The sequence below is a fragment of the Acetobacter sp. P5B1 genome (assembly GCF_018811985.1).
In the GTDB taxonomy this organism is placed as follows: domain Bacteria; phylum Pseudomonadota; class Alphaproteobacteria; order Acetobacterales; family Acetobacteraceae; genus Acetobacter; species Acetobacter cerevisiae.
In genome coordinates, this window is sequence record NZ_JACRVS010000015.1 from 1 (window position 1) to 55,824 (window position 55,824).

General features: G+C 59.0%; 47 protein-coding genes, 1 tRNA gene, 1 pseudogene and 2 riboswitches. Of the genes and pseudogenes, 25 read left to right on the forward strand and 24 right to left on the reverse strand.

Annotated features, from left to right (window positions below; genetic code table 11):
• Nucleotides 1–239: transposase (locus KP703_RS10120; RefSeq protein ID WP_215754726.1), on the forward strand; the 239-nt coding region annotated here is incomplete at its 5' end.
• Nucleotides 240–717: 478 nt separating this feature from the next.
• Here the strand turns inward: KP703_RS10120 and KP703_RS10125 are convergent.
• Nucleotides 718–2,187 carry a leucyl aminopeptidase gene (locus tag KP703_RS10125; RefSeq protein ID WP_215754727.1) on the reverse strand — a complete coding sequence of 490 codons (1,470 nt, stop codon included), beginning with the start codon at nucleotides 2,185–2,187 and terminating at the stop codon, nucleotides 718–720.
• A 145-nt stretch (nucleotides 2,188–2,332) separates the two neighbouring features.
• Between KP703_RS10125 and cysQ the strand changes: the two genes are divergently transcribed.
• The 4 genes from cysQ (at nucleotide 2,333) to KP703_RS10145 (ending at nucleotide 6,139) form a co-directional block, all read left to right on the forward strand.
• Nucleotides 2,333–3,103: a 3'(2'),5'-bisphosphate nucleotidase CysQ gene (gene cysQ / locus KP703_RS10130; RefSeq protein WP_215754729.1), complete on the forward strand. Its 771-nt coding sequence runs from the start codon at nucleotides 2,333–2,335 to the stop codon at nucleotides 3,101–3,103.
• 5 nt (nucleotides 3,104–3,108) lie between these two features.
• Complete coding sequence (locus KP703_RS10135) at nucleotides 3,109–4,101, forward strand: L-threonylcarbamoyladenylate synthase (RefSeq protein ID WP_215754730.1); 993 nt, start codon at nucleotides 3,109–3,111, stop codon at nucleotides 4,099–4,101.
• Entirely contained in the window at nucleotides 4,098–4,643 is a 546-nt protein-coding gene (locus KP703_RS10140; RefSeq protein ID WP_062274181.1) for a hypothetical protein, read from the forward strand. Before KP703_RS10135 ends, KP703_RS10140 begins: the two co-directional genes overlap by 4 nt.
• A gap of 68 nt (nucleotides 4,644–4,711) precedes the next feature.
• On the forward strand, nucleotides 4,712–6,139 hold the full coding sequence (locus KP703_RS10145) for an FAD-binding oxidoreductase (protein ID WP_215754731.1): 1,428 nt from the start codon (nucleotides 4,712–4,714) through the stop codon (nucleotides 6,137–6,139).
• 123 nt (nucleotides 6,140–6,262) lie between these two features.
• Here KP703_RS10145 and KP703_RS10150 read toward each other — a convergent pair whose 3' ends face one another.
• The 3 genes from KP703_RS10150 to KP703_RS10160 form a co-directional block, all read right to left on the reverse strand.
• A complete protein-coding gene (locus KP703_RS10150; RefSeq protein WP_062274176.1) occupies nucleotides 6,263–6,730 on the reverse strand; it encodes a hypothetical protein in 468 nt (155 codons plus the stop codon).
• 32 nt (nucleotides 6,731–6,762) lie between these two features.
• Complete coding sequence (locus tag KP703_RS10155; RefSeq protein WP_231866198.1) at nucleotides 6,763–7,446, reverse strand: V-type ATPase subunit a family protein; 684 nt, start codon at nucleotides 7,444–7,446, stop codon at nucleotides 6,763–6,765.
• A gap of 463 nt (nucleotides 7,447–7,909) precedes the next feature.
• Nucleotides 7,910–8,488, reverse strand: coding sequence for a cob(I)yrinic acid a,c-diamide adenosyltransferase (locus tag KP703_RS10160; protein WP_215754732.1), 579 nt, complete (start codon nucleotides 8,486–8,488; stop codon nucleotides 7,910–7,912).
• Nucleotides 8,489–8,560: 72 nt separating this feature from the next.
• Here KP703_RS10160 and KP703_RS10165 point away from each other — a divergent pair, with 72 nt between their 5' ends.
• Nucleotides 8,561–8,944, forward strand: a complete 384-nt coding sequence (locus KP703_RS10165; RefSeq protein WP_052403953.1) for a DUF423 domain-containing protein — start codon at nucleotides 8,561–8,563, stop codon at nucleotides 8,942–8,944.
• Nucleotides 8,941–9,885, forward strand: a complete 945-nt coding sequence (locus tag KP703_RS10170; RefSeq protein ID WP_215754734.1) for an SAM-dependent methyltransferase — start codon at nucleotides 8,941–8,943, stop codon at nucleotides 9,883–9,885. Before KP703_RS10165 ends, KP703_RS10170 begins: the two co-directional genes overlap by 4 nt.
• Here the strand turns inward: KP703_RS10170 and KP703_RS10175 are convergent.
• Both KP703_RS10175 and KP703_RS10180 read right to left on the reverse strand, forming a co-directional pair.
• Nucleotides 9,868–10,170 carry a hypothetical protein gene (locus KP703_RS10175; protein WP_062140607.1) on the reverse strand — a complete coding sequence of 101 codons (303 nt, stop codon included), beginning with the start codon at nucleotides 10,168–10,170 and terminating at the stop codon, nucleotides 9,868–9,870. The two genes, KP703_RS10170 and KP703_RS10175, sit on opposite strands and share 18 nt — an antisense overlap.
• 78 nt (nucleotides 10,171–10,248) lie before the next feature.
• Nucleotides 10,249–10,818 (reverse strand): hypothetical protein, encoded by a 570-nt coding sequence (locus tag KP703_RS10180; protein WP_215754759.1) that lies wholly within the window; start codon nucleotides 10,816–10,818, stop codon nucleotides 10,249–10,251.
• Between the two features lie 85 nt (nucleotides 10,819–10,903).
• Between KP703_RS10180 and KP703_RS10185 the strand changes: the two genes are divergently transcribed.
• Both KP703_RS10185 and KP703_RS10190 read left to right on the forward strand, forming a co-directional pair.
• Nucleotides 10,904–11,149 (forward strand): DUF1653 domain-containing protein, encoded by a 246-nt coding sequence (locus KP703_RS10185; RefSeq protein WP_082779595.1) that lies wholly within the window; start codon nucleotides 10,904–10,906, stop codon nucleotides 11,147–11,149.
• A gap of 175 nt (nucleotides 11,150–11,324) precedes the next feature.
• Entirely contained in the window at nucleotides 11,325–11,777 is a 453-nt protein-coding gene (locus KP703_RS10190; protein WP_062248341.1) for a CHRD domain-containing protein, read from the forward strand.
• 89 nt (nucleotides 11,778–11,866) lie between these two features.
• On the opposite strand, the gene acs is transcribed toward KP703_RS10190, so the two are convergent.
• Together acs and KP703_RS10200 are read right to left on the reverse strand one after the other, a co-directional pair.
• Nucleotides 11,867–13,792 (reverse strand): acetate--CoA ligase, encoded by a 1,926-nt coding sequence (gene acs, locus KP703_RS10195; protein ID WP_215754735.1) that lies wholly within the window; start codon nucleotides 13,790–13,792, stop codon nucleotides 11,867–11,869.
• A gap of 236 nt (nucleotides 13,793–14,028) precedes the next feature.
• A complete protein-coding gene (locus KP703_RS10200) occupies nucleotides 14,029–14,481 on the reverse strand; it encodes a DUF2501 domain-containing protein (protein WP_062140601.1) in 453 nt (150 codons plus the stop codon).
• Nucleotides 14,482–15,031: 550 nt separating this feature from the next.
• Between KP703_RS10200 and KP703_RS10205 the strand changes: the two genes are divergently transcribed.
• The 3 genes from KP703_RS10205 (at nucleotide 15,032) to KP703_RS10215 (ending at nucleotide 20,514) form a co-directional block, all read left to right on the forward strand.
• Nucleotides 15,032–15,736 carry a GntR family transcriptional regulator gene (locus tag KP703_RS10205; RefSeq protein WP_062274157.1) on the forward strand — a complete coding sequence of 235 codons (705 nt, stop codon included), beginning with the start codon at nucleotides 15,032–15,034 and terminating at the stop codon, nucleotides 15,734–15,736.
• A 333-nt stretch (nucleotides 15,737–16,069) separates the two neighbouring features.
• Complete coding sequence (putA, locus tag KP703_RS10210; RefSeq protein WP_215754736.1) at nucleotides 16,070–19,705, forward strand: bifunctional proline dehydrogenase/L-glutamate gamma-semialdehyde dehydrogenase PutA; 3,636 nt, start codon at nucleotides 16,070–16,072, stop codon at nucleotides 19,703–19,705.
• A gap of 125 nt (nucleotides 19,706–19,830) precedes the next feature.
• Nucleotides 19,831–20,514 (forward strand): YoaK family protein, encoded by a 684-nt coding sequence (locus KP703_RS10215; RefSeq protein WP_043551994.1) that lies wholly within the window; start codon nucleotides 19,831–19,833, stop codon nucleotides 20,512–20,514.
• Between the two features lie 117 nt (nucleotides 20,515–20,631).
• Here KP703_RS10215 and KP703_RS10220 read toward each other — a convergent pair whose 3' ends face one another.
• From KP703_RS10220 to KP703_RS10230, 3 genes are all read right to left on the reverse strand, one after another.
• Entirely contained in the window at nucleotides 20,632–20,793 is a 162-nt protein-coding gene (locus KP703_RS10220; RefSeq protein WP_215754737.1) for a hypothetical protein, read from the reverse strand.
• 219 nt (nucleotides 20,794–21,012) lie between these two features.
• Nucleotides 21,013–22,368 carry an amino acid permease gene (locus tag KP703_RS10225; protein ID WP_215754738.1) on the reverse strand — a complete coding sequence of 452 codons (1,356 nt, stop codon included), beginning with the start codon at nucleotides 22,366–22,368 and terminating at the stop codon, nucleotides 21,013–21,015.
• Nucleotides 22,369–22,438: 70 nt separating this feature from the next.
• Complete coding sequence (locus KP703_RS10230; protein ID WP_306789695.1) at nucleotides 22,439–23,947, reverse strand: hypothetical protein; 1,509 nt, start codon at nucleotides 23,945–23,947, stop codon at nucleotides 22,439–22,441.
• Between the two features lie 774 nt (nucleotides 23,948–24,721).
• Between KP703_RS10230 and poxB the strand changes: the two genes are divergently transcribed.
• Nucleotides 24,722–26,455, forward strand: coding sequence for a ubiquinone-dependent pyruvate dehydrogenase (gene poxB / locus KP703_RS10235; protein WP_062274149.1), 1,734 nt, complete (start codon nucleotides 24,722–24,724; stop codon nucleotides 26,453–26,455).
• A 100-nt stretch (nucleotides 26,456–26,555) separates the two neighbouring features.
• Here poxB and KP703_RS10240 read toward each other — a convergent pair whose 3' ends face one another.
• The 4 genes from KP703_RS10240 to KP703_RS10255 all read right to left on the reverse strand — a co-directional run bounded on the left by KP703_RS10240 (nucleotide 26,556) and on the right by KP703_RS10255 (nucleotide 30,410).
• Nucleotides 26,556–27,338 carry an alpha/beta fold hydrolase gene (locus tag KP703_RS10240; protein WP_215754740.1) on the reverse strand — a complete coding sequence of 261 codons (783 nt, stop codon included), beginning with the start codon at nucleotides 27,336–27,338 and terminating at the stop codon, nucleotides 26,556–26,558.
• A gap of 144 nt (nucleotides 27,339–27,482) precedes the next feature.
• A tRNA-Gly gene (locus KP703_RS10245) sits at nucleotides 27,483–27,556 on the reverse strand.
• Between the two features lie 72 nt (nucleotides 27,557–27,628).
• Nucleotides 27,629–29,017 carry a DNA repair protein RadA gene (gene radA, locus KP703_RS10250; protein ID WP_062274145.1) on the reverse strand — a complete coding sequence of 463 codons (1,389 nt, stop codon included), beginning with the start codon at nucleotides 29,015–29,017 and terminating at the stop codon, nucleotides 27,629–27,631.
• A gap of 67 nt (nucleotides 29,018–29,084) precedes the next feature.
• Nucleotides 29,085–30,410 carry a UDP-glucose/GDP-mannose dehydrogenase family protein gene (locus KP703_RS10255; protein ID WP_215754741.1) on the reverse strand — a complete coding sequence of 442 codons (1,326 nt, stop codon included), beginning with the start codon at nucleotides 30,408–30,410 and terminating at the stop codon, nucleotides 29,085–29,087.
• 196 nt (nucleotides 30,411–30,606) lie between these two features.
• Here KP703_RS10255 and KP703_RS10260 point away from each other — a divergent pair, with 196 nt between their 5' ends.
• The 4 genes from KP703_RS10260 to KP703_RS10275 all read left to right on the forward strand — a co-directional run bounded on the left by KP703_RS10260 (nucleotide 30,607) and on the right by KP703_RS10275 (nucleotide 35,051).
• The gene (locus KP703_RS10260; protein ID WP_062140583.1) at nucleotides 30,607–31,392 is read left to right on the forward strand and encodes an ABC transporter permease; all 786 of its coding nucleotides are present in this window, start codon (nucleotides 30,607–30,609) and stop codon (nucleotides 31,390–31,392) included.
• Nucleotides 31,389–32,165, forward strand: a complete 777-nt coding sequence (locus KP703_RS10265) for an ABC transporter ATP-binding protein (RefSeq protein ID WP_062140581.1) — start codon at nucleotides 31,389–31,391, stop codon at nucleotides 32,163–32,165. The genes KP703_RS10260 and KP703_RS10265 overlap by 4 nt, the downstream gene beginning before the upstream one ends.
• Nucleotides 32,166–32,254: 89 nt before the next feature.
• A complete protein-coding gene (locus KP703_RS10270) occupies nucleotides 32,255–32,500 on the forward strand; it encodes a hypothetical protein (RefSeq protein WP_215754768.1) in 246 nt (81 codons plus the stop codon).
• Between the two features lie 118 nt (nucleotides 32,501–32,618).
• Complete coding sequence (locus KP703_RS10275) at nucleotides 32,619–35,051, forward strand: mechanosensitive ion channel domain-containing protein (protein ID WP_215754742.1); 2,433 nt, start codon at nucleotides 32,619–32,621, stop codon at nucleotides 35,049–35,051.
• A 38-nt stretch (nucleotides 35,052–35,089) separates the two neighbouring features.
• Here the strand turns inward: KP703_RS10275 and KP703_RS10280 are convergent, their stop codons facing one another.
• Nucleotides 35,090–37,222 (reverse strand): TonB-dependent siderophore receptor, encoded by a 2,133-nt coding sequence (locus KP703_RS10280; protein ID WP_215754760.1) that lies wholly within the window; start codon nucleotides 37,220–37,222, stop codon nucleotides 35,090–35,092.
• 245 nt (nucleotides 37,223–37,467) lie between these two features.
• A riboswitch (cobalamin riboswitch) is annotated at nucleotides 37,468–37,678 on the reverse strand.
• 101 nt (nucleotides 37,679–37,779) lie between these two features.
• A riboswitch (cobalamin riboswitch) is annotated at nucleotides 37,780–37,992 on the forward strand.
• 40 nt (nucleotides 37,993–38,032) lie between these two features.
• On the opposite strand from KP703_RS10280, the gene KP703_RS10285 reads away from it, so the two are divergent.
• Together KP703_RS10285 and KP703_RS10290 are read left to right on the forward strand one after the other, a co-directional pair.
• Nucleotides 38,033–38,452 carry a hypothetical protein gene (locus KP703_RS10285; RefSeq protein ID WP_215754743.1) on the forward strand — a complete coding sequence of 140 codons (420 nt, stop codon included), beginning with the start codon at nucleotides 38,033–38,035 and terminating at the stop codon, nucleotides 38,450–38,452.
• Nucleotides 38,449–39,891 carry a PepSY domain-containing protein gene (locus KP703_RS10290; RefSeq protein WP_215754744.1) on the forward strand — a complete coding sequence of 481 codons (1,443 nt, stop codon included), beginning with the start codon at nucleotides 38,449–38,451 and terminating at the stop codon, nucleotides 39,889–39,891. Before KP703_RS10285 ends, KP703_RS10290 begins: the two co-directional genes overlap by 4 nt.
• Before the next feature lie 28 nt (nucleotides 39,892–39,919).
• On the opposite strand, the gene KP703_RS10295 is transcribed toward KP703_RS10290, so the two are convergent.
• The gene (locus tag KP703_RS10295; protein ID WP_215754745.1) at nucleotides 39,920–40,465 is read right to left on the reverse strand and encodes a hypothetical protein; all 546 of its coding nucleotides are present in this window, start codon (nucleotides 40,463–40,465) and stop codon (nucleotides 39,920–39,922) included.
• Nucleotides 40,466–40,473: 8 nt separating this feature from the next.
• A complete protein-coding gene (locus tag KP703_RS10300) occupies nucleotides 40,474–41,664 on the reverse strand; it encodes a DUF3500 domain-containing protein (RefSeq protein ID WP_215754747.1) in 1,191 nt (396 codons plus the stop codon).
• A gap of 144 nt (nucleotides 41,665–41,808) precedes the next feature.
• Here KP703_RS10300 and KP703_RS10305 point away from each other — a divergent pair, with 144 nt between their 5' ends.
• Nucleotides 41,809–43,416, forward strand: coding sequence for a tannase/feruloyl esterase family alpha/beta hydrolase (locus tag KP703_RS10305; RefSeq protein ID WP_215754750.1), 1,608 nt, complete (start codon nucleotides 41,809–41,811; stop codon nucleotides 43,414–43,416).
• Between the two features lie 135 nt (nucleotides 43,417–43,551).
• On the opposite strand, the gene KP703_RS10310 is transcribed toward KP703_RS10305, so the two are convergent.
• Genes KP703_RS10310 through gmk form a run of 4 tightly spaced genes read right to left on the reverse strand, consistent with a single transcriptional unit; the run spans nucleotide 43,552 to nucleotide 48,351 of the window.
• Nucleotides 43,552–45,072, reverse strand: a complete 1,521-nt coding sequence (locus KP703_RS10310) for a replicative DNA helicase (protein ID WP_062140566.1) — start codon at nucleotides 45,070–45,072, stop codon at nucleotides 43,552–43,554.
• Nucleotides 45,069–46,265, reverse strand: coding sequence for an AGE family epimerase/isomerase (locus KP703_RS10315; protein ID WP_215754751.1), 1,197 nt, complete (start codon nucleotides 46,263–46,265; stop codon nucleotides 45,069–45,071). The genes KP703_RS10310 and KP703_RS10315 overlap by 4 nt, the downstream gene beginning before the upstream one ends.
• On the reverse strand, nucleotides 46,262–47,695 hold the full coding sequence (rfaE1, locus tag KP703_RS10320) for a D-glycero-beta-D-manno-heptose-7-phosphate kinase (protein WP_215754752.1): 1,434 nt from the start codon (nucleotides 47,693–47,695) through the stop codon (nucleotides 46,262–46,264). The genes KP703_RS10315 and rfaE1 overlap by 4 nt, the downstream gene beginning before the upstream one ends.
• Before the next feature lie 5 nt (nucleotides 47,696–47,700).
• The gene (gene gmk / locus KP703_RS10325) at nucleotides 47,701–48,351 is read right to left on the reverse strand and encodes a guanylate kinase (protein ID WP_062140562.1); all 651 of its coding nucleotides are present in this window, start codon (nucleotides 48,349–48,351) and stop codon (nucleotides 47,701–47,703) included.
• Nucleotides 48,352–48,471: 120 nt separating this feature from the next.
• On the opposite strand from gmk, the gene KP703_RS10330 reads away from it, so the two are divergent.
• On the forward strand, nucleotides 48,472–49,290 hold the full coding sequence (locus tag KP703_RS10330) for an SDR family oxidoreductase (RefSeq protein WP_062250289.1): 819 nt from the start codon (nucleotides 48,472–48,474) through the stop codon (nucleotides 49,288–49,290).
• 40 nt (nucleotides 49,291–49,330) lie between these two features.
• Nucleotides 49,331–50,692 carry a cytosine permease gene (locus tag KP703_RS10335; RefSeq protein WP_252353999.1) on the forward strand — a complete coding sequence of 454 codons (1,362 nt, stop codon included), beginning with the start codon at nucleotides 49,331–49,333 and terminating at the stop codon, nucleotides 50,690–50,692.
• Here KP703_RS10335 and rlmB read toward each other — a convergent pair.
• Entirely contained in the window at nucleotides 50,626–51,462 is an 837-nt protein-coding gene (gene rlmB, locus KP703_RS10340; protein ID WP_215754753.1) for a 23S rRNA (guanosine(2251)-2'-O)-methyltransferase RlmB, read from the reverse strand. The genes KP703_RS10335 and rlmB overlap by 67 nt on opposite strands.
• A gap of 197 nt (nucleotides 51,463–51,659) precedes the next feature.
• Between rlmB and KP703_RS10345 the strand changes: the two genes are divergently transcribed.
• From KP703_RS10345 to KP703_RS10355, 3 genes are all read left to right on the forward strand, one after another.
• Nucleotides 51,660–52,166, forward strand: a complete 507-nt coding sequence (locus tag KP703_RS10345) for a YaiI/YqxD family protein (protein ID WP_215754754.1) — start codon at nucleotides 51,660–51,662, stop codon at nucleotides 52,164–52,166.
• A 355-nt stretch (nucleotides 52,167–52,521) separates the two neighbouring features.
• A complete protein-coding gene (locus KP703_RS10350; protein WP_215754756.1) occupies nucleotides 52,522–54,093 on the forward strand; it encodes a hypothetical protein in 1,572 nt (523 codons plus the stop codon).
• Complete coding sequence (locus KP703_RS10355; RefSeq protein ID WP_215754758.1) at nucleotides 54,054–55,643, forward strand: Hint domain-containing protein; 1,590 nt, start codon at nucleotides 54,054–54,056, stop codon at nucleotides 55,641–55,643. The genes KP703_RS10350 and KP703_RS10355 overlap by 40 nt, the downstream gene beginning before the upstream one ends.
• Nucleotides 55,644–55,712: 69 nt before the next feature.
• Here KP703_RS10355 and KP703_RS10360 read toward each other — a convergent pair.
• Nucleotides 55,713–55,824: pseudogene (locus KP703_RS10360) on the reverse strand (IS5/IS1182 family transposase); the annotation flags it as partial.

The following is a 55,824-nucleotide window of genomic DNA, read 5'->3' on the forward strand; positions in this document are numbered from 1 at the left end:
AAGCCGCCAAAGAGCAGGATATCACTCTCGAAATCGTCAGACTACCTCAGGCTAAACGGGGTTTCGTGCTGCTGCCACGTCGCTGGATCGTAGAGAGATCGTTCGCGTGGGCAACGCGGTGCAGGAGGCTGGTGAAAGACTACGAGCGCTGCGCCTCAACGCTTGCCGCAATGCATACCATCGCCTTCGCAGGTTTCATGCTTAGAAACGCAGCTAACCTGCTCATCCAAAGTGCATAACACCCTCTAGAATCCATTAACAGTGTAAGAAATTCGTCTTGTGACTGTCATATGGTATTTACAGAGCTTAGTCAGCGCCTTGATTTTATCTCATCTCTACATATTCGGGCTGGGATGATCGATCTATTTAACGAGAGAAATCCCATTTTTTGGAAAGAAATTATCGAATTTATTAAAAAGCAAAACCCGACTAATTAGGATCACACGCTGCTCAACTTTTGAATCATTTAGTTGCTGAATAGAAAACGAGCATGAAGATCACCTGCATCATTTTCGTGCTCGCAGCGAGGGCAACTCTGGTGTGAAAACGCAAGCATCCTGCTTCAGACCTTCAGTCATACTTACGATACAATATGTCCGTTAAAGGACTCGCATGTCACTGCCGTGTACGTCGCATATGTAGGCGAAAACGGCCATCCATCTACAAAAAAGGGCCTCAAAAGAGGCCCTTTTTCCGTCAAACCAAACTTCAAAAACCTCAAACGGTTTCGTAGTTCTTCTGAACAAACTCATTCAGCAGGCGCACACCAAAACCGGTCGCGCCTTTGGGCTGGCCGTTGCGGGGGATTTTGCTCCAGGCAGTTCCGGCAATGTCCAGATGTGCCCACGGGGTTTCACCCACAAAGCGCTTCAGGAACTGCGCTGCGGTGATGGAACCACCCGGACGGCCGCCGATGTTTTTCATGTCGGCAATGTCGGATTTCAGCATGGCGTCATACTCAGCGCCCATCGGCATACGCCACAGCTTGTCACCCGTTGCCGTGCCCGCTGCCGTCAGGTTGGCAGAAAGGTCGTCATTATTGGAGAACAGGCCTGCATATTCATGGCCAAGGCTGATGATGATCGCCCCCGTCAGTGTCGCAAGATCCACCATCAGCTTCGGCGCAAAGCGGTCCCGCGCATACCAGAGGATATCTGCCAGCACGAGGCGCCCTTCGGCGTCCGTGTTCAGCACTTCAATGGTCTGGCCAGAGGCACTGCGCACCACGTCTCCGGGGCGCTGCGCCGTGCCGGACACCATGTTTTCCACCAGCCCGATCACGCCAACAGCATTCACTTTTGCCTTACGGCCAGCAAGCGCTGTCATCAGGCCGGTCACGGTGGCGGCACCGGCCATGTCTTCTTTCATTTCTTCCATGCCGGCAGCCGGCTTGATGGAAATGCCGCCGGAATCAAACGTCACGCCCTTACCAATAAAGGCCAGCGGGGCTTCATCCTTCGCGCCGCCGTTCCAGCGCATAATTACGGTGCGCGGTGCGTTTGCACTGCCCTGTGCGACACCCAGCAGCGCGCCAAAGCCGAGCTTTTCCATCTCAGCCTGCTCAAGCACCTCGACCTCAAGCCCAAGGCTGCGCAGTGTCGTCACGCGGGCCGTGAATTCTTCCGGGTTCAGCACGTTGGCCGGTTCCGTCACCAGATCGCGCGTCAGGATCACACCACGCGCCACAGCGGCCAGCGGAGCGAACGCGGCGTCTGCTGCGGCCGGATCAGCCGTCAGAACGGTCACGCTTGCCAGGCGGTGCTTTTTCTCAACCACCGGAGCACTGTGATACAGCGAGAAGTGATACGCACCCAGCACCGCACCCTGCGCGACAGAGGCTGCAAAGCCCTGCGGCACATTGCCCAGCGCAACCGTTGCCTTTTCCTGCGCGCCAAAAGCGGAGGCGGCAACACCACCGGCGGCTTCAGCTTCTTTCGCGCCAAAAGCGTCGAGCTTGCCAACGCCAATCAGCACAATGCGGGAAAAGCCAGCGCCCGGTGCCAGCACAACGCAGGTGGAGCCGTCTTTGCCGGTAAAGTCATCAGCTTCGGCAGCGCGGGTCAGCGCGCCGTTGGTGGCTTTGTCTGCGGCGGCAAAAATGGCCGGGCGGTCCTGCCCTTCGGCCAGCAGAAGAGCCAGTGCCCCACCATCGGGCAGGGTCTCGGGAGAAAATGAAATCTGAAGCATAGCGCGCTGGCCTCCTTAAAACGTCTTAGCTTTTGCCTGACTTGGGTACGTCCCGCCTCGCCCCTTGGCAATAGGGCAGCCAGACCGGCTCTTAAAAAAACAGGCAGGACATGACGCGCCGCCGTTCCTGGCGTATGATGGACAAATGAGCACCCATACCGACGCTGACCTGCTGGCCCTCGCCGCCAGACTGGCGGATGAAGCCGCCGAAATTATCCGCACCATTCGCGCGCGGGGTTTTGAAACGCTGACCAAAACCGACTCCTCGCCGGTGACGGAAGCGGACCACGCGGCAGAAGCCCATATCCTCAAGGGCCTGCGCGCCGCCGTGCCCGATATTCCGGTGATTGCGGAAGAGGAAGTGGCCTCCGGGCTGCGTGGCACTGTGTCCGAGGCCTATTGGCTGGTAGACCCGCTGGACGGCACGCGGGAATTTGCCGCCGGGCGGGATGACTTTACCGTCAATATCGGCCTTGTGCGCAATGGCCGCGCCGTGCTGGGGGCCATGGCACTCCCTGCTTACTATCAGCTTTATACAGGTGGCGTCGGCCTGCCCGCCCAGCGCCGGGACAAGAACGGCACCACTGCCATTCACACCCGCACGCCGCCCGCTGAAGGCCTGAGCGTTCTGGCCTCCCGCCATTATGCGGATGACCCACGTCTGGCCGAATATCTGGGTGAACGCCGCATTGCCTCCGTGGGCAACATCGGTTCTGCCGTCAAATTTGCGCGCGTGGCAGAAGGCGCTGTTGATTTCTACCCGCGCCTCGGCCCAACCATGGAGTGGGACACTGCCGCCCCACAGGCCATTGTGGAAGCCGCTGGCGGGCACATCACACTGCTGGATGGCACTCCGCTGCTTTACGGCAAGCAGGACTGGAAAAACCCGCCTTTTGTCTGCACCGGAAAACTCTGACCTTTATGACCGAACGCCTTGCTGCCACCCCTTCTGGCATTGCCACCGCCGCCCGTATTCTGCAGGACGGCGGGCTGGTGGCGTTCGGCACGGAGACCGTTTACGGGCTGGGCGGAGACGCCACACAACCCGCAGCCGTGGCGCGTATTTTTGAAGCCAAGAACCGCCCACGCTTCAACCCGCTAATCAGCCATTTTGCGAGTGCGGAGGCCGCCTTTACACAAGTGCAGGCCAGCCCGCTGGCGCAGGAACTGGCAGGAAAATTCTGGCCCGGTCCGCTCACACTGGTTCTGCCGCGCGCCCCCGGCAGCACGGTGAGCGATCTGGCCGCCGATGGCCTGTCTTCCTTAGCCGTGCGCGTCCCGCGTGGTGAGGCCGTTCTGGCCTTGCTGGAGGAAGTGGGGCGTCCGGTTGCAGCCCCCTCCGCCAACCGCTCTGGCCGCATCAGCCCTTCAGACGCCAGCCATGTTCTGGAAGAATTGTCAGGCCGGATTGACGCCGTGCTGGATACCGGCCCCTGCGCCGTAGGGCTGGAAAGCACGGTGCTGGACCTGACCAACCCGGACCGCCCCTGCCTCCTCCGCCCCGGCGGTGTCTCGGTCGAAGCGCTGGAGGCCGTGTGCGGCCCCCTCGCCCGCCCGGAAACAGAAGCCGATGCCGCGCCGCTTTCTCCGGGCCGGATGCTCTCCCATTACGCTCCCACCCTGCCTGTGCGCCTGAACGCTACCAGCGTTGGCCCGCAGGAAGGGCTTCTGGCTTTTGGCCCCACTCCGCTGCCGGGTGCTGCTGTGACATGGAATCTCAGCCCCACGGGTAATCTGGAAGAAGCGGCCTCCCGCCTGTTTTCCGGCCTGCGCTTTCTGGATAGCCAGCAACCGACGTTTGAGCTGACAGGCCTCGCCGTGCAACCCATCCCGGAACAGGGGCTTGGTCTTGCCATTCAGGACCGTCTGCACCGTGCCGCCGCCCCCCGGCCAGCAGAACCTGATGCACCATGAGCCAGATGGACCCCAGAGAAATCAAGATCCTGTCCGATATTCTGGCCCTCGTGCTGGAAGACCAAAAGGGGCAGTCGGAGACAGCGCTTGAAGCCATCAAGGCCCGTGCCCGCCGGGATGGCATCACCGGTGGCGCGCTGAAAAACCTGTTTCAGACGCTCGCCCCGGATATTGACCGCCTGACCGCTGCCCGCAAAGCGCGGGAAGACACCGAAATCCGCACTCTGGAAAGCACCATTCACACCCTCCGTATCCAGTTGCATGACCGCGGAGAAGTGCTGAACCGAATGGAGCATAATCTGCGCATTGTGCGCGGTAATAATGAAAATCTGAAATCTCAGCTGCATGTCATGCAGACAGCGCATGCCGAAGCAAGGCACATGCTCAGCATGAAGATGATGGAGAACAGCTACCCCCGGCTGATGATTATTTTCGTCGCCGTCATGGCCGGATTGCTGGCAGGCATTGCCGGCACCCAGCTTTTCCACCTGTTTTATACCGCGCTTCATCCCGTGACAGATAACGCACGCTACCTTTATTAAGAAAAATGCGTGATCTGCTCACAGTCTCTTGTTTTATGACACTCTGATTCCCGATCAAGGCTTGCCCCATGTCCGACACGTCCCTGCCCTCCGCTCTTCTTGCCGCTCTGTCTGAACTGCTTGGTCCGTCGGGACTGCTGACTGAGGCCGGGGATACGGACCCGTTCTGCACAGACTGGCGGATGCTCTACCACGGCCGCTGCTCTGCTGTGCTGCGCCCTGCCAATACAGAAGAATGCGCAAAAGCCGTAGCCCTGTGTGCAGAATACGATGTGCCGATGGTACCGCAGGGTGGCAATACCAGCATGGTGGGCGGCGCCACGCCGGATGAAAGCGGTAAGGCTGTCGTCATTTCCACCAACCGCATGACGCGCGTTCACGCCATTGACCATGCCGACCTGACCATGACGGTTGAAGCAGGCGTCACACTCAAAGCCGCACAGGATGCCGCAGCGGCGGAAGGCCTGATGCTGCCGCTCTCCATTTCCTCGGAAGGCTCTGCTGAAATTGGCGGCATTCTCGCCACCAACGCAGGCGGCAACAACACCGTGCGCTACGGCAATGCGCGGGAGCTGGCTCTGGGTCTGGAAGCCGTTCTGCCGGACGGACAGGTGCTGAACCTGATGCGCCGCCTGCGCAAGGACAATACCGGCTACGCCCTGCGGCAGTTGCTGATTGGCTCGGAAGGCACGCTGGGGATTATCACCACGGCTATCATTCAGCTTCAGCCCGCGCCGCGCTCCCGCGAGACCGCATTGTGCGCGCTGGCTGACCCGCAGGGTGTGTTGAACCTGTTCGCTGCCTTCCGCAAGCAGGACCCGGCAGCCATTCAGGCGTTTGAATATATGTCGGGCACCAGCATGGCGCTGGTGAACAGCCTGATCGAAGGAGCCTCCCTACCGCTTTCCGAACCCGCTCCCGCTTATGCTCTGGTGGAACTGGGCAGCCCGCGCGCGGATGATAGCCTGCGCACGCTGATGGAAGAGGTTCTGGGGCAGGCTCTGGAAGATGGGCTGGTGACCGATGCCGTGCTGGCAGAAAGCGAAGGGCAGCGTCAGGCGCTCTGGGTGATCCGTGAGGAGCATGCCGAAGCGCAGAAGCGCGCCGGGGCTTCCGTCAAAAACGATGTCTCCGTACCACTCTCCGCCATTCCGGAATTCATTACCAAAGCGACGGCAGCCTGTGAGGCGCTGATCCCCGGCATACGCGTGGCTCCGTTCGGGCATATTGGAGATGGCAACATTCACTTCAATCTGGTACAGCCGGAAGGCATGGACCCGAAAGCCTTCCTCGCGCAGGACCATGCCATGATGGACACCGTTGCCAACATTGTCCGCACGCTGGATGGGTCCTTCTCTGCCGAACATGGTGTCGGGCAGTTGAAAACCTACATGATGCCGTCCTGGCGCGGTGGCGCGGAACTGGATGCCATGCGCAAGATCAAAGCAGCGCTGGACCCGAAAACCCTGATGAATCCGGGCAAAATTTTTCCGTAAGCCTAAAAAAACAGCGCCTGCCCGGATAATTTCAGGACAGGCGCTGCTGTTATAGACTGATAAAGATGGGCGAAAATCCTAACGCCCAGACCGGCTTTAAAAGCCGCTCACATAAACCCGCACTTATTTGTTGCGCGAGAAGAAATCCATTTCAGGATAACGCAGCGCGGAGAGCTGGAGCAACAGGGCTGGCAGCAGGATTACGCCCACTTCCACGCCCATCAGCCCAATGGCCGCAATGGTCAGAAGCGGGGCGATAATCCGCTCCACATGCGCCGCGCGCGGGCTGCCACAGGCCAGAACAGAACACAGGCCGCCAACGGCAATGAAGGCCGCTGCGATGATGGCGCGGAACGGATGGCGCAACATGCTTGGCGTGAGGCCGCCCATCACACTGTCCAGAGAGGACATGTCTGACGACCAGCCAGCCAGCCCGAACAGGAAGGTAAACGGCAGGATCAGCACGCCAAACACATCTTTGAGCAGCGTCAGAAAGCTCATCACCACCGGCGGCAGCAAGACGAACGCCACCCCGAGCGCGACATCCACCACCAGAACGACAAGTGCGGGCGTGACAGAATTATTCTTCATGCCCGCACTTTACTGCAAAATGTGTCAGGATTTCAGTCTTTCCACCACTTAACGGGCTGCGGCTCGTCATTTTCCACCACCAGCACCTCGTCTTCTTCCACCGCAGGTTCAAGCGGTTTCAGGCGCGGGCGACCACGCGGGCGCGCTTCCAGCTTTTTACGCAGAGCCTGCATTTCCTCTTCCAGCGCTTCCACGGTGCGCTGGGCACTCCGCAGGTTACGCCCGGCTTCGGTCAGCTCTTCCTCACGCTCGGCCAGCTTGGCTTTCAGCTCACGCACCATGATATCCGCATGGGCCTGACGGGTTTCAAGCCCGCGCTGCGTGGTCTGCATCGACTCAATCTGGCGTTCTGCTTCTTCCGCGCGCAGTTTTTCGTCAGCCAGCTGGCGGCGCAGTTTGGAAACTTCCGAGTTTTCTTCATCGGAAAAATGCACAGCGCGCGATGTCGTCGCCGTACGCGGCATGGCCAGCGTGCGAGGGGTTGTGCGTGCCAGAGAATGTTTCTCTACCTGCACATCACCATCTTTTACAAAACGGCGGCGTTTGCCCTGAGCGGGATCTGCTGCGGGGCGGGGCGTTCCTGCACGTGCGCGGCTGGGCGATCCAAGCCGTTCCAGAGCGTTGCGCAGGGAGGCTTCTTCAAAAGCCTCATCACGTTTTTCGTCACCCCGTGAGGTGGATAAAAATGATGGTGTCTTCATAAATTCGGAAGTCACGCTTCTTTATACTTTCCTGACTCTGTCAAACATGAAAACCGGATTTGCCACACAAAACTGATGCTGGACGATGCGCCCACTCCAGCCAGAGCAACCCGGAAAACGTTTTTCCCTGCCCAGGGCAAGGTGGGTATGACCCAACAGGTTCCATGATATTTGTTGGTAAAGACCTGCCTTAGCTTTAAAAGCACTCAGACGGGTTTGTTGCTCCTGCTTATCACGCATTTCCCGGTTTTCAAAGGGTTTCTGGGAATAGCGCCCCTGTTTTCTATGAAAAATCCGTCATTTAGCGCAACATACCGCCTGACCTGCTTAAAACAGAGCAAGAAGAAATCTTAAAATATCTTTGCAAAATGGGCTGTATTTTTAAAAAGCCCTCAGCAGAAGAGCATAATCATTTTTTAGTGTTATTACTTCAAAAACACGGGTGGTTTTAGAAAAACAACCACCCGTAAAACTGATTTTATACCGCTGGCCTCTGTGCTGCTGGTGTCCAGACAAGGTCCGTCTTGCCATCCTGATTAAAATGCCGCGCCAGCACGAAGAAATAATCAGACAACCGGTTCAGCATTTTTAAAAGTTCCGGGTTCAGCACCTCCTGCTGCGCCAGAGCCACCACACGCCGTTCTGTTGTACGAGTCTGCGTGCGGGCCAGATGCGCCCATGCAGCGGCCTGCGTGCCGCCGGGCAGCACAAAACTGGTCAACGGGGCCTGCGCCTGCCGCAACTGTTCTACCCAGAGCTCCAGTTCCCCCACAATCTCCCCGCTCAGGCGGCTGGCTTTCTGCGCTTTGGGGCCTTCCGGCTGGCACAGATCAGCCCCCATATCAAAAAGCCAGTTCTGGAGATGCGCCAGTTGCGTGGCATCTTTGCTGTCCGCCGGCACATGACTGCGCAACAGCCCGACCACGGCATTCAGTTCATCCAGACAGCCCATGGCTTCAATCCGTGCACTATCCTTAGCCACCCGGGAACCATCGCCCAGAGACGTCTGCCCGGCATCTCCCCCACGGGTCACAACACGATCAATGCGGATACTCATACGCTCATCCCTTTTCCTGCAGGCAGGTTTCTGCTTCCGCCCTGCCCGGTTCTGCCTCTATAAGGCGGCATCATGCTTTCATTATCCAGTCTTCCCCGTTCATGGCGCGTCTGCGGCGCTCTGCTTGCTGGCACCGGCACCATTATGGGCGCGCTCACCGCCCATCTGCCCGAGGCTGATTTCGGCCCCGGTGGCCGCCTGATGGCGCATGGCGCACTGGAAATGCAGATGTGGCACGCCCTCGCCCTGCTGGTGCTTGGCCTGACCACGCGGGACCGCCCAACCAAACCGCTGGCCCTTGGCGGGTGCGGGCTTCTGCTGGGCACGCTGCTGTTCTGCGGCGGCGTGTATTACACCGCCTTTACCGGCCAGCATGCTGCCCACGTGGCCCCGACGGGGGGAAGCATTCTTATTCTGTCATGGCTCTGCCTTGCTGCCGGATGGGTGCGCGGATGACCGAAACCATTCGTGGCGCATGGCTTGGCCCGGAAGGGCTGGAAGCGGTTCTGGAGCAGGATTTGCAGCGGCGCGGCGTGACCGTGGACCGCTGGCACGGCCAGCTTGCCTTGTCCTCCCAACCCTCCCTCTTTTCTCCCTGGGCGCTGGATGTGTGGGAAGAGCCGGAACTGGTCACCATTCCCTCCATCAAAGGGGCCGCAAAAATCCTGCGTGCCCGCCAGCGAAACTGGGGGCTTTATGCCGCCGACTTCTTCCGCCGTGCTGCGCTGATTGAAGACAATCTGCCCCCCATCAAAGCCGCCCTCCTCACCTTCCCGACGGCAGCGCCCACTGCACCGCTTGGCGCGTGGACCTTGCTGAGTCTGGAGACCATGCTGTTTTCCGCCCGCAAGAGCAGCCCGTTTATCAACGGTGCGCCAAAATTTGTGGAAAACCGGACTGGCCCTCCATCCCGCGCTTATCTGAAACTGTGGGAAGCCTGCACCCTGCTGCGCCGTTGGCCGCAACCGGGTGAAACCTGTCTGGATCTGGGCGCCACCCCCGGAGGCTGGACATGGGCCATTGCCGAACTTGGTGCGGATGTTACGGCCATTGACCGCGCCCCTCTGGACCCGGCTGTGGCCGCCATGCCGCATGTGCAGTTCCAGCAGGGCAGCGCCTTTGGGCTTGAGCCCTCTGCCTTCCCGGAAGTGGACTGGGTGTTTTCCGATATCATCGCCTACCCGGCCCGCCTGCTGGCGCTCGCCAGACGCTGGATTGAGTCAGGCCGCACCAAAAACATGGTGCTGACGGTCAAATTTCAGGGCGAAACGGATCATGAGACCGTGACAGCCTTTGAGGCCATTCCCGGCGGCAGCCTGCGCCATCTGGCCCATAACAAGCATGAGCTGACGTTCTTTTGGTCGCAGGCCGGGGCCGCCTCAGCGGCTGCGGTCTAACAGCCGCTCGCCCCAGCGCACCAGAACAATCGCCAGCAGGAAACACAGCACCATCAGGCCAGCGGCAATCATCTGCTGCTGGCTGGCGTTGCCGTCGGCGGCCAGAACCTGAAGCACAGCCGAGCCGGCATGCTGGCCAGTTTTGCGGTCCACCCACGGCAGCAGGCTTAGTCCTTCCCGTAGCAGGGCAATCAGCAAAGCCGTCAGCGCGACGGTACACAGTGTTTTCAGCAGGGTACGCCCGAGGCTGCCTTTGGCAGTCGGGGGGTGCCTTTTATCCGGCATGCAGTCTCCGTTCTATTTCAGGCCATCACAGCCAGCCAACGGCCACATTGGGCCGGGCTGGCTTGTCCAACAGGGTCTTTATTCAGAAACCGGATGGCCGCTTTTTTTCATAGCCGCCTGATGGCGACGGATGGACGTTTTAAAGCCCGGCAGATCAGTGGCTACCAAGGTGTCGGTATAGGTGCCTTTTTTCCAGATCCAGCGATCAGACCCGTCCACCAGAATATCTTTCATGATGCCATGCGTTGTGGGCAGCAGGCTGATGGGGCCGCTCACGGAATCCAGCACTTTGGTCCAGTTGCCCTTCTGCTGGAGGTAAACGTCTGTCGAACACCCTGCGGAGCCGCACAGGCTGGCAGACTGCACCTGCACAAACAGGCCAATACTCTTCCCCGTAGTGGAGAGGGGGGCCGAGCCAATCAGCACCAGCGGTTTTTCATGGTGGCGGGCAGCGGAGGCCAGATCTTCCGCATTCAGAATGCGGGCCTGTTTATCCAGCGCGGAGCCGGGCTGGCTGATCATAACCACCGGGGTCCCGCTCTGCTGCGCCGTCCCCTTGCTGGCATGCCCTTTATGCGCACTGCTTTTGTGCGTGCTGGCCTTTCCCTGTGTGGCGGCATAGCCGGGCACGGCGCTTAACGCCAGCACGGCAAGGCCTGCCAGCACCCGGCCTGAAAGAACATGTCGGTTCAAGGTTGCGATCCTCCCGCAAGCTGTGGAACAGAAGACTACCATGAAAATGCACGATCCCAATACGCTCGATACACCCGAACCCGACCATCCGCGCCCCGGCCCGTACCGACATTATAAAGGCGGACTTTATACCGTGATTTGCGTGGGGCGCCACAGCGAGACCGAGGAATGGCTTGTCACCTACCGCAGTGAAGCGCGCGGGGATTACTGGGTGCGCCCACTGGCCATGTGGCAGGAAACCGTAAACGGTGTGCCGCGTTTTGCTCCCATCGCGCCGTCTGAATAGTGAAAAATAACGACTCCAAAAATATTAACCAGAACTTACCTTAGAAATAAATACACTCATCACAACACAGACCTGCGCTCTTTCAGAATTTTTCTAAAAACCCAACCTGGAACCTTTTTAGAAAGAGCGCGTTTAGATCTCCTGTAAGACAATTATACTTCGACAGGAGACGATTATGATTTCAAAAAAACATTTTACGCTTAGCGCTGCCCTGCTGACCGGTGCTCTGGCTTTTGCGCCAGCTCTTTCCCACGCAGAAACCATCCAGTCCGAAGGCATTTTTGCCAGCGAGAAAGCCTCCCCGGCAGCCCGCGTAACGGGCGGCGTGCGTGCCACGCTGGAAACCGAGAACAATCTGCTCAGCTACACCATCACCTGGAACAACCTCTCCGGCCCGGTGACCGGCGCTGAACTGATGGCCGCGAAAGATCTGTCCAAAACTGCTGAAAAGGTTGCGGACCTAAAAGGCCCCTATGTTGCACCGCTGACGGGCACACTCACGCTCAGCGCAGACCAGATTGATCTGTATCGCCACGGCCAGCTGTTTGTGGGTCTCGGCACGGCATCCCACCCACATGGTGAAGTGCGCGCGCAGCTGATCCCGGCTCCGGGCACCAACACCAAATAATCTGAACACATCCGCCTGATGTGTTGAGACAGAAAATGGGGCTGGCCACATAGGCCGCCCCCTTTTTGCTGTGTGATTCAAGCCTGAGTTTACGCAGCCTGCTCCTTCACCAGCGCAATCAGTTCCGGCACAATGTCGGGGTCTGCCAGCGTGGACAGATCGCCCAGCCCTTCCAGATCCTGCATTGCAATCTTACGCAGCAGACGGCGGACAATCTTGCCCGACCGTGTTTTGGGCAGGTCCCGCACCACATAGATTTTCTCGGGCACAGCATAACGCCCAACCCCGGCGGCCACGGCACGATTGACGGCGGACGGGTGGAACACGCCCTCTTCCTTCGGCACCACAAAGACCACCAGCCCCTGACCTTTCAGGTCATGCGGGATACCGACAGCGGCACTTTCCACCACCTCATGGTCCATCGCCACGGCATCTTCAATTTCCGCCGTGCCAATCCGGTGCCCGGACACATTCACAACATCATCCACGCGGCCCGTAATCCAGTAATAGCCGTCCGCTTCCCGCCGCGCGCCATCCCCGGTGAAGTAGTAGCCCGGACAGGTGGTGAAGTAGGTCTGCCGGAAACGGTCGTGGTCTTTCCAGATGGACAGAGCCTGCCCCGGCCATGAGCGCGCCATGCACAGCAGCCCTTCGCCCGGACCTTCGACCAACTGCCCCTGTGTATCCAGCAGCGCAGCACTCACCCCCGGCAACGGCAGGCACGCGGCACCGGGGCGCGGTATTACGCAGCCAGCGGCGGCGGTAATCATCACGCCGCCGGTTTCCGTCTGCCACCAGGTATCCACCACCGGGCAGCGGCCTTTGCCGACTTCATCATGGAACCACTGCCAGGCTTCCGGGCTGATGGGCTCGCCCACTGTGCCAATCACCCGCAGGCTGGCCAGTGAACGGCGGCGCACAACATCATCCCCTTCCCGCATGGCGGCGCGCACCACGGTCGGAGAAGAATAAAAGGCCGTCACGCCATACTGGTCGATCACATCCCACCAGCGGCCCGGCGCGGGCCATGAGGGCAGACCTTCATACACCAGAATGGTGCCGCCATTGGCCAGCGGGCCATAGACCACATAGGTATGGCCGGTAATCCAGCTGGTATCCGCCGTGCACCAGAAAATGTCATCCGGCTTATGGTCAAACACTGTAGCATGCGTGAACGCCGCCCAGACCAGATAACCGCCAGAGCCATGCACCAGCCCTTTGGGCCTACCGGTGCTGCCGGATGTGTAAAGCAGAAAGAGCGGGTCCAGCGCGCTCATGCTTTCCGCCGGGCAGTCTGGCAGTTCCTGCGTCACTTCATCCGCGTAAGACAGATCCCGCCCCGGCTGCATGGGCACATCGGTGCCGGTCACTGCAACCACCAGAACGTGCTGCACGCGGCTATCCTCGCCACAGCGCGTAATGGCGTCATCCATGGTGGTTTTGCTGGGAATACGCTTGTCGCCCCGGCGCGCCACATCTGCCGTCAGCACCAGCACGGCCCCGCTGTCGCTCAGGCGCTCGGCCAGACCATCGGCAGAAAAGCCGCCAAACAGCACCACATGCACCGCCCCAATGCGGGCGCAGGCCAGCATGGCAATCACCCCTTCCGCCACCATGGGCAGATGGATGGCAACGCAATCACCTTTCTTCACACCCAGACGCCGCATCACATTAGCAAGGCGGCAGACACGGGCATGAAGCTCCTGATAGGTCAGACTTTCCTGCTGGTCCTCGTCCTGCCCCTGCCAGATCAACGCGACTTTATCGGGCTGGGTGCGGACATGCCGGTCCAGACAGTTTTCCGAGACGTTCAACCGTCCGTCAGAAAACCAGTCAATGCGCACATCATTGTTAAAGTCAGAGCGGGACGCCTGTTGCGGGGGAACATGCCAGGCCAGCTTACGGGCCTGCTCAAGCCAGAAGGTCTCAGGATCCTGATGCGCCTTTTGCACCATATCCCCATATTGCCCGGCTGTCAGACCTGCTCCAGCCGGAGCTTTAAACGCTTCTGGCACGCTCGTTCCGCTCCTTATCTCTTTATGCCCTGCTCTGTCTGGTTGCAGGGGCAGAATGGTTTTGATCACATCGGGAGCAAGGGGGAAAGGCACACCGACTTGATCAGGACTATTAAACTTTGGTCATTACAACACAAAAAAGGCCAGCCGCGATGCGACTGACCTCCTTGCAAACCCCTGCTCTTCCGGACTGAGAGGCAGACCCTCTCAGCCCAAAAGAGAGATAAGGCGATGCCTTACAGAGCGGCTTTGGCGCGATCCAGAACGGCCTTACAGGTTTTCTGGCGCACAGGAATGCTGGACGTGGCAATGGAATAGGTCTTGCCATTGGCCTGCAGCTGGCCTGTTGTCCCACGGGCGTAGAACATGTTGCCTTCCTGACCGTCCGGCACGGCGTTGGTTTTCTGATTATAGGACTGCAGCACCTTGAAGGCGTCGTCATAATCAGGAACGTAGTTGCCCTGCGTACAATAGTTCAGCAGGCCACCCACTTCAGCCGGGTCAATGGAACCAACATAACCGGACAGGTCCGTATCGGTCAGCGTCGCCGTTTTGGCGCCAGATTCAGCCTGCTCGCCCCCTTTGGAGACAGGAGCCGGGGTATCGGCAGCATGAGCAAACAGCGGCGCGCCGGCCAGCATAGTCGTAACAGCAAGCGCCGACAGGGCACGTACGGAAATCAGTTTCATTCAGAATCTCCCTAGCGGAATATGCGCCAAACTGGCCTGCAAATTCGGGAAAGATCAAGCCAGCCCCCTGCGCACCAAGAGCATGGCAGACCACAGATAATCCTCTGCTTTCTCACAAACACGCGGCGCAACCGGGGCAAAAAACGGCCTGTCCGCCTGCCGCCTGCCTGCCACCGGGCAGGCCGTGGGCCGCCCTTCCGGCTTGCATCCTCACCACGCCCATTTTTGATCTGATAACAAAACACCTTGATGAGAGAGGCGCTTTTGGCCTTATCCACAAAGCAGAACCCTCGGCTTTATCCGCCAGACTACTCTGCCTCTCGCAGCACACCAGAAGACTGCGTCAGATCCTCTGCCACCCACGTCTGGTTCCATCTTTCCACAGGCCCCAAACCACGGACACCGCCCCCTCTGCGCCGTTCACGATAGTGTGACCAAAGACCCCAAGCCCCTGTTCCGGCAGCTTTATGCAAACTGATTGGACAGAAGGCCTCTGCTGACTATGATAGATAGTCACGAGTCAGAAACGATCTGAAGGGAGCCGTCGTCCATGCTGCCGGCCAGTCTTTTTCACCAGACCGAGTTTGCAGGCCACGGCAAGGCATCGGAAACCATTTGCGACGCTCTGCGCAAAGCCATTCTGGCGGATAGCCTGCGCGCTGGGCAGGCGCTGCCCCAGTCCGAACTCGCCGCAGGCTTTGGCGTCAGTATTATCCCCGTGCGGGAAGCCCTGAAGCACCTGGAAGCCGAAGGGCTGGTGACATTCCAACCCAACCGGGGTGCGATGGTGATGGGGCTGGATGCTGCGGACATTCTGGAATACTCGCAAATCCGCGCCCTGCTGGAAGAGCAGGCGGCGCGGGATGCGGTTGCGAACCTGACCCGCGTGGACCTTGCCCATATAGAAGATGCCTACGAAGCCTTTGTAGAAGGCACGCGCAACCCGGACACCACGCGCCCCTCCGGCGCGCTGAACCGGGCTTTCCACAACGCCATTTATGCCGCCGCCCGCAAGCCGCGCCTGCTGGAAATGATTGATGATCTGCACAACCGGCTGGACCGTTACATTCGCGGGCATCTGGTGCTGGATGGCCGCAAGACCGTGACGGACGCCGAGCATCTGGCCATTCTGGAAGCCTGCCGCGCACGGGATGCCGATCTCGCCGCCCGCCTCACGCGCGAGCATATTCTGGAAGCGGCCCATATCTCAGCCGACGTCTTCCGCAAGAAAAACAATCTCGATCAGGCCAGCTAAAAAAGAACAGGCGGCGAAGAGGCTGCCAGACAAGCCTCTCAGGACGCACGTTCTCCCTATTTTCTGAAAATCCTGCCGACGGTCTTCCGGGGCTGGCCTCTTGGCGTGCCTTTTATAAGGTGCGCCGCGGTAAAACTGCGCGACAAACACGAGTCTGCACACCCCCTAATCCCGCAGGAATCAGGCGAAATCACCCTCCTGGCCGATATGGAATTATATGATTTTGCAAATCATATAATATCGTGTAACGAGGAAAAATCGTTGTGAAGCCAAAACTTCCTGAGTCTCCCCGCAGCCAGCGAAGTCAGGCTTGTCCTGTTCGGAATTCATGCCATGTCCTTATCTGACTCTTTTGCGCCTGCATTCGCCTCCCGAAGCCCGCTGCGTCAGGCGATTATCCAGGCCATGCGCCAACCGGAAGAGCATTGCGTGGCGGCTCTGACGCCCGACGCGACGCTGACGGCAGAAGACGGCAAACGCGTGACCGACCTTGCTGCCGGTCTGGCCACCTCCCTCCGGGCGGAACGCAACCCCGGTATTGTGGAAAGTCTGGTGCAGGAATTCGCCCTTTCCTCAGCCGAGGGCGTGGCGCTGATGTGTCTTGCAGAAGCTCTGCTGCGCATCCCCGATACCGCAACACGTGATGCGCTGATCCGTGACAAGATTGGCGAGGGCGACTGGCTCTCCCACATCTCCCGCAACACGCCGATTTTTGCCAATGCCGCCGCATGGGGACTGGCCGTAACCGGCAAGCTCGTCACCCCGCAGGATGACAGCACCTTGAAATCCGCCCTGCTCGGCTTTGTCAGCCGTGGCACCAAACCGGTGATCCGCAAGGCCGTCGATGCCGCCATGCGCATGATGGGCGAGCAGTTTGTGCTGGGTGAAACCATTGAAAAAGCCCGCGCCAACAGCGGCAAGCTGGAAGCACTCGGCTTTTCCTATTCCTATGACATGCTGGGGGAAGCCGCCCTCACCGCGCGCGATGCCGAGCGTTACAAGCAGGACTACCTGACTGCCATTCACGCCATTGGCCGTAGCGCGCAGGGCGCCAACGTCTATGAGCGCCCCGGTATTTCCATCAAGCTCTCCGCCCTGCACCCGCGCTATGCCCGCGCGCAGCATGAACGGGTGATGACGGAACTGCTGCCGGTTGTGCAGGAACTCACCCTGCTGGCCCGCAAATATGACATCGGCCTGAATATTGATGCCGAGGAAACCGAGCGTCTGGACGTCTCGCTCGATCTGCTGGAAGCCCTGTGCCACACGCCCGGTCTGGAAGGCTGGAACGGCATTGGCTTTGTGGTGCAGGCTTACGGCAAACGCTGCCCGTATGTGCTGGATTACATTATTGACCTCGCCCGCCGCAGCAACCATCGCATCATGGTGCGTCTGGTTAAAGGCGCTTACTGGGACAGCGAAATTAAAAAGGGACAGGTTGAAGGCCTGAAGGACTTTCCGGTCTATACCCGCAAAGCCCACACGGACATCAGCTATATTGCCTGCGCGCGTAAACTGCTGAATGCACGGGATGTCATCTTCCCGCAGTTCGCCACCCATAACGCCCGCACGCTGGCCACCATTTACACACTGGCTGGCGACAAGTTTGAAGTCGGCTCCTATGAATTCCAGTGCCTGCACGGCATGGGGGAACCGCTTTACAAACAGGTTGTCGGCGCGGGCAAACTCAATCGCCCGGCCCGTATTTATGCCCCCGTCGGCACGCATGAAACGCTTCTGGCGTATCTGGTGCGTCGCCTGCTGGAAAACGGTGCGAACTCTTCCTTCGTCAACCAGATCGGCGACCCGGCCATTCCGGTTGCCAGCCTGGTGGAAGACCCCATTCAGGTCGCACACAGCTTTACGCCGTATGGCGCATCGCACCCGGATATTCGCAAACCGCCTGCCCTGTTCGGGGCCGAACGCCGCAACTCTGCGGGGACCGATCTGGCTGATGATAGCGTGCTGTCCGACCTGCTGGAGGGCCTGACCAAAGCCTCCGGCCCCTGGCAGGCGGCACCCATGGTGGTTGGCGTCAAACCCGGCAAAAAGACACAGCCTGTTACCAATCCATCCGACCGGCGCGATGTCGTGGGCACGGTCCAATACGCCACCCCGGACATCGTGAAAAAGGCCGCGGCTGCCGCTGTTAAAGGGCAGACAAGCTGGTCCGAGCTCGCCCCGCAGGCGCGTGCGGATATTCTGGTCAAGGCGTCTGACAGCCTTGAAGCCCACCGGGATGAACTGCTGGCCCTGCTCTCCCGCGAGGCCGGAAAATCCCTCCCCAACGGTGTGGCAGAAGTGCGGGAAGCCGTGGACTTCCTCCGCTATTACGCCGCCACCATCGCCCGGGATTTTGACAACGCCACCCATGCCCCGCTGGGTGTTGTCGCCTGTATCAGCCCGTGGAACTTCCCGCTGGCCATCTTCCTCGGCCAGATTGCCGCAGCGCTTGCCGCTGGCAACGTAGTGCTGGCCAAACCGGCGGAAGAAACCCCGCTGATTGCCGCCCTCGCCGTGCGTATCCTGCGGGATGCCGGGGTTCCGGCCGCTGCCCTGCAACTGCTGCCGGGAGAAGGCGACATTGGGGCTGCACTGGTGGGGGATGACCGCGTTTCCGGCGTGATGTTCACCGGTTCCACCGTCGTTGCCCAGATCATCAACCGCCAGCTTGAAGGCCGCCGCACCCATACCGGCCAGCCGGTGCCGTTTATTGCGGAAACTGGTGGCCAGAACGCCATGATTGTGGATTCCTCCGCACTGGCCGAGCAGGTGGTGATGGATGTCGTCGCCTCCGCGTTTGACAGCGCCGGGCAGCGTTGCTCCGCCCTGCGTGTGCTGTGCGTGCAGGAAGATTGTGCCGAGCACGTGCTGACCATGCTGCGCGGCGCAATGCGGGAACTGCGCCTTGGCAACCCCGCCCTACTCTCCACCGATGTTGGTCCGGTCATTACGGCAGAAGCGGCTGAGGGCATTACCAGACACGTTGAAGAATTCCGCCAGAAAAAGGCGCCGGTTTATGCGCTGCCTCTGCCGGAACACTGCGCCAACGGCAGCTTTGTGGCTCCCACGCTGATTGAAGTCGCCAATATCCGCGAGATTGGCCCGGAAGTCTTCGGCCCCGTGCTGCATGTTCTGCGCTATTCCCGCAGCACGCTGGATACGGTGATTTCCACCATCAATGAGACAGGTTACGGCCTGACCTTTGGCCTGCACACCCGCATTGAATCCACCGTGCAGCATGTGCTTTCGCGCATTGATGCCGGGAACCTTTACGTCAACCGCAACACCATTGGAGCTGTGGTCGGTGTGCAGCCGTTTGGTGGGCGCGGCCTGTCCGGCACTGGTCCCAAGGCGGGTGGTCCGCTCATTCTGCGCCGTCTGCTGGCACAGGCTCCGGCCCTGCCGCCGCTGGTGCGCGGGCGTATCCCTGCCACCATGGCGCGCTGGACGGACTGGCTGCGGGAACAGGGCGAAAGCAAAGCGGCCTGCACGGCAGCGGCGCTTACCCGCCGGACACTGGTGGGCGGGCAGATCACCCTCCCCGGCCCGGTGGGGGAAAGCAACCTCTACAGCCTGACGCGGCGCGGCAATATTCTGTGCATCGCCCAGACAAAAGCTGGTTTGTATGACCAGATTTCTCTGGCTCTGTCCGGGGATAACGCGGCTCTTGTTCTGGCAGACAGCAGCCTCACCGGCTGGATCGCCTCCCTGCCGGATGCGCTGCAACTGGTTATCCGCCCCGTCACCTCAGCAAAGGAAGAACCTTGCGCCATTGTGCTGGGGGAACAGGATGAGGCCGTGTTTGCCGAAGCCCGCAAGGCGTTGAGCGCCAGTGACCGCCCGATTGCCTCCGCATGGCTGACGGCTGCTGGCCTGCCTGCGCCGGAAAGCGTGGTGGAAGAGCAGTGCCGCAGCATTAACACCACTGCGGCAGGCGGCAATGCCAGCCTGATGGCGCTGGGCTAAGCCCTCCGCCTATCCCTGCTCTCCGGACAACGCAGGCAAGAGACTCCACACAAGCCGGGCGAATAGTGATATGACGCCCGGCTTACCCGATCTCTTCCCGTGTTTATCTTTTAAGTGGAGACCCTATGAGCACCCGTGCAGGACATGACCCCCGACTGGTTATCAGCATTATTCTGGTAACCATGGCCATGGGCATGCTGGACGCCATTTCCCTACTGCATCTGAAGATTTTTGCCGGATACATGACCGCGACCGTCCTGCTGATGGCCGTGCATATCGCCACATCAGAAAGCGTGGTGCTCTCCGGGTTTGAAGCCATTGGCCTGTATCTGCTGGGTGCGCTGACGGGTGGCCGCCTTGTGCGGCGGGACCGCACCGTGCGCCTTGCTGTGGGCGATGTTCTGCTGGTTGTGGGCACCATTGTCGGGCTGACGGCGCTGGAATGGGCCGCGCAACCGCCCGGCTGCACCTATATCACCCTCGGCCTGCTGGCCTTTGCCATGGGGCTGCAAACCTCCGCCACCCGCCACGCCAAGGTTGCGGATATGAGCCTGCCCGCCGCCACCATGCTCCTGCATGGTCTGGCGCATAACAGCACTTTTGCCGGTGGCACCAACCCCGGCACATGGCGTCGGCTGGCCGCCATCAGCAGCCTGTTTGTCGGCGCTGTGATTGGCACCCTGACGTCCAGCCACAGCATTTCACTCGCCATTGCCATCGCGGCCGGAACCATCCTCACCGCAGGCGCGCTGCTGCATGTGCGCGAGCATAAACTCTTGGCGCATCTGGACCGGATTACGGTGCATTAAAGCGGACTTCCGCACCGTTCAGCCGGTCAGACACCGACGAGAGAAGAAACTTTCGCAGCACACCGCAGGATCGGACCCTTCCTGCCGAAGAGTCCGATTATACAGCGGCGCATCTGACTATTTCTTCGGTTTTTCTTCAGGTTTTTTCGGAGGGTCCCGGTCCCCCGTCACCCCGCTGTGGGACGGGGGATCGCTCGCCGGAAAGCTGTCGTCCAGGGTGTCGTCCAGATTTTCTTCCTGAATCTGTCGTTTGCCGTTTTTGTCTTTGTTATCGACCATGACACAACCTCACATTGATCTGTGAAAAGGCGCCCCAACACGGGAAGACGGAAGGACATTTTATCCGGCGTGTTTAAGGGGCGTTATAACTGAACGCCCTGCATACAGAAGGTTTCCATTTTAAATGAAGCCAGATGTTCATCATAAAAAAAGGGCGCTGACTGTGCCGAAACATCAGTCAGCGCCCCTCTTATCTGGCGCGAAAAGGACCGTCCGCTTTTAAGCGCTCTTGTTCTTCAGCGATGCCAGAACGAAGAAAAAGACCGAGGTACCAAGGCTGGCAATGGCGGTCATCCGTTCCGCCGGGTTGAACATCATGGCGATGAACACAAAGGCCACAGCCAGCAGCGTTGCATAATTACAGAACGGGAACAGCGGCAGGTTGAAGCCATCCCCCTGCCCGGCCTGCTCCGCCCGGCGGCGTGTTTGCACATAAGCGGAGACAATCAGGCAATACACCACCAGAATGACGCCACCGCTACAGCTCAGCAGGAAAGCAAAAATAGTGTTGGGCGCAAGGATGGAAGAAAACGCCACCAGCGTGCCCGCCACACTGCTGACCGTAATAGCCAGACGCGGTGTGTGCGTATGGGATTTACGCGCCAGAATGGCCGGAGCATCACCGCCCCCGGCCAGTTCCGTCAGAATACGGGACGTAATATACATGCTGGAATTGAGGCAGGACAGCACCGCACTCAGCACCACAATGCGCATCAGCAGGCCTGCACCCGGCACGCCCATAACGTCCATGGCCGTTACAAACGGAGAGCGACCGGGGATAATGGAGGGCCATGGCACAACCATCAGGATCATGGCGACGGACGCCAGATAAAACAGCGTGACACGGGTGCCGATGCTGCGCGTTACCCGCGCGACGTTCTTGCCGGGTTCAGGGGATTCCGCAGCGGCCACCGTCGCAATTTCAGACCCCATCATGGTGAACAGAATGGTGGGAATAATGGAAAGCACCGCCACAGCCCCATGCGGGAAAAAGCCGCCATGCCCCAGCACGTTTTCACGCACCGGCACGCCCGGCCCAAACACATGGAAAACATAGAGAAGAGCGGCCCCGATAAAGGCCACAATGCTGATGACCTTGATCATGGAAAGCCAGAATTCACACTCCCCAAACACGCGGGGGGCTGCAAAATTGACCAGCTTAAGCAGCACAATCAGGGCAATGGACAGCAGCCAGACGGGCATGGCAATCCAGTCCTGTAACAGAAGGGCGCCGGCAATTGCCTCACTCCCCAGCACCACGACCCAGAAAAACCAGTAGAGCCAGCCAGCAGTAAAGCCCAGCTTATCCCCGTGCGCCGCGCGGATATATTCCACAAAAGAGCCACGGCCGGGGTCCGCCGTAACCATTTCCCCCAGCATGCGCATCACCAGAATGACCAGAAAGCCCACCGCCAGAAACGCCAGCAGCACGGCCGGGCCGGTTGCTGCAATGGCCGCACTACTCCCGACGAACAGCCCCGCACCAATAATGCCGCCCAGAGCGATCATCGCTATATGCCGGTTTCTTAAACCCGCAGGCTGTGTGGTGGGTGGGGTACTGTCCTGATCGACCATAAGCGCGGCATCCTGTGTTGTTGTTATCCGGGAGATTATTGCTCATCCAGAAGAAAGAGGGAAATTTCCGTTAGAAATGCTTGAAAAAATAGGCCTCGATAATTCCGGCATGGTGCCCAAGGTTCGGCAAAGCATAGTCCTGCGGCACACCGGCCCGCGCCAGCGCCTTCCCGGCGGGGCCGGAAAACGCAACACCCCCGGCCAGTGCGGCGGATGTCGTGGCGTTGAGCGTATATTCGGCGGAAAAATCCAGCTCGTCTGAGATATGCCGCCCGGTATGGGGTTTGAGGCCTGCCCCGGTGGCATACAGCAAAGACAGATCATAATAATGCAGCCCAAGTTTCAGGCTGTCCTGCGGGTTCAGCAGATGCACCGGAGGGGTGGCGGTCAGGTCAATCTGCTGCACTTCCAGATTGGAGAGCGGGGCCAGATACATGCCCACAATTTCCCCCGGCCAGTACCCGCCATAGGTGTAGCGTTTACCGTCATACAGGAAGAAGGTGTCATAACTCCGTTTGACGGAGCCTTCCGGGTTTCTGGCCCCGCTATAGCGCGTATAACGATAGAACAGGGATGGCTGCCAGGGCAGCATGGAAAATCTGTAGCCGGGCTCAAGAAACATCCCGTAGGCATCAACAGATTTATACCCGTTGCCTGCGTGGCTGTTCTGCTCGGATACAAAATCTCCATAGAACGTAAAGTTCTTTGAAATACCAAGCTGTTTAATGGGGAATAGCGTACCGCCCCAGCTCAGGGAGGCCACGTTCATGCCTTCCCTGTCCGCACGCGCGGAATAATCATAGTGCGAGGACGTATCGGCCTCGCGCACATGAAAATAGGTGAGCGTTACAAACGCCGCGCGGTCCGCATAGGTATTCTCCCCATGCCCACCGGGGCGGTTCACAAACCAGCTGACGTCAAACCCGACAAACTTGGTTTTGGGGCGGTCATACCCCTTGTCGATGTCGTTATCGGAATTGCTTTCCAGCATGAAGACATCGGCACGCACCGGATTGCCTTCCAGCTTGATGACACCCGGGCCGGAAAAGGCAAAGCGCGGGGCATACCACCATGCGCCACGGTTGCCCGCACTATAGGTGCCTTTGCCAATCAGGAAGCCATCATCAACAGCAAAAGCCTGCCTGCCGCCCAGAATTGTCAGTTTATTCGGGTTTCCGAAGAGCTTTACGGGCATTTCCACACCCAGATTGGCTTCTTCCAGATAAATGGAGCGCGGCGTGCCGGAGGTTTGAGAGACCTCTTCCGCATCGCCATTGCCCAGAGTGGTCGCGCCGATAGCGGAAGCTTTGCCAATGACGGTAAAGCCATGCCCCAGCGCCCATTGGCCGGTCAGAATAGGTTTGCCGTAAAATTCGCCATAAACAGGGTTTTTATGACGCTGATAGGCCCCGTTGTTTTGGGGTGCATAAGAGCCCGCGCCAAAATTGGCGTTGGGAACAAAAAAGGCTGAACCACCAATATCCAGACCGCCTTGCAGCGTCAGACCGTGCACAGAGACCAGCGTTGTATCTGCCTGTGCACTTTGGCTTTGCATCCCGAAAGCCATACACAGGCCCATACTCCCCAGAACAAGAGAATGAACTGTTTTGCGCATGGTACTTTAGCACACGCCGCGGCAACGGGCCGCCATACTCTGATTCATGCCGTAACACTCCTTCTTATCCCTCAAGGGCGCATCTCGTGCGTCTGCCCTTAAGGCCCTGACATCTGGGACCTCCTGATCCCTTTCTTCCTCCGCATAAAATTCCAGCCTCTGCCGGCAAAAACCCTGCGCACAGATACGCAAAGGCCGGACATCAGGCTCCGCCAGTCACGCCGCACAAACCCGCCAGCAGGCCGATGTGCAGAGCTCTGATAACGCTCTAAAATATTATAACAACTTCATAACAATATGAGGTTTGCACGATATTATATTATTTTCAAGCGTAACGTGCTTTTGCGATTATTATCGAACGGGCGGCCTATTAACATATTCCACATGGAAAAGACAAAGAATAAAAAGACATTTCTCTATACATATAGTTTTGAAAAGAGAATGAAGTTGTGATTTTCTCTTTGAATACTATACGAACCCGAAACAAAAAAAATTGCCTGACTTCGATTTACATCCGAACGGGAATGGGGATTTCCGGGGCTTCTCAGACAACACAAAAGCGTGAGCCTTCGTGAGCAGCAGAGAACACAGGCACGATCTCCCCACCCCCTGCACGCTGTCACAAAATTGTGACAGCAGCCGCCACCAACCTGCTTCCGGCTGATCCGTTCCCACTGTCATTACACGGAGCACACGGCGCCGCTCCTCTATCATCCAACCAAAAGGGACTGACGGCATATGGCCAAACCCAATGTTTCGGAAGTTATTGTCCAGACGCTTGAAACCGCTGGTGTGGACGCCATTTACGGCGTTGTGGGAGACAGCCTTAACGGCATTACGGATAGCCTGCTCAAGCATAAAACAATCCGGTGGGTACATGTCCGGCACGAGGAAGTCGCCGCCTTTGCCGCTGCCGGCTCTGCCCATGTTACCGGCAAACTCGCGGTGTGTGCCGGGTCCTGCGGGCCGGGCAACCTGCACCTTATTAATGGACTCTATGACGCGCACCGCTCCCGCGTGCCGGTGCTGGCCATTGCGGCGCAAATTCCCAGCCCGGAACTGGGCTCTGGTTATTTTCAGGAAACCCGCCCGGAAGCCCTGTTCCGGGAATGCAGCCATTATTGCGAGACCATTTCCTCGCCCGAACAGGCCCCGCGTCTTGTTGAACTGGCCATTCGTGCTGCCGTGGGGCAACGCGGTGTGGCCGTTATCGTCATCCCCGGCGATGTTGCGCTCAAAACAGCGGTGACAACGGCTATTTCTGCAAAATCGGCTCTTCTACCCAAAGCGCCCCGCGTTATTCCAACAGAAGACGAGCTGAGCGCGCTGGCCTCCCTTTTGAAGAGCGGGAAGAAAGTCACCCTACTGGCCGGGCGCGGCTGTGCAGGCGCCCATGCGCAACTTTTAAAGCTGGCGGAAGCGCTGAAGGCTCCCATTGTCCACGCGCTGGGCGGCAAGGAGCATGTGGAATACGACAACCCTTACGATGTGGGCATGACAGGGCTGATCGGCTTTTCCTCCGGCTACCACACTCTGATGGCAGCGGATGTGGTGCTGATGCTGGGCACGGACTTCCCTTACCGGCAGTTCTATCCGGAAAATGCCAAAATTGCGCAGATTGATATCCGGCCGGAACAGCTTGGCCGCCGCTGCACGCTAACGCAGGGGCTGGTGGGCGATGTGGCCTCGACGCTGGATGCCTTGCTACCGCTCCTGCCCGTACGTACGGACCGCAGCCATCTGGACCGCAGCCTGGAGCTTTATGCCAAAGCGCGGCAAGGGCTGGATGATCTGGCGACTGGCGGCAAGGGCCCCATTCACCCGCAATATCTCACACGGCTCATTGATCAGACCGCTGCCGACGATGCCATTTTTACCGCAGATGTCGGCACACCCACCGTCTGGGCGGCCCGCTACCTGACCATGAATGGGCGGCGGCAGCTGATTGGCTCCTTTGTCCACGGCTCCATGGCCAACGCTCTGCCACAGGCCATTGGCGCGCAGGTCGCACAGCCTGACCGGCAGGTGATCAGCCTTTCCGGTGATGGCGGCTTTACCATGCTGATGGGGGACCTGATTACGCTGACGCAGGAAAAACTGCCGGTTAAGCTGATTATCGTAAATAATGGCTCGCTCGGCTTTGTCGCTATGGAGATGAAAGCCGCAGGCTATCTGGAAACCGGCGTGAACCTGCAAAACCCGGATTTTGCCGCCATGGCCCGTGCCATGGGCCTGCACGCTGTGCGTGTTGAAAATCCGGCGGACCTGCCCGCTGCCGTGGATGAAATTCTCAACCACCCCGGCCCCGCCGTGCTGGACGCTGTAACCAACACGCAGGAACTCGCCATGCCGCCCAAAATTGAAAAATCCCAGATTACCGGCTTTAGTCTCTACGCCCTGAAAGCCGTGATGAACGGGCGGGGTGACGAAATACTTGATGTTGCCAGAACCAATATTCCGTTCCTTCGGTAAGATGCCAAAACCGTTTTAAAGACCTTTTCTGAACGGCAGTGTTACGCAGACACTGCCGCTCTTTTTGCTCCAGAAACTTTACTGCGCAGCCCACTATTTTTCAGGCGTGTTCGGATGACAGGCCAGCAAGAAAGTGTTTTACAGCCTCAACATATCCCGGAAAATCATCCTGATGCACAACATGCCCGCCGGGGAGGGTCTGCAACTGCGTCCTGCGGCGGCGCGTCACCATTTCCTCGCTCATCGCGGCCGCCAGAACCGGGCTCTGTGCCCCATAGAGCAGAAGTGCGGGGCAGGACGTTGCCAGCCAGTCCTGCCAATGGTCTCCATTCAGACAGTTCTGGGACTGCACCATCTCAGCAGGCTCAAACGCCAGTTTCCAGCCCTGCGCTGTTTCCCGCAAAGACGGAGCAAGATATGGCGCCATGTTTGGTCCGATACACGCCACAAGATCTTCTTTTGTTTTGAAAACACCTGACCACGGAAGACAAAAGCTGAGATCATCATTCACCACAGCGCCAATATCTTCAATAATCAACGCCTGCACCAGATCAGGGTGGCGCGCCGCAAACTGATACGCATTCACCCCACCCAGAGAATGACCGAGCAGAATAACAGGCGTATTCCCATTGAGAGTTTCTAAAAGTACCTCAATATCGCAAAGATAATCATCACGCGTGTAACTTGCCGCATGATCTGAAAAGCCATGTCCACGCTGATCCAGCGCAACCACCCGATAATCAGACTGCAAAACCTGCATAAGCGGCAGAAAGGTGGCCCCTTCCATCATGTGACCGTGCAGAGCCACCAGCAGCGGCTTTTCTCCCTCCGTGTCCAGATAGGAAAAAGTCAGGTTTTCTCTCTGAAAAGTTTTTCTCTGCATGAATGTTTTCCTTTACTGGGAGGCCCTGAAAACAGCCTGCTGTAAAGCGTGAATACCACGCTGCAACGAGAGGGAGAAAGGGAGCGGCACAAACGAAAACAGCTGCACATTGGCAGAGCATTCGTTTTGCTATTTTTTGGAAATTGGAGCGGATGAGGGGAATCGAACCCCCGTATGCAGCTTGGGAAGCTGCCGTTCTACCATTGAACTACATCCGCATACCGTGGCGCGGATTATAGCGAGATCAAACGGGCCTGACAATCCGTTCTCTCTCGCTTTTTTTCGTGCGGTTATTCCGCTTCCATATCCGCCGTGACCAGATCAGACAGATGCCCAATCTCACGCAGGGTCAGGCCTTCCGGCGGTTTGGTTCGCGCACTCCCGCGGGCAATACGGCGGGGCAGCACGGCTTTATCAAACCCCAGCTTAGCCGCTTCCTTCAGGCGGGCATCGGCCTGAGAGACCTGACGGACCTCGCCAGACAACCCGACTTCGCCAAAATAGACTTCGCCCGAACTGGTCGGCATCCCTGTTGCAGCGGAAATCAGGGCGGCCGCTACGGCCAGATCCGCCGCAGGTTCGGCCACTTTCAGGCCACCGGCCACATTCAGATACACATCCATGCCGGAAAGCTTCACGCCGCAGCGTGTTTCCAGCACCGCCAGCAGCATGGAGAGGCGGCTAGTGTCCCACCCCACCACGGCACGACGGGGCGCATTGTCCCCACTCTTGGGGGCCAGCAGCGCCTGCACTTCCAGCAGAACAGGCCGCGTGCCTTCCAGCCCGGCAAAGACGGCAGAGCCGGCAATATTGCCGCGCCGTTCAGCAAGGAACAGGGCTGAGGGGTTGGAGACTTCCTCCAGCCCCCGGTCCGTCATGGCAAACACGCCAATCTCATCCGTAGCGCCAAAGCGGTTTTTGGCGGCGCGCAAAATGCGGAACTGGTGGCCCCGGTCACCCTCAAAATACATGACAGCATCCACCATATGCTCCAGCACACGGGGGCCCGCCAAAGCGCCTTCCTTGGTGACATGCCCGACCAGAATCAGGCTGAAGCCTTTGCGTTTGGCCAGACGGATCAGCTCAAACGCGCAGGCCCGCACCTGAGAGACGGAGCCGGGGGCGCTTTCCACCGTTTCCAGCCACATGGTCTGAATGGAATCAATCACCACCACGCGCACATCCGGCTCGGCTTCCAGCGTGGCGACAATGTCGGCAACGTTGATGGAGGCCGCGAGGTCCAGCGTCGCCTGCCCCACCCCCAGACGCAACGCGCGCAGGCGGATCTGGTCTACCGCTTCTTCGCCCGAGATATAGAGAACGCGCTCGCCCTTACTGGCGAGTTTGCAGGCAGCCTGAAGCAGCAGGGTGGATTTACCGATCCCCGGATCCCCCCCCACCAGTACGACCGAGGCCGGAACCAGCCCGCCGCCCAAGACGCGGTCCAGTTCCTCAATGCTTGTCCGAATACGCGGCGGGGGCGCGGCCATGCCCTCCAGCCCTTCCAGCTTAACGCGCCGGCCTTTGCTGCTGGCTCGGGGGGAAGACGCGGCCAGCGGTTCAACCGCGATTTCCTCCAGCGTATTCCACTCACCGCAGGCCTCGCACTGGCCCATCCATTTGGGATACACCGCCCCACAGGCCCGGCATGCAAACTGGCGGGCTGGTCGTTTAGCCAAGAGCGTTCTCCCCCATCATTCTATCGCTCATCTGGGGGCGAACACCCCGGTTCTCAAGAGCCGTGGCTTATGGACGCCCCACGGACTCATAAGTAAACCCGGCAGCACGCATGGCGGCGGGGTCAAAAATATTGCGTAGATCCACAATGGTGCGGGTGCGCATCCGCTGGCTGAGTTCCACCGGGGAAAGCGCGCGGAAAATGTTCCATTCCGTCAGCACCACCAGCACATCGGCCTGCTCCGCCGCATCCAGCGCATCGGCACAATAGGTCACACTTTCCGGCAGCAGCGGTTTGGCTGCCGTCATCCCCACGGGATCATACGCCCGAATGTCCGCCCCGGCTTCCGCCAGACGATGCAGAATCGGGATGGATGCGGATTCGCGCATATCATCGGTTTCCGGCTTGAAGGTCAGCCCCAGCACGGCCACCGTCTTACCGGCCACGGACCCACCACAGGCCGCAATAATGCGCCCGGCCATACCGGCCTTACGCGCCTCGTTCACCTGCACGGTGGTTTCCACCAGACGGCAGGCGCTGTGAGCTTCCTGCGCAATGCGGGAGAGAGCCAGTGTATCCTTGGGGAAACAGGAGCCGCCATAACCGGGGCCGGGTTGCAGGAACTTGCGGCCAATCCGGTCGTCCAGCCCCATGCCTCGGGCCAGATCATGCACGTCCGCGCCCAGCGTTTCGCACAGATCGGCCATTTCATTGATGAAAGAGATCTTCATCGCCAGGAAGGAATTGGACGCGTATTTGGTCAGTTCCGCCGTTTCCAGCCCGGTAAAGAGCAGCGGCGCTTCAATCACGGAAAGCGGGCGATAAACGCGGCGCAGCACATCTTCTGCCCGGCTGGCCCGCTCGGGGCGCGTCTGGTCCAGCCCGATAATCACGCGGTCAGGCCGCATGAAGTCCCCAATGGCGCTGCCTTCGCGCAGGAATTCCGGGTTGGAGGCCACATCAAAATCCGCCTCCGGGCGGGCCTGCCGGATAATCTCGGCAATGCGGCGGCTGCTGCCCACGGGAACGGTGGATTTGGTGACAATCACGGCATAGCCGGTCAGGGCCTCGGCAATCTGGCGGGCGGCGGCGTGGACATACTGCATATCCGCAGCGCCATCGCCATTGCGGGGCGGCGTGCCCACGGCAATAAACACAGCCTCAGCCCCGGCTACGGCACTGGCAATATCATCGCCAAACGTCAGACGGCCTGCCTGACTGTTGGACGCCACCAGCGCATCCAGCCCCGGCTCGTAGATAGGAATACGGCCTTCCCGCAAAGCGGAGAGACGCGCGGGGTTGGTTTCAACAATCGCGACATTAATGCCGAACTCGGCAAAACACGCGCCTGATACAAGCCCGACATACCCGCCGCCGATCATGGCTATGCGCATTCCCTGCCCTCCTGCCTTACTCATTATCCATAGGGTGGACTTCAAAACTGGCTGACACCAATGCCCTTAGCGGGCGGATGTCGCAATGCTTGATGTCGCATTTTTATAACCCGACCTTTGACGGCCCCCTGACTTCACGCTACGGCTTGACGCTTCTTATCATTCACCAAGAAACAGGACCGGACCGCCTGACCGGATGGATATGTTGCTCGATCTTGTGGCCAAACTGGGCCGTACTACCCTCGGCCTGATACGCGCGGCGGGTTCTCTGACCCTGTTTGCCCTCTCCGGCCTCTCTCATATCGTCAGGCCACCGTTCTACGGGCGCGTGTTCCTGTCCACGTTTCTGGAAACCGGGTTTTTCTCGCTGCCTGTGGTGGCCCTCACGGCCCTGTTCTCCGGCGGCGTGATTGCCCTGCAATCCTACACCGGCTTTGCGCAGTACCATGTGCAGAGCGCCATTGCCGGCATTGTGGTGCTGGCCGTAACGCGTGAACTGGGGCCGGTTCTGGCCGGGCTGATGGTCGCGGGCCGCGTAGGTGCGGCCATGGCGGCGGAAATTGGCACCATGCGGGTGACGGATCAGGTGGATGCGCTCACCACGCTCTCCACCAACCCCATGAAATATCTGGTTGCCCCGCGCCTGCTGGCGGGCATTATTGCCCTGCCGCTGCTGGTGCTGGTGGCGGACGTGCTGGGTGTGGCCGGGGGCTTTACCGTCTCCGTCGTCAAGCTCGGCTTTTCTCCCCATGCCTACATCACCGCCACGCTGAATTCCGTGAAGGTGATTGATGTGACCGTCGGGCTGGTCAAAGCCGCCCTGTTCGGCTTCCTGATTGCGCTGATGGGCTGCTATTACGGCTATAACAGCAAAGGCGGCGCGGAAGGCGTTGGCACCGCCACGACCTCCGCCGTGGTGGCCGCATCCATCCTGCTACTGGCCTTTGATTACCTCCTGACGGATCTGTTCTTCTCACAATGACCGGCACCCTCCCCAAAATCCGTATCCGGGACCTTCACAAGTCCTTCGGTTCCAAAAAGGTGCTGGATGGCATCAATCTGGATGTCATGCCCGGCACGTCCTTTGTGATTATCGGCGGTTCCGGCAGCGGGAAATCCGTGTTGCTGCGCTGTATTCTGGGGCTGATTACGCCCGATGCGGGCAGCATTGAGATTGATGGCGAGGACATGATCACCGCCTCCCCCCGCAGGCAGGACGCCCTGCGCGGCAAGATTGGCATGCTGTTCCAGAACGGCGCGCTGTTTGACAGTCTGCCGGTGTGGGAGAACGTGACCTTCGGCCTGCTGGCGCTCAAACGGCTGAATCGCAAGGACGCCCGTGGCCACGCCGGGAGCATCCTCGCACAGGTGGGGCTGGACCCGACCGTTGGAGAACTCTACCCGTCCGAACTCTCCGGCGGCATGCAAAAGCGGGTCGGCCTGGCCCGCGCCATTGCCGCCCAGCCGGACATTCTGTTTTTTGACGAACCCACAACCGGGCTGGACCCCATTATGGGTGCTGTGATTGACGGGCTGATTGTGGACTGTGTGAAAAAACTTGGCTCCACCGCCATTGCCATTACGCATGACATGGCCTCCGCCCAGCGCATCGGGGATGAGGCCGCCATGCTCTACAAGGGCCAGCTGATCTGGCAGGGGCCGGCAAGCTCGCTGATGAACAGCGGGAACGCCATGGTGGACCAGTTTACCCACGGGCGGCGAGAAGGCCCCATTACCATGGAACTCCGCCGCTAAACGGTGCGCTTTGGCGGACTTTTCCACTTGCTCCCCTCCCCGCCGGGTGAGATAGAAGCACAACCGGATTGAAACACAGGAACAAGACCATGAAACACGCGGTTCTGATGCTGGTATGTGCTTTTACGCTCTGCTCCTGCGGGATGTTCGGCAAGAGTGAGCCGCGCCACATGACGACGGCAGCAGAGTGGGAAAAATACGGCTACAAGGACCATCTGCAGGAAACAGCGCAAACCGGCAAATCCACCAAAGCAGATGACGCCGACCCGCTCCAGATGCATAAAAACGACAAAAGCAAAGACGGCAAGAAGAGCAAAAAGACGTCTTCTTCCTGATCTCAGCCTGACCGGGAGGCTCACCGCCTCCGCTCCTGAGAGCCTTCTCTTCGCAACCTCCGGGTTCTCTGGCACGTTGGACCTCCATGTTCCCTGTGCCGGAGTTTAGAGAAGCCTTATGACTCGCCAGCCGTTCCGCATTCTTTTTTCTGTTTTATGTCTGGTTCTGGCGGGGCTTTTCCACCCGATACTTTCAGGCCCGGCGGCACGGGCGGCACAGCCCGAAACACCTGCCACACAACCCGCCTCTCCGGCCCAAACGCCCGCCCCCCTGATTGCAGACATCACGCTTTTTGCGTCTGATGCGACGCTGAATGCGATGGGGGATGAGATCCGCGCGATCTATGTTGGCAGTCGAAAAGATTACTCCACCACCCAGAATACCAACGCCCTGAACATGCTGCTGCGCCGCGCAACGGCGGTTGCCACCAAGACGGATGCTCTGCTGACGCAGATCAAGCCGTATGAGAGCGTGTATCAGAGCTTTGTCGATATTCTGGGGAAGCCGGAAGCCTCTGAACCCGCCTCCATTACCGAGCAGCGCAAAATGCTGACGGCCAGACAGCAGGACATTTCCGGCCGCATCACCCGCCTGCGGCTTTACCAGCTGGAAGCCCAGCAACTCATGCAGGAACTGCGCCAGCATGGCACGGCCATCCAGCAGGCCACCATGACGCAGCGTTTCCCAACGCCGCTTGGGGTTAATTTCTGGTCTCAGCTTTCCAGCACCGCCAAACAGGATAGGGACCGTGCAGCCTCTCTGGTCTCCGAGATTGGTGTGGTGCTGAAAAATGCCTTTACCGGCCAGCATGCGTTACTCACGCTGGGGGCGCTGGCGCTCTCCGGCCTGCTGCTGGCGCTGCATTTTTTCTGCCATACGCCCGTACGGATGCTGGTCTCCCGCTTTCTGCCGACAGGCCGCATTCGCCCCATTACAGCTGCCGTCATTTGTTCACTCATTGGCGTTGTCGCATGGGGCGGGGCGTTTCAAATCATCTGGAACGCCATCAGCTTTAATAATGATGCCGTCGCGGATGATCTCTCCGCTCTGGCCGATATGGTGGCAGCGCAGGTTCCACTGTGCGGGTTTGTGCTGGAACTGGGCATGAGCATCCTCTCCCGCAGGCCGGAATGGCGCGTCTTCCCCATGCCGGACACGCTGGCGCGCAACCTGCGCCTCTTCCCCTTCTGGTTTGCCTCCGCCCTGATTGTGCGCGGCGTCCTGCGTTATGTGGATACCCAGAGCGGGCTGGGGCTCCTGCCCATTCAGCTTCTGGATGGTCTTTATACGCTCGCCGTCAGCCCGCTGCTGTTTGCCATCCCGCGTCAGCTGCGCCTGTCGGCCCAGCAGGATAATCCTGAGACCAATTCTGCCGAGATCGCCCCGCTTTTAAGAACACTTGTCACCACCATCGCCATTGTCTGCTGGGGGGCCGTGCTGACGGGTTATATCCCGCTGGGATACACCATCATCTCGTGGGTCTCCGTCATGGCCATCACCATGACGGGCCTGCTGCTGGTGGCCCTGCTGGCCACCGCACTGGGTAGCAGCGTGTTCCCCTCCAGAGCGCCGGTTGGTGCCCATCTGGTCAGGCTGGGCCTCCCTGCCCGGCTGGTGGATCAGGCGAGTGTGGTTATCCCCGGGCTGATCAGCGTTTTTTTGCTGGTTGTCGCCTTTTCTGTCGCCACGGCGGGTGCAGATTTTGATCCCTCTCAGGTTGGCCGTCGTATTCTGTCCATCTTTAAAGGGCAGGCCGCAACGGAAGGTAGCTTCAACCTCTCGCTGGATGCCGTGCTGCTGTGCGCCGGGCTGCCTATCCTGGGCCACTACGCCATCCGGATTGTCAGGAACTGGTTCCGCCTGCACTTCTTCCCCACCACGCGGCTGGATATTGGCGCGCAGGCCTCCATCCTGAATATTCTGACCTACAGCGCGTGGATCGTCATCGGGCTGTGCATGGCCTCCGCTCTCGGGGTCACGGTCAAGAGCATGACATGGGTTGTCAGCGCCCTGTCCGTTGGTATCGGTTTTGGCTTGCAGTCCATTGTGCAGAACTTTGTGTCCGGCATTATTCTTATGGCCGAACGCCCCGTCTCCATTGGGGATGTGGTCGATATTGCCGGGGCGCATGGTGAGGTCGCGCGCATCAGCGTGCGGTCCACCAATATCAAACTGGCTGATGGCTCCACGATGATTGTGCCAAACTCACAATTCATCACCTCCGCAGTGCGCAACGCCACGCGGGCGGAAAAGCCGGGCGTGTTCACCATCCCGCTGCAGGTACCGTTTACGTCTGATCTGCACAAAGCCATGAATGTGATGACCTGCACGCTGGCAGGCTGCGAAAATGTGGAAGACCAGCCTGTGCCAACCGCCAGCATCACCTCCGTGACGGACGGCTCCGCCGTTCTGACCGGCACCGCCCGCGCCCGTGTAGGGATGGACACTGCCACAGTGCGCAGTGAGGCCCTGTTTGCCTTGTGGCAGGCCTTTCAGGACAATCAGATACCCGTCACGGTGCCCAGCACCCTCATCCAACCCGCAAAGTAGAACAAAAAAGGCCGGGCTTCTCATCCGGCCTTTTCTTTTTAGAAATCCGCCTGCGCACTGATGGAGAAGGACCGGGGCGCACCGAGCATGACCTCACTCGGGTAGCTGGTGTCCGCCCACTGGATAAAGTGCTTGTTGCCAATATTGTCGATGCGGCCATAGACCGTAATGTTTTTATAGGCATGCCAGCCTGCAAAAACATTGACCAGCGCATAATCCTTCAGAGACAGCGTATTCGCATAGTCCCCTTTGCGAGCCGACACGTAGCGCATCCCCGCCCCCAGATCGAGCGGCAGATCCCCCACACGGGACCAGATAGCCCACAGATTAGCCGTAACAGCAGGCACATCTGGCACCTGATTGCCCGATGCATCGACCGAGGCGCTGGGATGAAATGACCCGTAGCGGGAATAGGTGTAGGCCACGTTGCCGGACAGGCTCCAGTGCCGGTTGAGGGACAAATCACCCTGCCATTCCACCCCACGCGATTTCTGCACACCGGCGGTCGCTACCGTATCCGGCCCGGTAGAAACCAGCATGCGGGTCCGCCTGATGTCATACAGCGCCAGCGTGGTGGTGAAGCGTCCGTCCCACAGGCTAGCTTTTACGCCAATTTCGCCCTGCCGGGAGTGGCTGAGGCGGGTGAACTGCCCCCGGTTAACCAGAAACAGGTTGGAGCCCGGCGGATCTTCCCCTGTCGTATAAACCCCATATACGCTGATGTTTTTCGTAATATCGAACACTGGCCCGATGCGGAAATTATCCGGGTTATAATGGCCTTTGAAACTTGTAGCCGCGTTAAACTGCCCGGCCTGCGTGTAGTTCTGCCGGTCGAGCGAAAGCCAGTCATACCGGAAACCGCCCACCAGCCGCAGATTATCGCGAATGGTCAGAACATCTTCCAAAAACAGCCCTGCCTGCACCATCGTGGTGGGAGATTTCATGAAGGGATATTCCCCCGCAAAAGACCCAAGCTGCGTGGATTCCGGGCTGGCCAGAGACACACTGTCCGCATAATCCGCCGAAGGAAAACCACGGTTGCGGATAAAGCGCAGATAATAGGCATCCCCACCCAGCACAAAACGGTTCTTCATACCGAAGACGGAAAAATCAAACTGCGCGTGCAGCGTATCCCCAACCTGATGCTGGTTTTGATACACATAAAACCGGTCTCGCCCGATACGCCCCGGCGCAATGGCATTGCCTGCGGCGTCCGTGCTGCCGGGGCTGTTGAGGTAGGTCAGGCTTTCCGCATTATTCCAGCGCCGTTTGGAATAAATGAAGTAGCTGCTGTTATGAAACAGAACATGGCTGTTCACCCGCCAGTCCAGATGCAAAGTGGGCGTGGCGTTGACGGACCCGGCCTTACCATCCCGCACGTTATAATACCGCCAGAGGGATGCACGGGTAATGCCCAGCCCCTTACTGGAACTCAGCAGACCGCCCACACGCCCGCCCGTCTGGGAAAGATCCACCAGCGGTGTACCGTAATAGGTAGAAAGCCGGTCTGTCAGATAATCCATGCTCAGCCGGGCAGTGAATTTGGATGTCGGCTTCCAGAGCAGGGTTGTCGTGAAATCATCCGAGTGCGGATCAGCCCCTTTTACAAACCCGTCAGAAGACGTGCGGCTGAAGTCCGTACGCAATGCCAGCGTTTGCGTAATGGGCACAGAGCCACCTATGCCCGCATTCCATGTATTGAAACTGCCATAGGAGATAAGCGCATTGGCGTGGGGGCCATCAAAGGTCGGGTTTCGGGTACGCATGTCCACCGTGCCACCCACAGCCCCCTGCCCATACAACACGGAGGACGGGCCTTTGAGCACCTGCACACTTTCCAGATTGAAGCTGTTCTGGGGCCGGTTGATCATGGTGGTGGGGCCAAAATACTGGCCGTCATGCAGCACCAAGATCTGGTTCCCGGTAAAACCGCGCATCATCAGCTGCGCCGGGCTACCCGGAGACCCACCGGACGAAACACCGGGGGCGCTGTCTGCTGCCGCCTCGGCCTGCGCATAGCCACGCTGCATCATCAGATCATGGGACACGACATTAATGGTGCCCGGTGTGTGCTGGATGGAAAGCCCCAGTTTGCCACCGACGGCTGGCACGGCCTGAAGCGGCGCTGTCTTGCCGTAAGCGGTAATATATTCCGCGCCTGCCGCCGTCATGGCGGGCACAGGGGKTTCCTGCTTTTTWTGCTGAGGACCTCTGTTTTTTTTCAAAGGTCTGGCATCAGGATTTCCCGATCCCTCGGGTGTTGCCGCATAGACGATGGAAACGGAATTCAGGCCCAGCAGGAGACTGAGGGCGTAAGAGAGTGGACGCACGGGGTTCGCTCCAAAAAACGTCACCGCGGTGGAAGCACTGAGCAAACCGTGCCTCGCCGCCACATCACCCCGTATGGCAGCTCCGTCCGTGACTTTCGGGCAATGGCAGGTCTCCTGGCTCGCTGGTCTTCGGATCTCGCAGCGGCCTTCCCCCCCATGTCCCACACGGGGAGTGGCATGGATGCCGCAAATCCTCTCAGCTTACAGTTGCGGGGGCAGCATCGGCTTGAACCGATTTCCCTCTTAGCCCTCCGACTGCACACACAGCCTGAAGGCACCATAGCTGGGTGCAGCGTAAACATGCTCCGCAAAAGCTTGTCAACGAAAGTGCGGCTACACGCATGATAAAAAACGACCCCTAATTCCTGCTGTTGCGAAAAACCGGGTTTGCGTACACTCTGCCCGCATCAGTCAACAGCCCCGCGCAAGCGGGTTAAAAGGGAAGACCGTAGGCCGTTAAGCACGGCTCAGTCGGTCGCTGCTCCCGCAACTGTAGGCGGTATGTCTGGGCCTTTTCTGCCACGCGGCAGGCCACTGGTGAACAACCGGGAAGGTAAGGCTCAGATGCGTATCCGCGAGCCAGGAGACCTGCTGTTGTCGTTCAGGACCGTGCCGCCGGGCGGGATGTACCGGAAGGCAGGAGTAAACACAGTGAGACCGTTCTCGCCCCTTTCCTCTTTGCCCCGCCCATATCGGACGGCTGAGGCTTACCACCCGGCTTTTGTCAGACTGCTGCACTCATGCCCGCCCCGTTTCCATGCCCTGCAGGCCGCCCGTCTGGCTTTGCTGCCACCCCCGGAGCAGGAAGACGTTATTGCACGCAACGGCCAAGCGCTTTTCCTGAAACTGACACCCCGCCTGCCCGCCACACACCGGGAACGCGGGGCCATGCTGGAAGAGGCTTTTCGCCCCCTTCTGCTAACGGCCACTGAGTATCTCGAAGCCATGCCTTCGTTCACTCTGGATATGGCACCCAAGGCCGCACAGCAGATTGTGCAGGCCTATGTGGCCGTGCATTGGGCACGCGGCGCACAGGCCGCCGCCATGGCTTTGTATAACGCCCCCGCATGAAGGCACTCCGCAGAGCGCTTTATCTGACGCACAGATGGCTGGGGCTTGGCATGGGGCTGCTGATGGCAGGCTGGTGCGCGTCCGGCATTGTCATGCTCTGGCACACATGGCCTCAGCCGGATGACCGTGCCCTTGCCCATGGTCCGGCAGAAATCCAGTGGCCTGCACACCTTCCGAATTTACGTGATCTCGACAGGAATAAACGCTTTCAGGCGTTCCAGATCAGCATGGTTGGGCAGGAACCCGCTCTGACGCTCACCCCGGAAAACGGGCCGCCTTTTGCGCTTGATCTGCGCACAGGCCTTGCGGGCCGCATTCCCCCGGCAGATGCTGCCACCAGCGCCCTACGCTATGCCCGCACGACTGGCACACAAGGTCAGCCAGTGTTTGACGGCCTCACCACGGACGACCAGTGGGTTCTGGATACTCATGGCCGGGAACATGGATTTTATCGTTTTCTCTTCCCGGACGTTCCCCACACGCAGGTTTACGTCTCCTCTCTGACAGGCGAGGTCATGCAGGCTACAACCCGCACGACCCGCGTATGGGCATGGGTTGGCGCTATCCCACACTGGCTCTATCCGGCAGTGCTGCGCAAACATCCCTCTCTCTGGCAGCAGGTCGTGATTGTTCTGTCTGGCACAGGCGTTTTTCTGACGGTTACCGGGTTGTGGATTGGCGTTCTGCGGCTCCGGCGCAAGTCCCCTTTTACGCCTTACCGGGGGTGGCATTGTGTCCATCATCTCAGTGGAACGATGTTTGGCGTGCTGGCCCTGCTCTGGGTAACAACCGGGCTGCTCAGCATGTCACCGGGCGGCCTGTTCCACAGCAAACCGGACGCGGTGAACCCGTTGCGCGTGACCGGCACCGTGACGGGTGCAGAGATTCAGGCTCTGCTTTCCCGGCTTGACACCGCAGCCCCTACCGGCTGGACCGGCGTGAAAAGCACCTTGCTGGACGGGCATGTTTTCCTGCAAGCCCTGCAAAAATCTGGCTTTCAAAGGCTGCACGAAACACTCGCCCCCGCCCCTCTCACCAAAGGGCAACTTGTCCAGTTTCTACGTCCTGCAGGCTTGCTTAAAACAGCAGAGAGCCTGACCCTCCTCACCAGCGCAGACGCCTATTACTTCAGCCGCCCCACGCATAAACGGCATTTTCCCGTCTGGCGTGCGCAGGCCGCAGACGGCACCTTGATCTATCTGGATGCACAATCCGGCGCGGCGCTGGCCATGCTGGATCAGCCAGCCCGCCAGTCGCGCTGGCTGGTTTACGGGTTTCACGATCTCGATTTCTGGCCGTGGTTGCGTGACGCCCCCACACATTGGAGCATAGCCTTGCCGCTCCTGAGTGGCGTGCTGTGCGTGTTTCTGTCAGGCGTCATTATCGGTATCCGACGCCTCAGACTGATACGCCTCAGTCGGATGAAAAGGCCCGGCTGACCAGCCTGACAGAGTTTTTAAACAGCCCTTACTGCGTCACAACAAAATCAAGCTGATAAGACGCCTGATCCGCTGAGCGTTTTTGCCCCTGCACCTGAATGCCCGGGTCTTGCGGTTGCAGGCAGTTCACCAGATACACCGTATCTGCTCCGGCCCCGTGATTGGTATAGGCCAGATGATAAGCACCTTTTTGCAAAACGCGCGGCACAGAAAACTGGAGAGCAATCACCCCCTCCCCGCCTTTTATGGCAGAGAGCGTGGGGAAGCTGGCTGATACTGTCTGCAAGGCAACCGGCTTTCCGTTCAGCGTAACACTCAGAGAATAAGCAGTTTGGGCCGCATAGGCCTGCTGTTCCGCCGCCGAAATCACGCCATCCCTATTCCGGTCAATCTGCGGGATCACCCGCCCCGCCACATCCACGCCGGGTGTCAGGCGCAGGCGGAGCGTCACGCCCTCCCGCGCCAGATCTACAGTTGTGGCCTGCAAATATTCATCCAGCCGGTGCGCCGAAGCAGGATGAACGCCGGCCAGACACACCAGCCCGCCAATAAATACTGCTTTGGGTAAGGTCATGCACACACTCATTTGACGGTAAACCGGCTGCCGTAACTGTTCGTCGGGTCCCGATAGACCGTATGCACATGCAGGGTCGGGTCACCCCCTACGCCCTGCGAAGAAAACTCAATAACCAGATGCGGCCCCTGAATACGGTAATACGAGGAGCCGTTACGGTCCGGCGCATGGGTGGTCGGGCCACTCCATGCAAACCATGTTTCATTGAGATCGCTCTCAATTTCTTTCAGGCGCGGAGCGGCATAAACCGGATTGATAATGCCTGCCCATTCACTGATAACATCCAGCAGCAGCGTTTTCTGCGCCGCCGTCATGGCCGAACCTTTCAGCCCTTCCGGCACAATGGTTTCGCCATCATGCCCCGGCCCCATCACCAGATCCTCCACTTTATACGGCAGAATGGCCTGTTTGCGCTGGGCGGGCGTCAGCGCGTCCAGCAGGGCAAAAGCCTTGTCGTTCTCGCCGGCCAGAACACGCACGGTCTTGCCACCGGCCTGATACACAGCAGGTTGCGCGCCCGTCAGAGTGGGCGTCATCACGCCATGTGCGCCATCAATCACAATATTCAGGCCCAGATGATGGCCACCAAACTGCACCATCCACGGCGTTGTGGCACTCGGTTCCCCAAAAACAGCGATGGTGTAAACAGCTTTCCCGGAGGCAAAATTTGTGCCTGCATCCGTCAAAGCCTGATCCGAACCCATGATATCCTGTACTTTCTGAAACCCTTTCTCGCTCAAAAGGGTTTTCAGAAGCGCCATGGCCGCCGCGCGTTGCGGCTCCGTCAGGCTGCCCATCTGGCGGCCGGGGCGCGGCACGTCGCTTACCGGGAAGTTGGACCACATGGCCTTGCCGTATTGCTCACCAAGAAAACCACCCGGCGGCCCCATACCCGGTCCGCGCGCTACGGGAGCATTTGCGTTGGCGCTCGTCACCGGTTCAGCCGGGCCACCCGGTGTTGTGCGACGGAAGCGCGCCAGCACAGCAGACTTTTGCGCCACAAACGGAAACTGCACCGTGGCTTTCCCCTGTGCATCGAACGTAGCGAGAAAGGCCTGCGCCGCGGCCACGCCCTTTTGTGTCTGCTGCACAGGTCCCTCCTCCTCAGTGGAGGCCGCAACGGCTGGCTGCACCATCTGAGCCGCGAGAGAAGGTGCAGCCAGCAGCAATCCTGCCGCCACAACAAAAGTCTTTTGCATGAAACGCACTCCGCGCCCGCAGCCGGGCAATTTTAACAACTCTTCTGTGCTGCACAGACTGCCTTCCAATTCTGGCGGGATCAAGGTGCTTCCCCTATGGTCTGTCAGGCGTAGAGTTCAGTCTCTTAATAACAGGAGCTTTCCATGCCTTTCCGTGCTTCTCTGAAGCCTGTTCTGGCCCACCGCACACAAACACTGTGTCTGGCGGCAGCTGTTCTGGCAGTCTCCGCCCCCCTCCTTCGCCCCACAAACGCCCACGCCACCAGTTGCGCCGATCTGGCCCGGCAGGCCTTGCCCGATACCACGTTTACAACCGTGCAGACGGTGGAAGCCGGGCAATGGCAGGCCCCCCAGACGCAGCTGACGCGCATTATGTCAGCACCCGGCATGAATGTAGCGGGCAAACCCACACGCGGCAGCATCCCGGCTTTTTGCCGGGTTGCCGCAACGCTGCATCCCTCGTCTGACTCCGCCATCCGCCTTGAAGTCTGGATGCCGCTGAAGGGCTGGAATGGGCGTTTTCTGGGCATTGGGAATTTCGGCTGGGCTGGCTCGCTGATGTATCAGGGCATGGAAACCGGCGTGAGCGAAGGCTACGCCGTGGCCAGCACGGATACCGGGCATGATAGCAGCACACCGGAAGGACAAGGCGGCCGCTTCACCCTCGGCCATCCGGAAAAAATGGTGGATTACGCCTACCGCGCTGACCACCTGATGACCACTACCGCCAAAACGCTGATCCATAGTTTCTACGGGCAGAACGCCAGCCATGCCTACTGGATTGGCTGCTCGCTGGGCGGCCTTGAGGGGCTGATTGAAGCCAAACGCTTCCCCGAGGATTATGACGGCATTGTTGTAGGCGCACCGCCCAACCCGATTGTGAATTTCAACGCCGAGCAGCTCTGGGCCGGGTGGATGAGCTACCATAACCCCGCCCTGCGTGTGCCGCGCGAAAAATTCCAGCTTTTGAACAAGGCTGTGATGAACGCCTGCGCAACGCCTGTTGGCAAAAAGCAGGGGTTTCTGGATGAACCTGACGCCTGCCATTTTGAACCCAAAGACCTGCTCTGCAAGGGCGCGGACACCACCAGCTGCCTGACGGCGTCTGAAGTGCAGTCTGCTGAACAGATTTATCAGGGACCAGTCAACCCGCGCACGCATCAGGTTCTTTTCCCCGGCCCGGCCAAAGGTAGCGAGGACGGTTTTTCTGCGGACGGCAAAGCCTTCCCGGTAGCACTTGATCTTTTCAAATACGCAGCATTCCAGAACCCGAACTGGGACTGGACGACCCTGAACTGGGACACCGATATTGCCAAAGCCACGCAGGCCGTCGGCCCGCTGCTCCATGTGGATGACAACCTGACCCCGTTCTTCCGGCATGGTGGCAAACTGCTGATGTATATTGGCTGGAATGACGGGCACAACCCGGAACAGCTGGCTGAGTATTATCAGGCTGTGATGAAAAATGCTGGTGGCAGCGCAAAGGATGCCATGCGTCTGATCACCATCCCCGGCATGGGCCACTGCTATGGCGGGGCTGGGTGTGACACGTTCAGCAAACTGGGCGCGATTGATAACTGGGTGAGCCACCAGACCGCTCCGGACAAACTGATTGCCGCCCGCGTGGAAGACGGCAAAGTGACCCGCACCCGCCCCCTTTGCGCCTGGCCCGCCGTTGCCCGCTACGATGGTAAAGGCAGCATGGACGATGCGGCGAGTTTTGCATGTGTGATGCCCGCAAAAGCGAGCTGACACACACCATCCAAAAGCAGTTCAGGCTGACCCATCCTATCATGGGTCAGCCTGAAAACTGGTTTTCTTCACTCTGGCTTTTGCACTAACAGAGTGAAGAAAACCCATTATTCCCGCAGAAAATTCTTCCAGTGCTTAGTGATGCGGTTCCTCATGCACCATATCCAGATCGGCAAAGCGTGTGTATTCGCCTTCAAAGAACAGATGCACGACGCCGGTGGGGCCATGACGCTGTTTTTCCAGAATGAGTTCGGCCTTGTTATGCACAAGGCTCATCTTGCGCTGCCAGTCATCAAGTGCTGCTGAGTATTTCTCCATGGAATCAAATGCTGTTTCCTTGGGCATACGCTGCTGGAGATAGTATTCGTCTCGATACACAAACATCACGGAATCCGCGTCCTGCTCAATCGAGCCCGATTCACGCAAATCCGAAAGCATCGGGCGTTTATCTTCGCGGCTTTCCACCTGACGGGAGAGCTGGGAGAGCGCGATAACCGGCACTTCCAGCTCCTTCGCAATTGCCTTCAGTCCCTGTGTGATCATGGAAATTTCCAGAACACGACTTTCCGGGCGGGTACCAACGGAGGGGCGCATCAGCTGGAGATAATCGACCACCACAAGGCTTAAGCCGCGCGTCCGCTTCAGGCGGCGGCAGCGGGTTCGCATGGCGGAAAGGGAGATGGCCGGGGTATCGTCAATGACCAGCGGCAGACGGGCCAGTTCACGGCTCACCCGCACAAAGCGGTCAAACTCTTTCTGGCCAATGTCACCACGACGAATTTTTTCACCGGAAACCTCCGCCTGCTCGGACAGAATACGGGTTGCCAGCTGTTCCGCCGACATTTCCAGCGAGAAAATGGCAACGGTGCCAGTCGGCTCAACACCCGGCCCTTTTTCTTCCGCCTCAATCATCAGCGCACGGGCGGCAGAGAAGGCAATTTTGGTCGCCAACGCCGTTTTACCCATAGCCGGACGACCTGCCAGAATCATCAGATCCGACGGATGCAGGCCACCGGTTTTCTTATCAAGGTCGCGCAGGCCGGACGTCAGCCCGGACACATGCCCTTCCCGCCGGAAGGCCAGTTCGGCTGTTTTAATGGCGTCGGTCAGGGCGCGGTCAAACACCACAAAGCCGCCGTCCTGTCCTTTTTCCGTGGCCAGACGGAACAGCGCCTCTTCCCCCGCTGCAATCTGGTCAGGGCCGGACAGGTCAGAAATTGTGCCGAACGCGCTGTTCACCACGTTCTCGCCAATATCAATCAACTGGCGACGGATCCACGCATCATGAATGGCGCGGCCATAATCCCCGGCATTGATAATACCGACCATGGAGGTCAGCAGTTTGGCCAGATAGGCCATGCCGCCCACATCATTCAGGATACCGGAATTTTCCAGCTCGGCCCGCAGGGTCACGGGGTCCGCCAGCTGGCCGTTTTCAATCCGGCGGGCAATGGCATCATAAATGCGGCCATTCACCTGATTGGCAAAATGCGCGCCCGTCAGAAAGTCCGAAACGCGGTCATACGCCCGGTTGTTCGTCAGCAGCGCGCCCAGAAGGGCCTGCTCTGCTTCAAGGTTGGCAGGAGGATGGCGAAGGGAGAGCGACAGAAGCGTTTCTTCTTCCTGCCGCGCGGGTTGGGTCTGGGTCATGCTCATGCCTTCTTTGCCGCCTGATCCAGCGCATCAAACGCGGTGATGATGTGGTAGAGGGAACTGGTCGGGATTTTTGTCACCGCAGGCGCACCCGCCGCATCCAACTGGTCCACCCATGTTCCCACCGGGCAACCGGTAAAATAATGGTCCAGCAGATTGTCCGCCAGACGCACTGCCATACCCCGGCTGTCCTGCTTATCCTGGCTCAGCACACCACGCAGGGCTTCCCCCTGCACCCACAGGCGAGAGCCGCCCCGCAGTACCGTGCCATCCCGGCGCAGTACATCACGCACCCGGCCCGTTTCCGGCACCATACCAAAACGGGTCGCAAAGCTGGCCAGCCGCATGGCGGGTTCGGACGTATCCACGCCACTCAGGCGGCTATACTCGCCCAGCAGCCAGACCCATTCAAAATGATGCCCCGGCTCAACCCATTGCCCGGCCTCACCAGGTGCAAGCTGCCAGTCTTTTGTGAAAAACTCGCCCAGCGTGCCCGTTACAGGATCAAAAAAGCGGGTGCGGAACAGCCGATATAGCGTATGCGCCAGAGCAAGATCAGGCTCGTGCTTCGTGGTGACATACAGCGCCAGCACGGCTTCCAGCAGATGCATGTGCGGGTTCTGCTGCCGGGGTGCGCCGTCATCCGGCAGGCAGTTCAGAAAGCCACCGTCCGGCGTGGCCATATTTTTCTGAATCCAGACCAGCGTTTCCCGCGCCAGCGTTTCCGCCCGGCCAGAGCCTTCCAGCCGCCCGTACCAAGCCAGTGCAAAGACCACAAACGCGAGGTCATACAGGTCTGCCGTATTGTCCTTCACACCGCCGTCCCGCGTGAGGCTCCGCACCCAGCCGCCATCTTCACGCCGCGCACGCAGCATGAAGCGGAAAATACCATGGGCGCGGGACACACCTTCTTCCCACCCCTGCAAGGCTGCCCATGAGAACGCAAACAGTTGCCGCGCCTGCACGCGCACCCGCTTGAACGGCGGCAGAGCGGGCTCTCCCTCCAGCGTCAGAGATTCCTGCGCGCCCAGCAAGGCCAGATCATGCGGCGTGCCATCACACCCCGTGGTGGCCCAGAAGGGCAGAGCCTTCTGGAACAGCCAGTCAGAAAACCGGTCCCGCACCGCCACCAGCGGCAACGGCGCGCCATCTGTCTGGGCATCTGTCAGAGGATTTGGAGGAAGTGTGCGACTCATGATCCCTGAATCCGTCCAATCGTAGCCGTTGTGGAATGTCCTGCGGCCAGAGTGGCCAGCACGAGCCGCCCGCCATTGCTCTGCACAATATCTGCCCCCACAACCTGCTCCGGTTTATAATCCGCCCCTTTAATCAGCACATCTGGCATCAGCGCGCGAATGGTTTCCAGCGGCGTATCTTCATCAAAGGACACCACGGCATCCACATAGCGGATGGCGGCCATTACACGGGCCCGGGAGTCCAGAGAATTCACGGGGCGCGTCGGGCCTTTCAAACGGCTGACGCTGGCATCGGTATTGAGGGCCACCACCAGCCGGTCACATGCCGCGCGGGCTTCGGCCAGCAGGCCGACATGGCCGGGATGGATGATGTCAAAGCAGCCATTGGTAAAGCCGACCTTCAGCCCCTGCGCCTGCCACCGCTGCACCTGCGCACAGGCTGCGGAGAGCGGGAGGAGATGCGGGATGTCATCCGGGCCGGACTGTTCCTCCAGCTCGTGCTGCACTTCCTGAATATCTGCCGTAGCCGTGCCCAGCTTGCCCACCACAACGCCTGCTGCGGCATTGGCCACACGCATGGCCTGCTCGAACGACATGCCTGAGCCAACACCCAGCGCCATGGTGGCGATAACGGTATCGCCCGCGCCGGAGACGTCGAAGACTTCCCGTGCACGGGCAGGCACGGACAGCACGGGGCCGTCTCGCCGGACCAGCATCATGCCTTTTTCCGACCGCGTGGCGAGAATGGCTGAGGCATCCGCCTGCGCCATGACGGTACGGGCCGCCAGTTCCGCCTGCGCTTCCGTCCCCACCGGCATGCCAGAGGCCAGAGCGAGTTCCTTCGCATTCGGCGTGATGCAGGTCGCCCCGCGATACTGGGTGTAATCCGCCGTCTTGGGGTCCACAAACACCGGGATGCCGCGCGCACGGGCCATGGTAAACACATGCGTCAGCACAGTGGGGCTGCACACGCCCTTACCGTAATCCGACACCACAACGGCCTGAACCTGATCAATCTGCGCATCAATCGCACGGCACAGCGCCTCAGCCTCTTCCGGCTGGAGCGGAGCACGACTTTCCTCATCCGCGCGGACCACCTGCTGATGCACGGCAATAAACCGCGTTTTGCAGATGGTGGGGCGCGCAGGCGAGCAGACGGTGGCATCCACCACCCGGGCCTGATTGCCCAGAGCGTTCCGCAGCACGCCCCCGGCTTCATCCTGCCCGACCAGCCCGACCAGAATGGCGCGGCCACCCAGAGAAATGACGTTATTGGCGACGTTCCCTGCCCCGCCCGGCATTTCCCGCCGGGAGTCCAGCAGAAGCACCGGCACCGGAGCTTCTGGCGAAATCCGCTCCATGGTTCCGTAAAGGAACCTGTCCAGCATCACATCCCCAAGGCAGAGGACCGAAACTGACGAAAAATCCATACCCATCAGGCTCCGAAGGTCTGCACAAAATCGGCCAGCCCGGTCTGCCGTCGCGTCAGCAGGCGTCCGGCTGTCAGCACCGCGCGGGCTTCAAAGATGGCACGGTCCAGCTCTGTATTGACCACCACATGGTCAAACTCCCGCCAATGGGAAATTTCATCCCGTGCAGCAGCCATGCGACGGGCAATTTCATCCGGGTGGTCGGAGGCACGGGAATGGAGGCGGCGTTCCAGTTCGACCAGAGAGGGCGGCAGCACAAACAGGCTCACCACATCATCCGGCAGCGCCTTACGAATCTGCTGGTGGCCCTGCCAGTCGATATCAAACACCATATCATGCCCGGCGTTCAGCGCTTCTTCCACTGGCGCGCGAGGGGTACCGTAGCCCCGGCCAAAGACAATGGCCCATTCCAGCAGCTCGCCGTTGGCGGCCATCTCTTCAAACTGCTCCATGGTGCGGAAGTGATAATGCACACCTTCCTTCTCACCGGGGCGCGGCTGGCGCGTGGTGACGGACACAGAATGGCGCAGCTTAGGTTCAGACGCCCGCAGCGCGTTGGCAATGGTCGATTTCCCCGCCCCCGACGGCGCGGAAATGACAAAACACACACCCCGACGTTTGATGCCCTTACCCTGTTCAGACGCTGCGTTCGACATACCGCCGTTCCATCCTATTCCGTGTTCTCAACTCACCACTCACCCTGCGTCTCTGCCACAAGCGCCGTCAGGGTGCCATAATGGGGAGATCTTCTAACAGTCTCGGGTTAAGAGGGCGACATGAAACACGATACCGTTCTGATTACCGGCGCGTCATCCGGACTGGGGCGCTCGCTGGCTCTGACGCTGGCCCGGCCGGGCCGCAGGCTCTTTCTGGGTGGGCGCAATAGTGACCGCCTGACCGACACGGCCCGCCAGTGTATCTCGCGCGGAGCGGCAGCAGAAATCCGACTCTGTGACGTGACGGACCGCCTCGGCATGGAAGAATGGGTGCATAATACCGGCCATCTGGACATGGTTCTGGCCTGCGCCGGCATTACCGGCGGCACCCGCAGTGCCCCGACCCCGGACGATGCCCCGTATGAACCGGACGCGCAGATCCGCCGGATGTTTGAAACCAATGTGCAGGGCGTGCTGAACACCGTGCTGCCTGCCTTGCAGATCATGCGCCGCCAGCCGCGCGCGGATGATGGAATGCGGGGGCGCATCTGCGCTATTTCCTCTGTGGCAGGCATTGTGTCCTACCCCGGCACCCCATCCTATAGTGCCTCCAAGGCGGCAGTGGACCGCTTCATGGTCGCCACGGGCGGTAATATGAAGCAGGCGGGGATTTTGATGACCTCCGTTGTTTGCGGGTTTCTCAACACGCCTATGGTAGCCCGCAACCATTTTCCCATGCCGGGGCTGACGGATGTGGAGAATGCCAGCCGCCGTATTCTGCGTGGACTGCGGCGGAACGAACGGCGCATTGTCTTTCCGCGCTGGCTGGTCGCCGGGTCTCGTTTTATGGACCTTCTGCCTATCCGTCTGGCCGAAGCCTATTATAATCATCAGCCAACCGGCGCTGCTGGCAGCATGCCGGAGCCGGATCTGTCTTAACGCGCCTCTTCGGCCTCGCCTTTTCAGGACCTGACCCGGCATGACAACGCCCCCCGCCTCTTCCGGCCCTGCCTCCAGCCAGCACCACCTGATGGAGGATCTTTCCGAAGCCTCCGTGCGGGAGCCCGTGCCTGCGGACCAGAAGACCATGGCGCTGGACAAGGTCTTCTGGAGCCACTTCTCCCCCAATCTGGGGCCGGGCGGCTGGGTGACGGGGGCGCTGCTCATCAGTCTGGGGCTGGACTTCAAGACTGGCGTATTGGCGGTCCTGCTGGGCAACCTGATTGGCGCGCTGCCAGTCGCCCTTGCCGCCTCCATTGGTCCGGCCACCGGCCTGACGCAGATGGAAGCCTCCCGCCGCGCACTGGGGCGGCTTGGCGTGCGCCCTCCGGCTTTCCTCAACTGGATTTACTGCGTGGGGTGGGACGCGGTGAACAACGTGCCCGCCGCCACAGCCCTGATGGCGCTGCTGATGCTGGCGGGCGTTTCCCTGCCCTTCTGGTTCGCACTCGCTGTTCTGGCCTCCGTGCAGATGGTGGCCTCCATTTACGGGCACCATGTGGTGCAGGCCGTGCAGAAATATCTGGGCGGATTGCTGCTGGTAACGTTCATTCTGATGGGCGTGGTGTTTGCCGTGCGCGGCTCTGCTCCCATTGCAGCCCACCACCCGGTCAGCCTCTCCACCTTCCTGCTCGCCACGGGGATTCTGGTCAGCTTCAACCTCTCCTGGGCCTCCTATTCTTCGGACTACACGCGGTATCTGCCTGCCGATACCAACCCGAAAAAAGTGGTCTGGCTGGCGCTGGCCGGGTTGCTGAGTTCGGCTATTCCGTTCCAGATTCTGGGGCTGATTAGCGCCGGGAGCGTCGCCAATCCCTCGCCTACTGCCGTCATTGCCTCACTCCAGCAAGCCATGGGGCCGCTGGGGGCTGTGGCGCTGGCAGCGATTGCGCTGTCTTCCATCACCGGCAATTCGTTTAACGATAATACAGCCAGTTACAGTCTGATTTCCGCTGGGCTGCATGTGCCGCGTGTTGCCGCTGCCATCCTGACCGCATTGCTGGGCTATGGGCTGGCCGTGGCGGGTGCCGGGCGTTACACCGCGCTTTATACGGATTACCTTCTGGTCACGATGTACTGGATTGCGCCGTGGATCGGCATTGTGCTGGCTGACTGGTATTGCGGCACCCGCCAGCCGCGCCCGGTGCCACCGGGCTGGACCTATGGGGCCACGATTTTTGCCGTGACCTCCGTGCTGACCATCCTGCTGTTTTCTGACAGCCAGCTTTACACCGGCCCCGTCGCTCGCTGGCTGGACGGCGCCGATATTGGCTCTTACGTGGGCTTCTTTGTGGCCGGGGGCTGGTATGTGCTGGGCATGCGTTCACGCGCCAGCTCATAAAGCCCAACGGCTGCGGCCACAGACACGTTCAGGCTTTCCATCTCACCCGGCATGTAAAGCCCGGCAATTTCATCACAGCTTTCACGCGTCAGGCGGCGCAGGCCCTTGCCTTCCGCCCCCAGCACGAGGGCCACACGGCGGCCTTTGAAGGACGGACCATCCAGCAGGCCACCGCCCGCATCCAGCCCGACTGTCCAGCAGCCGCCTTTCTGCAGGGCCTCAATAGCGCGAGAGAGATTGACTTCCCGCACCATCGGCACCGTTTCCAGCGCACCGGACGCGGCCTTGGCCAGCACGGCGGTTTCTTCCGGCGCGTTGCGGTCCTGCACCACAAGGCAGGCTGCACCAAAGGCAGCGGCAGACCGCAGAATTGCGCCCACATTGCGCGGGTCCGTTACCTGATCCAGCACCAGCACCGGGCCGGGGCGTTCCAGCGCTTCTTCCAGCGTCAGGTTAGGCAGCGCCTTGACCAGCACGGCGACGCCCTGATGCACGGCGTCCTCACCCAGCATGTCATCCAGACGGGCACGCTGGACAATTTCCGGCTCAATGCGGATCACAGCCCCGGCTTCTTTTGCGGCCAGGAGCGCCGGATGCTCGGGCTCCGTCACCAGCAGGCGCTGGAACACGCGGTTCGGGTTAGCCAGAGCGGCAGCCACGGCATGGGTGCCAAACAGCCAGCAGGCGCCAGCGGGTGCGCCCCCCTCGCGCCCAGCGGGAGAAGCACCGCGCGAGCGGCGAGGCGGACGGCCAGAACGGGGAGTGCGCATATAAAACCTTGAGCTATCGTGTTCAGCCCCTTCCCTACCGCAAACTGCCACCGCCGGGCTATCCCCTTTGCCGCAGCTTCCGGGGCAGATGACGCACCTCTGGCTGCCTTACTGGCCGCCGCGGCCCCTGCAAGCAGGTGCAGTCCACCCGTCGTATCCCTTGCACCCATGCGGCAGCACGGCATAGGACTCAGACCATGATACGTATTTTTATAGACGCCGATGCCTGCCCGGTGCGGGATGAAACCTATCAGGTGGCCGGACGCCACGGGCTGAAAACCTATGTAGTTTCCAACCACCTGCTGGCTGCCCCGGCCTCCCCGCAGATTGAGCGCATTGTGGTAACGGACGGCATGGACGTGGCGGATGACTGGATTGCCGAGCACGTCAAACCGCATGACATCGTCATTTCCTCAGACATCCCGCTGGCCGCCCGCTGCGTGGCAAAAAAGGCCTGTGTGCTGAACCCCAATGGCCGCATTCTGGATGAAAACGCCATCGGCATGGCGCTGGCCATGCGCAACCTGATGGAAGACCTCCGCTCCACCGGAACCATGCTGGGCGGCGGCAAGAGCTTTACCAAAAAAGACCGCTCCGCCTTTCTCTCCGCACTCGATACAGCCGTGGTCCGCGGCAAAAAACAGGCGGCAGGCAGCGTTCTGGCAGCGCGTCTGGCAGCGCCGCCGGGTGGGCGGAGTGTTTAATTCCGCAGGAGGCATGTTTCAGGGCATGCTAACTGGCCTAGCCGCCAGTTGAACGCATACAGCCAGTATCAAAACTGGCTTTTTCCTAACTCAAGCAGCCAATCATGCTCTGTGGATAGCGCAGAAAGACTAAATTCAGGAAAGAGTCCTTAGGCTTACCCATTATAAATGGATTGATATTTTTCAAAATATAAAAAATTAGACAAAAACTTTCAACTCAATAAAAACGGAATTATTTCTCAATAATTAGAATTATTAATTCCTAAAAAAGCCTCCTACCATATGGTATCTTTTCGCGAGTATTTAATCTGTATTTAAAGTCGCAAGGATTTTAATTTCTGATCGGCGAAATAAAATGAATAAACATACCCCCTCTTGCAAACACCACCATACTGGTGATGACTTACATCATTACCTTGTCGACATTGCTTTGGAAGCCGAATCTGCTGGCGGTGATACATCCCAGTATATCACTCAGGGCTCTGGCTATCATGCCCATGATGCGAACTGGCGCTGGACAGGTCCTGCCACCGGAGGCGACTGGAGCGATCCTGCCAACTGGACGCTGTATAACAGCGAAAACCAGCCTGTGCCAGCCAGTGAAATTCCCACAGGGGGCGCGCCAGCTATTCCGCAAAGCGAGCAAAATGCGGATGTGAACGTCGGATCTTATGACGGTACTCCCAACGTAATAGTGGCAAACGCCCCCTATTATAACCAGCTTCGCAGTCTCAGCGTCTGGCAGAACAGCACCCTCAAAATTACCGCCCAGTATCAAAATGGTGACAGCAACGGGTATGTTTTTGCGACCGCCGGTCTTGAAAATTTTGGAACGATTATTGTTGACACGCCTGCAGAAGTGGAACTCGGCGGGATCAATGTACAAGCTGGCACGCTGACCATCCTCAACAATCATGGCAATGTCATTTTTGACAACGACCAGATTAATAATGGCGGCACGATCAACCTGATCAACGCCTCCCTCGGCACAACCTCCAACCCCATTACGGTTTCTGGCGGAACGGTCAACCTACAGCAGAACAGTTCCATTCTCGCCAATCTGTGGGGAGAAGGCGGTACGATCAACGTCGATCCAGACTCCGTTAATACGATTTATATCAACGACAAATATTCCAATAATGACGGGAACAAGCAGAATACCGTTATCAATGGTGTGTCTGAAAACACCCATTTCGGTCTCCTCGGCACGTCCTCCACCCCCGTTTCAGCAACATACTCTTTAAATAGCGATGGGTCTTATACTCTGACAGTTCATCTGACAGACGACCGCAGCATCGCATATACCAATGTCAACATGGCCGCAGGCTACACTCCCCCTGTACAAATCACCATCGTGCAGGACGGCACGGCAGGATGGCTGCTAGAAGATACAACTCACGCCACAGTTCCATCTTATAGCACGAATGATCTCCATGCCTCTCTGGCTGCCATCGCAGCAGACGCAGAATCAGCTGGTGGTGATACATCCCAGTATATCACTCAGGGCTCTGGCTATCATGCCCATGATGCCAACTGGCGCTGGACAGGTCCTGCCACCGGAGGCGACTGGAGCGATCCTGCCAACTGGACGCTGTATAACAGCGAAAACCAGCCTGTGCCGGCCAGTGAAATTCCCACAGGGGGCGCACCGGCCATTCCGCAAAGCGAGCAAAATGCGGATGTGAACGTCGGATATTATGACGACCAGACGCCCAACGTTGTGGTGGCCAATGCTCCTTATTATAACCAGATCCGCAGCCTCAGCGTCTGGCAGAACAGCACCCTCAAAATTACCGCCCAGTATCAAAACGGTGACAGCAACGGGTATGTTTTGCGACTGCCGGTCTTGAAAATTTTGGAACGATTATTGTTGACACGCCTGCAGAAGTGGAACTCGGCGGGATCAATGTACAAGCTGGCACGCTGACCATCCTCAACAATCATGGCAATGTCATTTTTGACAACGACCAGATTAATAATGGCGGCACGATCAACCTGATCAACGCCTCACTAGGCACCCTCTCCAACCCCATTACGGTTTCTGGCGGAACGGTCAACCTACAGCAGAACAGTTCCATTCTCGCCAATCTGTGGGGAGAAGGCGGTACGATCAACGTTGATCCAGATACCGTTAATACAATTTATATCAACGATAAATATTCCAACAATGACGGAAACAAACAGAATACTGTTATCAATGGTGTATCTGGAAACACTCGTTTTGGTATTCTTGGCACTTCATCAGAACCTGTTTCAGCCTCTTATACCCAGAATAGTGATGGATCCTATTGCCTGACAGTCGAACTGACAGACGGGCGTAGCATTTCATATCCCGAAGTGAACATGACTCCCGGATATACCCCTCCGACCGAAGTCACCATCGTACAGGATGGCACAACAGGATGGCTGCTTACAGACACAACCCCCGCTGCCTGCTTCCTGCCCGGTGTAAAAATCCGAACGACTTCTGGCGATGTGGCCGTAGAAAATATTCATACAGGCGATAAAGTTCTGGCGCACATTGACGGACTGGACTGTGAGCGTTCCGTTGTATGGGTTGGAAAAAGCCGGAAAACTGTTGTTAACGGCCTTTCTGATGATGAGGCTGGTTATCCGGTTAGAATTCTGAAAAATGCTCTTGCTGATGGCGTTCCCTACCAGGATATGCTGATAACCGCCGAGCATTGCCTTTTTCTGGAAGGGTGCTTTGTACCTGTCCGTATGCTGGTGAACGGTAAAAGTATTTTTTATGACCACAGCATAACCAGCTATGATTACTATCACATTGAAACAGAAGAACATTCTGTAATTATAGCTGATGGTGCACTCACAGAAAGCTATCTGGATACCGGAAATCGGTCTTCTTTTGTATCAGATGGCAATATTGTTACGCTGCATTCTCATGCCAAAACATGGGACGGCGATGCTGCCGCTCCCCTTGAAGTCAAAACCGACTTTGTAGAGCCCCTGTTCAAGGCTCTGATGCAACGGGCTGCTGATGTTACCAACAGGCGTAATGATGCATCGCAGGGGCAGATGACCCATGACCATGCACTTTACCTTGTGACTAACTCTGGCTGCATGCTCCACCCCGTTCGCCAGACAGGGAATCAAACATTATCATTCATGATCCCTCCCGGCACGAGCACCGTCCGTCTCATGTCACGTTCCAGCCGACCGAGTGATGTGATTGGTCCTTTCGTAAATGACCGCCGGCATCTGGGGGTTCTGATAGGGCAAGTCATGATGCTGACAGCAAGCAGGATGGAAGAAATTATGACCCATCTTCAGGATGCCCCTTTGATCGGCTGGCACGCCCCAGAACAGGATACAGCACGCTGGACGAACGGAAATGCTATCCTTCCCCTTGGAAATAAGCCCACGCAAGGTGTCAGCATGCTGACATTACAGATGGAGGGATCGAAGAACCGTTGGTTGATGCGCCTGGCTCGTGATTTCAGGGTTTTGGCGATTTGATTGACGGTTTTTGGGGTAGCTTTTGATCTGCGTTTTGAGCAGATCGGGGACTGCCCTCCCGCTGGATGACTACGCGCTCGCGTTCAACCTTTCGAGGAAGAGGAAGCGGCGCATGTTGTAGACGATATTGGCCAGCCCGATCCTCATGGTGGCCCGGGTGATACCGACAGTTCGGATGAAC

Coding starts and splice junctions, on each gene's coding strand:
- KP703_RS10295 (WP_215754745.1), bottom strand. CDS start 40,465: ATGACCTTACCCAAAGCAGTATTTATTGGCGGGCTGGTGTGTCTGGCC.
- KP703_RS10265 (WP_062140581.1), top strand. CDS start 31,389: ATGACCGGCACCCTCCCCAAAATCCGTATCCGGGACCTTCACAAGTCC.
- cysQ (WP_215754729.1), top strand. CDS start 2,333: ATGAGCACCCATACCGACGCTGACCTGCTGGCCCTCGCCGCCAGACTG.
- rlmB (WP_215754753.1), bottom strand. CDS start 51,462: ATGCGCACTCCCCGTTCTGGCCGTCCGCCTCGCCGCTCGCGCGGTGCT.
- KP703_RS10150 (WP_062274176.1), bottom strand. CDS start 6,730: ATGAAGAATAATTCTGTCACGCCCGCACTTGTCGTTCTGGTGGTGGAT.
- KP703_RS10190 (WP_062248341.1), top strand. CDS start 11,325: ATGATTTCAAAAAAACATTTTACGCTTAGCGCTGCCCTGCTGACCGGT.
- KP703_RS10315 (WP_215754751.1), bottom strand. CDS start 46,265: ATGAGTCGCACACTTCCTCCAAATCCTCTGACAGATGCCCAGACAGAT.
- KP703_RS10175 (WP_062140607.1), bottom strand. CDS start 10,170: ATGCCGGATAAAAGGCACCCCCCGACTGCCAAAGGCAGCCTCGGGCGT.
- putA (WP_215754736.1), top strand. CDS start 16,070: ATGTCCTTATCTGACTCTTTTGCGCCTGCATTCGCCTCCCGAAGCCCG.
- KP703_RS10270 (WP_215754768.1), top strand. CDS start 32,255: ATGAAACACGCGGTTCTGATGCTGGTATGTGCTTTTACGCTCTGCTCC.
- KP703_RS10225 (WP_215754738.1), bottom strand. CDS start 22,368: ATGGTCGATCAGGACAGTACCCCACCCACCACACAGCCTGCGGGTTTA.
- KP703_RS10280 (WP_215754760.1), bottom strand. CDS start 37,222: ATGACGGCGGCAGGCGCGGAATATATTACCGCTTACGGCAAGACAGCG.
- KP703_RS10350 (WP_215754756.1), top strand. CDS start 52,522: ATGAATAAACATACCCCCTCTTGCAAACACCACCATACTGGTGATGAC.
- poxB (WP_062274149.1), top strand. CDS start 24,722: ATGGCCAAACCCAATGTTTCGGAAGTTATTGTCCAGACGCTTGAAACC.
- KP703_RS10305 (WP_215754750.1), top strand. CDS start 41,809: ATGCCTTTCCGTGCTTCTCTGAAGCCTGTTCTGGCCCACCGCACACAA.
- KP703_RS10140 (WP_062274181.1), top strand. CDS start 4,098: ATGAGCCAGATGGACCCCAGAGAAATCAAGATCCTGTCCGATATTCTG.
- KP703_RS10275 (WP_215754742.1), top strand. CDS start 32,619: ATGACTCGCCAGCCGTTCCGCATTCTTTTTTCTGTTTTATGTCTGGTT.
- KP703_RS10170 (WP_215754734.1), top strand. CDS start 8,941: ATGACCGAAACCATTCGTGGCGCATGGCTTGGCCCGGAAGGGCTGGAA.
- KP703_RS10145 (WP_215754731.1), top strand. CDS start 4,712: ATGTCCGACACGTCCCTGCCCTCCGCTCTTCTTGCCGCTCTGTCTGAA.
- KP703_RS10345 (WP_215754754.1), top strand. CDS start 51,660: ATGATACGTATTTTTATAGACGCCGATGCCTGCCCGGTGCGGGATGAA.
- KP703_RS10200 (WP_062140601.1), bottom strand. CDS start 14,481: ATGAAACTGATTTCCGTACGTGCCCTGTCGGCGCTTGCTGTTACGACT.
- KP703_RS10165 (WP_052403953.1), top strand. CDS start 8,561: ATGCTTTCATTATCCAGTCTTCCCCGTTCATGGCGCGTCTGCGGCGCT.
- KP703_RS10260 (WP_062140583.1), top strand. CDS start 30,607: ATGGATATGTTGCTCGATCTTGTGGCCAAACTGGGCCGTACTACCCTC.
- KP703_RS10125 (WP_215754727.1), bottom strand. CDS start 2,187: ATGCTTCAGATTTCATTTTCTCCCGAGACCCTGCCCGATGGTGGGGCA.
- KP703_RS10215 (WP_043551994.1), top strand. CDS start 19,831: ATGAGCACCCGTGCAGGACATGACCCCCGACTGGTTATCAGCATTATT.
- KP703_RS10135 (WP_215754730.1), top strand. CDS start 3,109: ATGACCGAACGCCTTGCTGCCACCCCTTCTGGCATTGCCACCGCCGCC.
- gmk (WP_062140562.1), bottom strand. CDS start 48,351: ATGTCGAACGCAGCGTCTGAACAGGGTAAGGGCATCAAACGTCGGGGT.
- KP703_RS10255 (WP_215754741.1), bottom strand. CDS start 30,410: ATGCGCATAGCCATGATCGGCGGCGGGTATGTCGGGCTTGTATCAGGC.
- KP703_RS10185 (WP_082779595.1), top strand. CDS start 10,904: ATGAAAATGCACGATCCCAATACGCTCGATACACCCGAACCCGACCAT.
- KP703_RS10330 (WP_062250289.1), top strand. CDS start 48,472: ATGAAACACGATACCGTTCTGATTACCGGCGCGTCATCCGGACTGGGG.
- KP703_RS10205 (WP_062274157.1), top strand. CDS start 15,032: ATGCTGCCGGCCAGTCTTTTTCACCAGACCGAGTTTGCAGGCCACGGC.
- KP703_RS10240 (WP_215754740.1), bottom strand. CDS start 27,338: ATGCAGAGAAAAACTTTTCAGAGAGAAAACCTGACTTTTTCCTATCTG.
- KP703_RS10310 (WP_062140566.1), bottom strand. CDS start 45,072: ATGAGCATGACCCAGACCCAACCCGCGCGGCAGGAAGAAGAAACGCTT.
- KP703_RS10230 (WP_306789695.1), bottom strand. CDS start 23,947: ATGGGCCTGTGTATGGCTTTCGGGATGCAAAGCCAAAGTGCACAGGCA.
- KP703_RS10300 (WP_215754747.1), bottom strand. CDS start 41,664: ATGCAAAAGACTTTTGTTGTGGCGGCAGGATTGCTGCTGGCTGCACCT.
- KP703_RS10220 (WP_215754737.1), bottom strand. CDS start 20,793: ATGGTCGATAACAAAGACAAAAACGGCAAACGACAGATTCAGGAAGAA.
- rfaE1 (WP_215754752.1), bottom strand. CDS start 47,695: ATGGATTTTTCGTCAGTTTCGGTCCTCTGCCTTGGGGATGTGATGCTG.
- KP703_RS10335 (WP_252353999.1), top strand. CDS start 49,331: ATGACAACGCCCCCCGCCTCTTCCGGCCCTGCCTCCAGCCAGCACCAC.
- KP703_RS10290 (WP_215754744.1), top strand. CDS start 38,449: ATGAAGGCACTCCGCAGAGCGCTTTATCTGACGCACAGATGGCTGGGG.
- KP703_RS10160 (WP_215754732.1), bottom strand. CDS start 8,488: ATGAGTATCCGCATTGATCGTGTTGTGACCCGTGGGGGAGATGCCGGG.